General features: G+C 34.3%; 39 protein-coding genes and 1 pseudogene. 24 read left to right on the top strand and 16 right to left on the bottom strand.

From position 1 onward, the window contains the following. From LEP1GSC059_RS04920 to LEP1GSC059_RS24010, 8 genes are all read left to right on the top strand, one after another. Positions 1 to 608, top strand: a 608-nt coding sequence (locus LEP1GSC059_RS04920) for an IS3 family transposase (protein WP_036057086.1), incomplete at its 5' end; no start/stop codon positions are given. Between the two features lie 349 nt (positions 609 to 957). Then, the gene (locus LEP1GSC059_RS04910) at positions 958 to 1,494 is read left to right on the top strand and encodes a hypothetical protein (protein WP_020980398.1); all 537 of its coding nucleotides are present in this window, start codon (positions 958 to 960) and stop codon (positions 1,492 to 1,494) included. A gap of 501 nt (positions 1,495 to 1,995) precedes the next feature. Next, entirely contained in the window at positions 1,996 to 2,451 is a 456-nt protein-coding gene (locus LEP1GSC059_RS04905) for a P-loop NTPase fold protein (protein ID WP_017214221.1), read from the top strand. A 15-nt stretch (positions 2,452 to 2,466) separates the two neighbouring features. Beyond that, entirely contained in the window at positions 2,467 to 3,606 is a 1,140-nt protein-coding gene (locus LEP1GSC059_RS04900; protein ID WP_017214220.1) for a hypothetical protein, read from the top strand. A 48-nt stretch (positions 3,607 to 3,654) separates the two neighbouring features. Beyond that, the gene (locus LEP1GSC059_RS04895) at positions 3,655 to 4,518 is read left to right on the top strand and encodes a hypothetical protein (RefSeq protein WP_017214219.1); all 864 of its coding nucleotides are present in this window, start codon (positions 3,655 to 3,657) and stop codon (positions 4,516 to 4,518) included. Between the two features lie 79 nt (positions 4,519 to 4,597). Next, positions 4,598 to 6,847, top strand: coding sequence for an nSTAND3 domain-containing NTPase (locus tag LEP1GSC059_RS04890; protein WP_017214218.1), 2,250 nt, complete (start codon positions 4,598 to 4,600; stop codon positions 6,845 to 6,847). 498 nt (positions 6,848 to 7,345) lie between these two features. After that, a complete protein-coding gene (locus LEP1GSC059_RS04885; protein ID WP_020980393.1) occupies positions 7,346 to 8,068 on the top strand; it encodes an NADase-type glycan-binding domain-containing protein in 723 nt (240 codons plus the stop codon). Positions 8,069 to 8,320: 252 nt separating this feature from the next. Then, a complete protein-coding gene (locus LEP1GSC059_RS24010; RefSeq protein WP_235592140.1) occupies positions 8,321 to 8,701 on the top strand; it encodes a hypothetical protein in 381 nt (126 codons plus the stop codon). A 35-nt stretch (positions 8,702 to 8,736) separates the two neighbouring features. On the opposite strand, the gene LEP1GSC059_RS24005 is transcribed toward LEP1GSC059_RS24010, so the two are convergent. Both LEP1GSC059_RS24005 and LEP1GSC059_RS24000 read right to left on the bottom strand, forming a co-directional pair. Then, a complete protein-coding gene (locus LEP1GSC059_RS24005; protein ID WP_017214215.1) occupies positions 8,737 to 9,228 on the bottom strand; it encodes a hypothetical protein in 492 nt (163 codons plus the stop codon). After that, complete coding sequence (locus LEP1GSC059_RS24000; RefSeq protein ID WP_017214214.1) at positions 9,225 to 9,617, bottom strand: SH3 domain-containing protein; 393 nt, start codon at positions 9,615 to 9,617, stop codon at positions 9,225 to 9,227. The genes LEP1GSC059_RS24005 and LEP1GSC059_RS24000 overlap by 4 nt, the downstream gene beginning before the upstream one ends. A gap of 651 nt (positions 9,618 to 10,268) precedes the next feature. Here LEP1GSC059_RS24000 and LEP1GSC059_RS04870 point away from each other — a divergent pair. Then, positions 10,269 to 11,276 carry a hypothetical protein gene (locus tag LEP1GSC059_RS04870; protein ID WP_235592139.1) on the top strand — a complete coding sequence of 336 codons (1,008 nt, stop codon included), beginning with the start codon at positions 10,269 to 10,271 and terminating at the stop codon, positions 11,274 to 11,276. Between the two features lie 229 nt (positions 11,277 to 11,505). Here the strand turns inward: LEP1GSC059_RS04870 and LEP1GSC059_RS04865 are convergent, their stop codons facing one another. The 4 genes from LEP1GSC059_RS04865 to gap all read right to left on the bottom strand — a co-directional run bounded on the left by LEP1GSC059_RS04865 (position 11,506) and on the right by gap (position 14,431). After that, positions 11,506 to 11,730 carry a hypothetical protein gene (locus LEP1GSC059_RS04865; RefSeq protein ID WP_036057079.1) on the bottom strand — a complete coding sequence of 75 codons (225 nt, stop codon included), beginning with the start codon at positions 11,728 to 11,730 and terminating at the stop codon, positions 11,506 to 11,508. Positions 11,731 to 12,021: 291 nt separating this feature from the next. Further along, on the bottom strand, positions 12,022 to 12,222 hold the full coding sequence (locus tag LEP1GSC059_RS22820; RefSeq protein ID WP_017214211.1) for a hypothetical protein: 201 nt from the start codon (positions 12,220 to 12,222) through the stop codon (positions 12,022 to 12,024). A 7-nt stretch (positions 12,223 to 12,229) separates the two neighbouring features. Next, entirely contained in the window at positions 12,230 to 13,420 is a 1,191-nt protein-coding gene (locus LEP1GSC059_RS04860) for a phosphoglycerate kinase (protein WP_017214210.1), read from the bottom strand. A gap of 3 nt (positions 13,421 to 13,423) precedes the next feature. Beyond that, entirely contained in the window at positions 13,424 to 14,431 is a 1,008-nt protein-coding gene (gap, locus tag LEP1GSC059_RS04855; RefSeq protein WP_017214209.1) for a type I glyceraldehyde-3-phosphate dehydrogenase, read from the bottom strand. 779 nt (positions 14,432 to 15,210) lie between these two features. Between gap and LEP1GSC059_RS04850 the strand changes: the two genes are divergently transcribed. After that, positions 15,211 to 15,624, top strand: a complete 414-nt coding sequence (locus tag LEP1GSC059_RS04850; protein WP_017214207.1) for a DUF6210 family protein — start codon at positions 15,211 to 15,213, stop codon at positions 15,622 to 15,624. 496 nt (positions 15,625 to 16,120) lie between these two features. Here the strand turns inward: LEP1GSC059_RS04850 and LEP1GSC059_RS04845 are convergent, their stop codons facing one another. The 3 genes from LEP1GSC059_RS04845 to lepB form a co-directional block, all read right to left on the bottom strand. Next, positions 16,121 to 16,552, bottom strand: a complete 432-nt coding sequence (locus LEP1GSC059_RS04845; protein WP_002178792.1) for a response regulator — start codon at positions 16,550 to 16,552, stop codon at positions 16,121 to 16,123. A gap of 5 nt (positions 16,553 to 16,557) precedes the next feature. Continuing rightward, positions 16,558 to 17,976, bottom strand: coding sequence for a PAS domain-containing sensor histidine kinase (locus LEP1GSC059_RS04840; RefSeq protein ID WP_017214205.1), 1,419 nt, complete (start codon positions 17,974 to 17,976; stop codon positions 16,558 to 16,560). Between the two features lie 189 nt (positions 17,977 to 18,165). After that, entirely contained in the window at positions 18,166 to 18,726 is a 561-nt protein-coding gene (gene lepB / locus LEP1GSC059_RS04835; protein ID WP_002178692.1) for a signal peptidase I, read from the bottom strand. A gap of 108 nt (positions 18,727 to 18,834) precedes the next feature. Here lepB and LEP1GSC059_RS04830 point away from each other — a divergent pair, with 108 nt between their 5' ends. The 3 genes from LEP1GSC059_RS04830 to cysK all read left to right on the top strand — a co-directional run bounded on the left by LEP1GSC059_RS04830 (position 18,835) and on the right by cysK (position 22,583). Further along, positions 18,835 to 19,386, top strand: a complete 552-nt coding sequence (locus LEP1GSC059_RS04830; protein WP_020980387.1) for a gamma carbonic anhydrase family protein — start codon at positions 18,835 to 18,837, stop codon at positions 19,384 to 19,386. A 516-nt stretch (positions 19,387 to 19,902) separates the two neighbouring features. Further along, positions 19,903 to 20,976, top strand: coding sequence for a hypothetical protein (locus LEP1GSC059_RS04825; protein WP_020980389.1), 1,074 nt, complete (start codon positions 19,903 to 19,905; stop codon positions 20,974 to 20,976). A 677-nt stretch (positions 20,977 to 21,653) separates the two neighbouring features. Then, entirely contained in the window at positions 21,654 to 22,583 is a 930-nt protein-coding gene (gene cysK / locus LEP1GSC059_RS04815) for a cysteine synthase A (RefSeq protein ID WP_002178754.1), read from the top strand. Between the two features lie 119 nt (positions 22,584 to 22,702). Here cysK and LEP1GSC059_RS23995 read toward each other — a convergent pair whose 3' ends face one another. Both LEP1GSC059_RS23995 and LEP1GSC059_RS23990 read right to left on the bottom strand, forming a co-directional pair. Beyond that, entirely contained in the window at positions 22,703 to 23,182 is a 480-nt protein-coding gene (locus LEP1GSC059_RS23995) for an IS630 family transposase (protein ID WP_036056827.1), read from the bottom strand. Between the two features lie 29 nt (positions 23,183 to 23,211). Continuing rightward, positions 23,212 to 23,715, bottom strand: a complete 504-nt coding sequence (locus LEP1GSC059_RS23990; RefSeq protein WP_017214202.1) for a winged helix-turn-helix domain-containing protein — start codon at positions 23,713 to 23,715, stop codon at positions 23,212 to 23,214. Positions 23,716 to 24,207: 492 nt separating this feature from the next. Between LEP1GSC059_RS23990 and topA the strand changes: the two genes are divergently transcribed. Next, positions 24,208 to 26,049 carry a type I DNA topoisomerase gene (gene topA, locus LEP1GSC059_RS04800; protein ID WP_020980388.1) on the top strand — a complete coding sequence of 614 codons (1,842 nt, stop codon included), beginning with the start codon at positions 24,208 to 24,210 and terminating at the stop codon, positions 26,047 to 26,049. Between the two features lie 900 nt (positions 26,050 to 26,949). On the opposite strand, the gene LEP1GSC059_RS04795 is transcribed toward topA, so the two are convergent. Beyond that, positions 26,950 to 27,753, bottom strand: coding sequence for an ABC transporter ATP-binding protein (locus LEP1GSC059_RS04795; RefSeq protein ID WP_020980394.1), 804 nt, complete (start codon positions 27,751 to 27,753; stop codon positions 26,950 to 26,952). Continuing rightward, a complete protein-coding gene (locus tag LEP1GSC059_RS04790; protein WP_017214201.1) occupies positions 27,750 to 29,231 on the bottom strand; it encodes an HDOD domain-containing protein in 1,482 nt (493 codons plus the stop codon). Before LEP1GSC059_RS04790 ends, LEP1GSC059_RS04795 begins: the two co-directional genes overlap by 4 nt. A gap of 113 nt (positions 29,232 to 29,344) precedes the next feature. Between LEP1GSC059_RS04790 and LEP1GSC059_RS04785 the strand changes: the two genes are divergently transcribed. Next, entirely contained in the window at positions 29,345 to 29,602 is a 258-nt protein-coding gene (locus LEP1GSC059_RS04785; protein WP_020980391.1) for an LIC12077 family protein, read from the top strand. Further along, on the top strand, positions 29,586 to 29,870 hold the full coding sequence (locus LEP1GSC059_RS04780) for a hypothetical protein (protein WP_017214198.1): 285 nt from the start codon (positions 29,586 to 29,588) through the stop codon (positions 29,868 to 29,870). Before LEP1GSC059_RS04785 ends, LEP1GSC059_RS04780 begins: the two co-directional genes overlap by 17 nt. Positions 29,871 to 30,305: 435 nt before the next feature. On the opposite strand, the gene LEP1GSC059_RS04775 is transcribed toward LEP1GSC059_RS04780, so the two are convergent. The 3 genes from LEP1GSC059_RS04775 to LEP1GSC059_RS04765 form a co-directional block, all read right to left on the bottom strand. Beyond that, positions 30,306 to 31,154, bottom strand: a complete 849-nt coding sequence (locus tag LEP1GSC059_RS04775; protein ID WP_017214197.1) for a hypothetical protein — start codon at positions 31,152 to 31,154, stop codon at positions 30,306 to 30,308. 89 nt (positions 31,155 to 31,243) lie between these two features. Next, positions 31,244 to 31,579, bottom strand: coding sequence for an aspartate 1-decarboxylase (gene panD / locus LEP1GSC059_RS04770; RefSeq protein WP_000676613.1), 336 nt, complete (start codon positions 31,577 to 31,579; stop codon positions 31,244 to 31,246). Positions 31,580 to 31,605: 26 nt separating this feature from the next. Then, entirely contained in the window at positions 31,606 to 32,139 is a 534-nt protein-coding gene (locus LEP1GSC059_RS04765; protein WP_017214195.1) for a type II toxin-antitoxin system antitoxin SocA domain-containing protein, read from the bottom strand. Positions 32,140 to 32,157: 18 nt separating this feature from the next. On the opposite strand from LEP1GSC059_RS04765, the gene lipB reads away from it, so the two are divergent. The 8 genes and pseudogenes from lipB to LEP1GSC059_RS04725 all read left to right on the top strand — a co-directional run. Next, the gene (gene lipB, locus LEP1GSC059_RS04760; RefSeq protein WP_002178789.1) at positions 32,158 to 32,802 is read left to right on the top strand and encodes a lipoyl(octanoyl) transferase LipB; all 645 of its coding nucleotides are present in this window, start codon (positions 32,158 to 32,160) and stop codon (positions 32,800 to 32,802) included. A 111-nt stretch (positions 32,803 to 32,913) separates the two neighbouring features. After that, complete coding sequence (locus LEP1GSC059_RS04755; RefSeq protein ID WP_017214194.1) at positions 32,914 to 34,059, top strand: LIC_12071 family protein; 1,146 nt, start codon at positions 32,914 to 32,916, stop codon at positions 34,057 to 34,059. A 6-nt stretch (positions 34,060 to 34,065) separates the two neighbouring features. Further along, positions 34,066 to 35,010, top strand: a complete 945-nt coding sequence (locus LEP1GSC059_RS04750) for an STAS domain-containing protein (protein ID WP_017214193.1) — start codon at positions 34,066 to 34,068, stop codon at positions 35,008 to 35,010. 3 nt (positions 35,011 to 35,013) lie between these two features. Continuing rightward, positions 35,014 to 36,609 carry a murein biosynthesis integral membrane protein MurJ gene (murJ, locus tag LEP1GSC059_RS04745; protein WP_004434616.1) on the top strand — a complete coding sequence of 532 codons (1,596 nt, stop codon included), beginning with the start codon at positions 35,014 to 35,016 and terminating at the stop codon, positions 36,607 to 36,609. 9 nt (positions 36,610 to 36,618) lie between these two features. After that, entirely contained in the window at positions 36,619 to 36,840 is a 222-nt protein-coding gene (locus LEP1GSC059_RS04740) for a DUF167 domain-containing protein (RefSeq protein WP_002178567.1), read from the top strand. 10 nt (positions 36,841 to 36,850) lie between these two features. Beyond that, entirely contained in the window at positions 36,851 to 41,458 is a 4,608-nt protein-coding gene (locus LEP1GSC059_RS04735) for an LA_1737 family protein (RefSeq protein ID WP_020980396.1), read from the top strand. Positions 41,459 to 41,799: 341 nt separating this feature from the next. Then, positions 41,800 to 41,979: a hypothetical protein gene (locus tag LEP1GSC059_RS04730; RefSeq protein WP_017214190.1), complete on the top strand. Its 180-nt coding sequence runs from the start codon at positions 41,800 to 41,802 to the stop codon at positions 41,977 to 41,979. A gap of 363 nt (positions 41,980 to 42,342) precedes the next feature. Continuing rightward, positions 42,343 to 43,000: pseudogene (locus LEP1GSC059_RS04725) on the top strand (TIGR04388 family protein); the annotation flags it as partial.

Here is a 43,000-nt window from a genome sequence, read left to right as displayed (position 1 = left end):
GAAAAGTGATGAAACTTTGTGAAATTCGTGGAAAACAAGAGAAGCGCTTTCGGATTGCCACGACAAATTCTAATCATGGGAATCAGGTTGCTCCAGACTTAGTCAGGCGGAATTTCAAAGCGAACAAGAAGAATCGAATCTGGGTTTCAGATATTACTTTTTTGAGATCCTCCTTAGGTTGGATTTATCTTTGTGTAATATTAGACCTTTATTCTCGGAAAGTAGTAGGTTGGTCGATTTCGAATGCTAATGATTCCAAATTAGTCTGCAATGCTCTTTCCAAAGCGATCGAATTGAGAAATCCTCCCAAGGGTTTGATTTTTCATTCTGACCGAGGATCCAATTATTGTTCGAACGAAACTCGAAAATATTTGCTCGTCAACAAAATTCGCAGGAGCAATAGTAGAAGGGGAAATTGTTGGGACAACGCGGTCGCCGAGTCCTTCTTTGGTTCTCTGAAAAGAGAAATGGAATATGATTACTTTTATAGAATTCAAGAAGCGGAAGAATTACTTTTTGATCATATAGAAGTTTATTATAATAGGCAGAGATCTCATTCGTACTTAGACTTTGTGAGTCCTGCAGAATTTGAAGAAAATGCTGCGTAAAAAATGTGTCCAATTAACCGTGACTAGGCTAGAAATCGGAAAAAATACGTACACATTAGAGCGCTTGGAGGAATATTTTTATTTTTTTGGGCTCCTTGCTTTTACGTTTATTTTATCAATCATATTCGAATCGCCATTTTATTTTTTTATTTTACCCAAGTCTTTGTCTTTATTAAAAAAGATTCAGGAATTTTTAATTATTCATCTTATTTCGTATATATTCTTGATTCTTTTCTTTATAGGTTTTTTTGGTTTAGCGAATTTATAAAAATTGTGGAGATCCATACATTTGGTATATGCTTGTTTTAAAAATGATTAATCGATTTAGTGAACTGTAGTAACCGTAAAAATGTTAAAATTTAAAACCTATCAATTGTTCATCTTTCTTGCTGGTCCGTTCATTCTTGCCATGTCTTACCCGTTTATTGCGATTGCCATAACAGGGCGATTTGAACTACCGACAATGGTGTCAATAGTTTACATTTGGCTAATTATTCTCTACTCTTGGTTTCTTGAGAATTTAGTTAGGATGAATAAATTACTTGATGAAAATCTTAAGTTAAGTGGAAAAATCAGTATTGTTTTCGGTATTATTGGTTTAATCGGAATTTCCATTATCTTGCCGCCTGTTATGCTCCGTTTTTTGGCCGGGATATTTGAGAGATTACAAATTATCGGGATAATTCTTTTACTTCTAAGTAGCTTCGGTAACTTCTTCATTGCAAGGACAATCGCAAAGAATATGCGTACTTTGGAGCTGAGTAGAGAGGCTATAGTAAAAGAATATTTAGGTGAATTCTTGTTAATATGGTTTTTTCCAATAGGTATATGGGTGATACACCCTAGAATCAAGAAGATCTTAGGGTTAGAACGCGACATCGCATAATCTCGTCTGTTTGCACGTTGCTTTGCCGCTTCGGCTTGCTGGATGCGACTAAGGTCAATCAAACCTGCGTTAGTGCGCTTCAGGACCGCACGTTAGAAACGCAGAGTGTTACCGATGTGCCAGAACATACAAAATGGCCTTTATTCGTAGATGACATAATAGTGATTATGGGAAGTTTCCATTTTATATTTTACGAATATTGAATATATACAGCTACGCGACCCTGAAATAAATATTCCGATCAAGAACATAAAAAGGTTTTCATCGAAATTTACAGGATAATTTAAACCAATTCGGAAATTTGCCGAATTCTGCGTTATCGATTGAACTTTAAAATGAATTCTAAGAAATATTTTTCGCTTTCAACCATTTATTAAAAATTGGATTCGAATTATCTTGGAATAAAACAGTGTTGCGAACTTCGTAAATTATAACTAAAAATGAAATTACAGAAAATGTTAAATTATATTTTCAACCTACTCTGGAGTTATATCAAATTAAATGAATTCGCTTGACGTTTTTAAAAGATTATATACCGAGCTAAAAAGTGAAAATTTAGTTAAGGCTCTATTAGTTGGCGAATGGGGGATCGGAAAGACTTATCTTATCAATAATTTAGATAAGCACCTACCCGATAAGCGATTTATCAAAGTGAGTTTATTTGGTATTAAATCAATTTCTGAAATATATAAATCCGTAAGAACAAAATATATTCGGCAAGAAAAATCTGTTCTTAGAATTAGTGCAAATATCGCGAAAGATTTGCTAACGGGCTTCGTTGAACAAAGAACGGGATTGAAATTTAATATAGATTTACTTGAGTTGATAGAAGTAAAATTAGATAAACATCATGTTCTTGTTTTTGAAGACATAGAGAGACGCCATGAATCACTGCGGATCGAGGAGGTGTTAGGGAGTATTGATAGACTTGCAGAGTATTCAAATTGTATTATATAGTTAGATCATGAAAGATTGTTAGAATTTCATGAACAAGATGTACCGAAATTAGGCTTATTCCGTGAAAAGTTATTTAACATTGAATATTTCATAGATGAAATTGATTCCAATGCGTTAGTAAGAATATCAAAGAAAATGTCTTCGAAGATGACTAACAAAGAAAAGAGCTACCTAATCAAATTTTTTAAGAATGGCCCGGCAAAAAATTATAGAATTTTCGAAAAAACGATGCGCTTTGTAGATCATTTTAAAAAAGATTTTAAACATGAAATTGGAGAGGCTTTAATGAACCATTTATATTCTATTTATTCTGAATCGGTAAATAGAAAGACAGTCTTATCTTTGATGGATGCAAAAAGTGAATTTATAAATAATTTTGAAAATTTTCTTAAAAATAACGATGAGGATACAAGCGTTAAATTAGCAATTTTGGATTATCTATATTATGGGAAAATTGATTTAGAGCAATTTATGAGATTTCAAAATCCTATTTCATTCGATGAATTTGATATTGCTTTAAATATAATTAGCAGAGCATATCATTCAAATGAAACTGACATGCGTGATTCTATTCTTAGTTTATTAAAGCTGAGTGAACGCGAGGAAATTAAAAAGTATAGGCTAGTCACGCTTACCGATGCGTACAGAATGTCATTTTTAGTAATACATAGATATGATCTCAAATTATCTATTGGTCAATTAGAGAAAGGATTCAGAAGAGTATTTTATCAATTTGTAAATGATAAAACTCAAATTGAGGATTATTTGGAAAGAATACAGATTTATTTTAGTACAGATAAAACAATAGAGACAATTACAAAAATATTTGTTACGCTTATTGAAGAATATACTGAAACGAAGGTTCGTGAAAAAATTAACCAATTTCGACAAGAGTTTAAGCGCGGCAATTATTCTAAATGTGCTGAGTTAATCGAACGAAATCCTAAGTTTTATGAAGAAACAAGAAATATTGTTTTGGAGATGCTAAAACCGAATTATGATAGTAATTTACAGAAATTATTTGATCTATATACTCAGACTTTTAAAGTTAATATCGCAAATGAATTAAATTTTCTTCCTTCACCGGAAGGAATACAAGATAAGATAATTAGAAACAGATATAATCAATATCTTGATGCTTTACGAAATATCTAAGAGCTAAAGGATAAATTATATATTATTATTTAGAAATTGGAAAGCAATATGAAGGAAAAAATTACTCTATTCATTTATTTAGCTATAGATCAAGATCCAAAAAATGAAATTGTAACTACGAATATTGGAAAAGGATACGTTATTCAAAAGACCAAAGAAGGCGATTTGGTTTCGGAAAGGAATGGCGGTGAAATGACGACAGGCGATGTTCAATCCTATATTAGCTCATTGAAAATTCCAAATGGAATCTCTATCCCAAGGTTTCGACTCGGTTACGGTCGATTAAGATTATTGAGGAATGTTAGTTATACTAATTTCAGTTTTATAAAATATTATTTTCTTTCCCTTCTGTCTTGGACTCATCGAAAAAATATTAGCGTTTTTAAAAGGTACAACCGCGATAAACTGATTAGAGAATTTTATTTAAAAATGCAAGGCGGAATGAAAAATTTACGATCCTATTATTTATTTACGTTTATCTTTAAAAGTCTATTTTTTCGTTTTCTATTTATTGCCGAATGTATTGTTATACCCGTATTTTCTATAGTTTTTTTAGTCTTCATTAAATTATATAATTCTTATTTAAAATTCATTCTAGCAAAAGCGAATCTTTATGATCAAAAATTATATAACCATGTTGCGAAAATTAGTAATAATTCAGGTAGGCACTTTAAGGAAAAGGCTCTTAAATACGAAGGCTATTCAAAGGATCTTCAAAATGAATATATTAGAATGGAAAACGAATGGCATTCGAATTCAAATGCTCTCTTAAATATTTCTTTAGCCATCATTGCAATCTTGGCTTCGTATTATGTTGGAACTTATCAAACTAAAGAAGATATTGAAATTAAAAAGAAAGTTGAAGAGTTGAAAATTGAAGTAGAATTTCTTCGACAAAGAATGACGCCTTGACATTGAACATAGATGACATTATCGGAAGTCGAATCACTTAGCCTGTAATTTTATAAACGTAAGTCTTCCTAAATAATAGATGCAGTATAGCTTTGAATCAATAAACGATAAAGAATTCGAAATACTTGCGATTGATATTCTATCGAAATATTTCAATATTCGTATAGAAAGATTTAAGTCTGGAAAAGATCAAGGCGTTGATGGAAGATTCTTCAGTTCAGATAATCAAGAAATCATTATTCAGTGTAAGCATTACTACAAATCTGGGTTTAAACTACTATTTCGAAAATTAAAGTCGGATGAAATTAAATCGATTCAAAAACTAAGTCCGAAAAGATATATACTACTCACTTCAACTCAATTATCCAAACAAAATAAACAGAAAATATTCCATTTGCTTTCGCCTTATATTGAGAGTGAAAAAGATATATTTGGCAATGAGGATTTAAATGATCTCTTATCCAAATATTCAGATATAGAAAGAAAGCATTATAAATTGTGGATAAGTAGCACTAATGTTCTTCAGACAATAATGAACAATGCGTTAGTCGGCAGAAGTAAATTTAAGTTAGACGAAATTTCAGTATTTTTACCTAAGTATGCCGAAACGAAAGATCATGCAAAGGCGATACAAAAGTTAGAAAAAAATCGAGTCCTAATTTTAACTGGTGAAGCCGGCATTGGAAAAACGACCTTGGCTGACCAAATTAGCTTTCTCTATGCTAAGAATGGTTATGAATTCGTCTATATAGACAACGCAATTAGTGAAGCAGAGAGTATATATTTCGAAGGTAAAAACCAAATATTTTATTTTGATGATTTTTTGGGCAGAAATTATCTGGAGGCTCTGGAAAAAAAAGAAGATTCCAAGATACTAAATTTTATCAAACGGATCCATAGCAGCAACGATAAATATTTCATATTAACTTCACGTACAGCAATTTTAAAACAAGGCAAGGAGTTAAGTGATTTATTTCACATTGATAATATTGGCAAGAACGAATATGAGCTTCACATTAGCAATTATTCCGCGATAGATAAAGCTAAGATTTTATATAATCACATATGGCATAGTTTATTGCATGAGAGTTTCGTATCTGAATTCTATATAGATTTTCGATATTTAAAGGTAATTAAACACAAAAATTTTAACCCAAGGCTTATTGCGTTTATTACTGATTTTCATAAAGTAGCAAATATAAAGAATGAAAGTTATTGGGAATATATAAAAAATATGCTCAATAATCCAAAGGAACTTTGGGACAACATATTCAACCTTCAATTCGATTCTTTTGCGCGCTTGATTCCTTGCTTAATAGTATTTAATGGAGGAAGTATCTCCGAAAAAGAGTTAAAAGAGGCATATTTTAAAATCGTCCACCTAGAAAAGTTGAATGTTTCAGCGTCATTCGATCATAACTATGAAAAGGTTATAAGGATTACTGTTGGATCGATTACGAATAGAATAATAGAACCGAGCGGTAAAATTACATATGAATTATTCAATCCTTCTGTTGCAGATTTTATTCTAGATAGATTATCTGATAACGAAGCTTTTATTTCGAATATATATCTTTCTTTAAAGACTGCGAAATCGATACGAACGCTATTTAACTTACGTCATTCGGGTAGTATAGATGAGAGAATTATAGAATCGATTTTTGTCCAGTTGATAGAGAATAGAAATGGAATACCTAACTATGAATTCGATGCTTACTTAGTATTTTACCTGCTCATGAATGGATTCACGTATTTTCTTCAAAGTAAGGCTGCCATACAATTAATTGAAATAATAAGTATGACGGAAATTGAAAATATTGATGCAAAAATACAAATAATGTCTTATGCAATTGGAAAGAAAATAATTACCGGGGTCAATAAAACTCATTTGCTTTTTTATGAAAATTATATTGATGAGTATGATTCGCCCGAAGAACTTAAAGCATTGGTAACGATATTAAAAAAGCTAAATGACTTTGATACTAGTAAGTTAATGAGTAAGATAAGAGAGAAAACATTTGACTTTTGGATGTATAATATAACCCAAAGTGTATTGGATGATGGAATACTGGACGACTATAAAACAGAAGAAGAGAGCGATGAAGCTTGCGATACAGTGATTCAATATTTAAAAGATGAGTCAATGGCTTTAAATATTCATTTCTCAGACAATGAATTGAATAGACTCTTATCTAGATGTGATCTTGACAAAATACTAGAACGAAATTTAAAAGCACGGGAAGTAGACGATACAGAATCCGAAAACAACGCCGATGAGAATCAAGAAGATTCTGACAACGGAATTATTGATCTCTTTGAAAGAACATGAATCATTTAGTCCTTTGTATTTTTAAAAATTTCAGTCGTGCTAAACTCATAAATAACCACACAATCTTTCTTTTGCGATAGCCTATCCATAAGGAAACTTCATTCACACTAATCATGACCCGTTATCGAGTAGTCTTATCATCAAAATCGAGGTGAAACACTTTTAAGCGAAAAATCCGAAGCTATAGTTAAATCACTCCTTACCTTGATAGCACCAATTTCCCATCGGGACAATGTTCAATACCAAGAAGCAGAATATTATACTTCTCGCAACGATTTGTCAATGATCTACAGTAATTGTTCCGAATCCCAAGGATTTTCTCAAAAAATGATAGTATACACTCGGGTTTTGCTATAATATGCCCAAATGGAAATTGGCAATAAGGGCATATTCTTTTCTTACACTCCGCAAACAATAAATTAGATCCGCATTCATAAATAAGTACAAGCTAATATGACTCTATTTTTGCTCGATAAAGATATAAAAGGAAGAATGATTATGAAAAAAAGAATATTGATTACCTTGGCTTTGGCACTTTCCATTCATATATATGCGGATTCGACAATGTATCGTTTCCTCTCTATCAACAAAATCAAAGCAACCTCAAGTTCTACTTTAACCGAGAAGAATAAGCCAAAGGATTTTTACGATCCAATAAGAGTTATGGACGGTAAGGTTGAAACTGCTTGGTGCGAAGGAAAGGATAATGAAGGAACAAATGAATACCTCGAATATATCATTCCTCCAACCAATGTGATTGGTCTGAGTATTTTAAATGGGTTTGTAAAATATAAAGATAAATATCTGAGTAACAATAGAGTCAAGGATACGAGAATTTCAATGCTCTCTGAGAATGGCGTAAAAAAAGAATTTACTCACACGTTTGCTGATAACGTGTGCGGAGCTGAAAATGCAGGAGGCAAAATTGAATCAGCTCAAGATTATTGTTATGAATTTTCGGGTAACAAAAGTAAATTCAAAGCCTGCGTTAATGATTTCCAAAATCAGTGTCTCATGAGTGATTATAATGGAGGGGGAGAACGAATATTCTTTAAGGATAGGTTTAAAATTGTATATTTAAAATTTGAGATCTTATCCGTATATCCGGGTTCAAAATATAATGATACGTGTGTTGCTGAAATTAGTTTTCTCGAGGTAAATTCCGGAGATTTTAGCCCAGAATACTTTAAAACGGATCCGAGTATTAAAAAACGTTATTAGTATATGTTTTCCAAACGTACGATTATCCTGTTTTTATTACTGTTCTCATTTGGCCTCAACTCAACGCCAAAATTTAAAAGCGAAAGAGTTATTTTATCGGTAAGTAAAGATAGAGTAGTCAATGTTAAAATCGAATTCTATTTTGAAGGAACTCGCAATTTTCGAGAAAAGCTTGTTTTCCCTGAAAACTCACTTATCAAGTATCGAAACTTTCGAGCATTTTGGAATAATGCAGAGTTGGAATGTTCAAGATTGAAGCCCCCAGTCGGTGAATATTTTAAATTAGGAAACGATCTTTATTCCTCGATGATTGTATTTGAAGTGGATAGCGAAAGTTATGTGAATTCCAAACATACTATTCATTACGATTATGATTTAGTTCAGTGGGGAAATGATAAATATGACGACCGCGAAGGGGATTATTTGGAATATATACTAAGAACAGGTTCGCTTTGGGAAGGAAAGTTAAAGGAACTTCTTATTTCCGTTTCCTTCGAAGAGCCCTTGTGTTATAGAATAAAAAAAGTTAGCCCAACTTACCAGGGAAAATGTGTTAGTGAATATTTGTGGGAGTTTCACGGAAAAAATACTCTATTGGATAAAAATCTACAATTGCTCATTAGATCTTTATAGAACTCTTATTGATTTATTCCTTAGCTTCTTTCGCACTACTTAAAAACTCCTCGCAACTCTGAATCCGATGGAGTGCCTCCACCATCAAGATATTCATAAACTGTTTTGGTAAATACTTTTGGTTTTGAGCATGGACATTCATTGGGACAAGTTTCGCTCCACCCACTTCTCGCAACTAATATTTTCTTTGTTTTAAATACGAAAGCGACTGTATGGCTTTCAGATCCTCCACCGCACTCATCGCCCTCACCGCCAGAAATATTAAAGAATGCTGCTTTATTTGAAATAAGAGTAACTTCGCCGTAAGATTCACGATTCATATCTGTATTAATTACTTTGCCGTTTTTTAGTATGAAATTATAGCAATAAGAATGTAGATAACCAGCACATGGTTCTTTACGGGGGGAAATTGATATTACCGAGTAATCACTACGTGTAACGTAATTTTCAAATTGAAATTCATTCGATTTATAATTTCTTCCGTCTTTGCTTTGATCATAAGATTCAGGTAATTTACTCTCTATCAAAGTCTCAAAGATTTTCGTATGATTTTTCCATCACCTAGTTTTATAGACTTACCTACTAAATGATTGAGAGGTCTTTCTACTTTTGCGAGAAACGGGCTAAATGCATAGCCAGTTATCCTCCCATATTCAACCTTAACCCATTTTCCTTTTTTATTATTGTTTGTTTCAATTTCTCCCACTTCCTCTAAGATATTTACTATTTTACTTTCTGGGATAGTAAGAATTACTCTAGACTGAATGTTTGGATGTTCACGTAATCGTAGCCCTCCATCCGCATTGACAGAAAAATATCCTTTGAGAGATTCTTTTTTTTCTTGGATCGTCTCTTTCAATGCACAATCAAAAGTTGAAAGGAATATTAGGATAGAAATCGTAATTTTAGAATACACAGCAATTTTCCTCTAATAGTTAGATTTGTAGAGCGAAACCTTTTTCATTTTTAATCAACGAATGGATCATTTGCCTACTTGTACCTCTATCTATATAACAGTATATTTTTTTGCTTCGCTATAAGGCGAGAACTGTTCTAATTTTTAAGTTAACCGACACTTGCGATTTTAAATTCTTTTGATAATCGGATTCGCTTAGGAGATTCAGGTAAAAAACCCTCTTGTATTTTTCAGAAGCGGGGTTGTTGAAAAGAATCTCTTTTGAATAAAAAATGATAGTATACACTCGGGTTTTGCTATAATATGTCCGAATGGAAGCTGGTAATAAGGGCATATTCTTTTCTTACATTCCGCACAACGCAAACAGCGAATCCCGACCCTTCCTCCGGAAGGTCCTGGGCTCCACTGTTTTGCAAGTCGCTCCATGTAAAAAAGAATCATCACTCGCTCACGATCCCCCACAGAACTATAATCTCTGCACTAAATCTTTTCCCAAAAAATTCACCGCTAAAGATCGCTTTTCTCAAAAGTTTCCTCACAAATACTGACTATTATACACAGATCACTAAGAACTTACTATCTACTCTCTATCCTAAAAGTTGCCCACAGTGTAAAGTTCCTTTAAGCAAAGAAGTCTCTACTAGAGAGAATGTGATTCGTTGTCCTCAATGTAATTACTTAGAATCAAGGACTTCTGGAACGTTTTTAGAACATTTGAAACTACCTCTGTGGGTGTTCTCCTATCTACTCATTGAATCCATTGAACTTTTTCCATTAGGTTTATCGGCTTCAGCAATATGCAGAAAGTTATCAGTCTCTAAGAACACTGGAACATTGTTAAAAAGAAGACTTCAGATCTTTTGTAGTGATCTAATTCCACTCATTAAAGAGGAGATGGTAAAGGATCTAAAGAAGGCTTGGAAGGGTAAGAAACTGCCAGAATCAGGCGATTTAAAGCCTTTCATTGAAAACAATCCAGTTGTTCATACCGATACTTTAGCATTGTTCTCAGCTTCTCAAAGAGCGAATGGATATCGTAAAAGATTTAAACACAAAGGTCAAACAGCTTCTATCTATCTAACAGATTCCGTTGCTGAACAAAGAGGTAAGTATCAGATCGGAACTCTTTGTCATACGATTGCGATTAAAGGTGGTCCAGTAATACTATCATCTGTTCCTGATCAAAAGCAGAAAACACTTCAACCACTCTTTGATTTCTTACCTACAGATGTTCCATTGTTTTCTGATGAAGGTCTACCTTGGATGGAACGATACAATGTTAACTTTCGCCAAATTAATCATTCACTCAGGTCTGTTGATACTAAGAGAAATGTATGGGGAAAGAATCGTTGGAGTAAGGATGGAATTCATTCTCAAGTAGCTGAAGGAAATCAAAGGACTATTAAGTATTCTTTCATTGCTTCTTACAGTTATATTAGACCAGAGAATAGTATTCTTTATTTGAATGAGTATTCTGCTCTTAAGGGATTGAGAGTGTATGGTTTAGAAAGACTCGTTGGAAAGAAAAAGTTAGGTTTATTGCGGAATGTAGGGAATGGATCAGGGCGCTCCTTTAAATTCAGTGTCTCGCTTTTTGAACTCAATACATCGCGGGTCGCTCTGCAGGCGCTCTACAAATTGTGTTCTATAATAAATTGAAACTAAAACAAAATATTGTATTACGTTTCTTTTATTTAATTTTATTGACTGGAGCTGAAAGCGCGAAACCGATTTGCTCAAATTTTCTTACAACGAATTTACGTGAAATAATTTGTAGTGATTTCAGTAGTTTTAAATAATTGTCCCTAAAAAATTAAATTGAGAATATCAAAGAATTAGAATGTAATATTTCCCAAATAACGAGAAAAAGCTCGAAAGAGTCGAAGTTCTAATGTTGAGTCAAATAAAGATTCCAATCTTTGGAAGGTGTCCAATTTTTGAGATAGAGAATTCTTTCTTCTGGTTTTAATCTTTCCCAAAAAGGTAACCAGACGTTGCAAAACCAATTTTCGCTTTCGCCTTGTCTCCATCCTCCCCAAGTCGGGTCGCTTTCGGGATATTCAATCCAAGGTGGTTGTACGTAAAATCCAGGTCGTTCGTCGTTTGCGTGCATAAAGGTCACTCTTCTTTCCAAATCCTCATATGAGACTGGTAAAATCCTTGTGGCGTCCATGAGTTCGAGCACTCGATCTTCGTATCTCGCGAGACTAGGATCTGCTCGAAGTTCGACCAAAACTTCGTAGGTAGTATCCTTCTTACCTCATGATCCCTGAAGTCCCGTAGGATGATACGCACGAGTTCCAAGACTTTGACAATTGGCGTCTCAATTTCGAATTTAGGTCATCCATCACTTTCCTCTTTGCACATTATTTGTGACGCGTTGTAAAAATGGACACATTCGAAATCATTGACGATCGTAGCTTAAACGGGTAGAAGGATCGTCGTAAGAAGTGCGACCAGGCGAGTATCCCAAGCATCTCCATTTTAAGGATGACGATTGGCTTCCCGGTAAGTCCTTCATCGTAAAGAATGAACTCATTTCCGCGCGCCGGGCTTCTGTTCCAAAACGACGGACTCCGCCTAATGTCAATTCAACGGAGTCCATCTTTCGTTTATTCGGAAGATTTTTGAAGAAGGGCCTGTACTCCTGGGAGTTTTCTACCTTCCATAAATTCTAGGGAAGCTCCTCCACCCGTCGAGATGTGAGTGATCTTATCTGCGACTCCAGCCTTGTTGATCGCGGCGATGGAATCTCCTCCGCCTACAACGGTTTTCGCTTTGGATTTCGAAATCGCTTTTGCGATTGCCATCGTTCCACTTGCAAATTTATCTATTTCAAAAACACCCATCGGTCCGTTCCAGAAAATCGTTCCAGCGTTTTTGATAATCTTTTCGTAATTAGAAACCGTTTTAGAGCCTATGTCCATTCCCATCCAACCGTCTAAAATTCCCATTTTATCTACGGATTTGGTCTTGGCCTTTTCACTGAATTGATCTCCGATAATATGGTCCACAGGAAGTTGAAGATCAATACCTGCGACGCCAGCTTTTTCAATTAGCTGAAAGGCTTGAACTTCGAATTCTTTTTCGACGAGTGAATTTCCAATTGGAACTGCTCTGGATTTTAAAAAAGTATAAGCCATTCCACCACCGATGAGTAGATGATTTACCTTGTCAAAAAGATTGGTGAGAACTTTGATCTTGGTAGAGACTTTGGAACCTCCAATGATCGCCACAAACGGTCTGGCCGGTTTATGCAGAAGTGCAGAAAGTTCCACGATCTCCTTGTGCATTAGAAGACCTGCATATGAAGGAAGAATATGTGCGATTCCTTCGGTGGAAGAATGTGCTCTGTGAGCTGCGCCAAAAGCGTCGTTTACATAGATGTCGGCTAACGCAGAAAGTTTTTTGGAAAAACCAGGATCATTTTCTTCTTCTTCTTTATGAAAACGAACGTTTTCGATTACTAAAATTTCCCCGTCTTTGAGTTCTTTAGAAAGTTTGACTGCGTCTTCTCCAATTACGGTTTTAGAAAAATAAACGTTCGCTTTGACTAAACCTTTGAACGTTTCTACGATCGGAGCTAAGGAAAATTCAGGATTTACTTGTCCTTTGGGTCTCCCTAAGTGGCTTGCAATTACTATTCTCGCTCCTTTTTTTAGAAGGAGCTCGATGGTCGGAAGAGTCTTTTCGATTCTGGTTTTATCTGTAACTTTTCCATTTTCTACTGGAACGTTAAAATCTACTCTTAGAAAAACTCGTTTTCCAGATAGGTCTACGTTTTCGAGTCTAGGCAATTCCATGAATTAACCTTTCTTCGCCATGTAGCGGACCAAATCTAAAACTCGATTGGAATAACCCATTTCGTTATCGTACCAGGAAACTAATTTAAAAAATCTAGAATTGAGTTCTATACAAGCGTCCATGTCAAAGATAGAAGAAAGTGTAGAACTTACGAAGTCGTTTGAAACTACCATGTCTTCGGTGTAACCAAGAATTCCTTTCATGGCGCCTTCGGAGGCGGCTTTCATTTTAGCGGAAATTTCTTTTAGAGAAGTTTCTTTTGTGGTTCTAACGGTTAAGTCTACTACGGAAACATCAGGAGTAGGAACTCGAAATGACATTCCAGTCAGTTTACCATTCACTTCTGGAATACAAAGTCCAACTGCTTTTGCAGCGCCGGTAGATGCAGGAATGATGTTTTGCATTGCTCCTCTTCCACCACGGAAGTCTTTTTTAGAAGGACCGTCCACAGTAGGTTGGGTTGCAGTAGTGGCGTGGATTGTAGTCATTAAACCTTCTTCGACTCCCCAGTTGTCTAAAACTACTTTTACGATTGGTGCTAAACAGTTGGTAGTGCAGGATGCGTTAGATACAATGTGGTCTGATGCCGCGTTGTATTTTTCGTTGTTTACTCCCATGACGAAGGTAGGAATGTCTTTGTCTTTTGCAGGAGCAGAAATCACTACTTTTTTGGCGCCAGCTTTGATGTGTTTTTCGGCACCGGCTTTGTCTGTAAAAAGTCCTGTGGATTCGATTACGTAATCAACTTTGAGATCTTTCCAAGGAAGTTTTTCAGGATCTCTTTCGGAAACGCATAGTATTTTTTTTCCGTCTACAATGAGTTCTTTTTCAGTGTGTTCAACGGTTCCTTGAAATCTTCCGTGAGTGGAATCATATTTCAGTAAGTAGGCCAGGTTATCAGGAGTAACTAAATCGTTGATCGCTACAAATTCTAAATTGGGGTCTTTGATTCCTGCACGAAAAACGAGTCTTCCAATTCTTCCAAATCCGTTGATGGCTATTCTGGTCATTTTTTTCCCTTCGTTGTTTTAGATTTACGGTTTGTCCTAAAATTTAAATTTTATCTAAGAAAAGGTACAAAGTCGTAAGATTGATCTCCCTTTTGAGGACAAAGTTCTTATTACAAACCTCTTTTCAAGAGAGTTTTTCTAAGACTTTAGATACAGTATTTTCCGGACAATTCTCTTGAAAATCCGTTTTTTCTGGAGAATTTGAGAATGAGCCTCTGATTTATTACGGGAAGTTGGTCCGTATCAATTTGTTTTTGATAGGCGTTTTTTGTGATTTAGCATAAGTTCTCGGTAGAGGATTCTAAAAAATAGTAGTTCCTACATTTACAGTGGAGGTTCAAAGCGTGTAAGTTTGGAACTTTATAAGAGTTCCCATATTTAGAAATTGTAAAATCAAGTAAGTTCTTCAGTTCTTTGTATTGAATCTTGTGATGTCTTAAAGACTAAAAAAAAAATATGGGAGTTCCCACGTTCTTTTTACAGCCATCCATCCCAAAATCCAATCATTGTATTTTATCGGAAAGATCAAGCTGGAAGAAGTTGTCCTAACTTTAGGACAGCTTTTGATAAAAGCGTGGTTTCCTCGATCGAATTCATGTTGCTTAAAAAAAATGAAAGTTTGTAAAAGATATTTGTTTTTCTGAAATCGATTTTATCCAAATTCGCCTTCATTGGTATCTGGTGGAAATGACTTCAAAAATAAAAGAGGAATCTATTAGAATATTTGCAAGTTTTGCAATTCAAAATTGTTTGATGATTAAAATAGATAGGATACAATTATGAACCGACCGATCATTCGACTTTGGGGAATGGAAAACATCGGGTTGATTATTGAATACCAAACCGGGATCATCTATTCAAATCAAACTGGAGGATATGCTTGTTTACAACCTGAAGTGGAAGGGTTTCTGGTTCCGCTTGAAGATTTAGAAAATAAAATTCAGCAAAGTTTACAGGAGTATTTTACGGGACCAAAATGGAGAAGTTGGTGTCATGATGAGGAAACAGCGGATTTTATAGATTCACTTTTGAAACCGTTTTATTATTTAAAAGTCAATCGAAGTAAGTTACTTCAATCACACGAAGCCTGGATTTATATGGAACTTTTATTGCAAAAAGGAGATTTGGAATATCAAATCTATTCTGGCTTTTTGGAAAAGTCCGGAATTCTTACTTGGGGGAATAGCGATTGAAAATTGAAAAAACTCTTATCTACTTACTATTTGTAAAACAGAATTATCCGTTCATTCTAGTGAAAAAGAAACGGAAGAAAATTAACTCTAATAAAATTTTTTAAAACCATAAACTTAAAAGTATTAAGAACTACTACATTTGGATTTGTCTTGAACCTAACAACGAAAAGACGGATGAAAACTGGTAATAGACGTGATTAATGAAGTAGGGACTTGCGCAAATTTGATTTTACGAGGAACCCTTTAAAAATTTGGCTTTGTCCTGATTTGTCTTTTATTTTAGAATAAAATCTTGGTTCGTGAATCAAAGATACTTTTACAAATTGATATTTAGAAATGGTTTAATGAATATACGATCTTCTGATTTTACAGGTTCGACATGTCGTTCTCAATTTTTATTTTTGATTGAATTGAGAAGCACAAAAGTTTTTTCTATAAAACCAGTTTTGAAATTTAAGAATTTTAACAAAACTTAAAGGTTCTTTCAAATCAACATTTAAGAATCTGCAGAAACCGACTCAGGAAAATATCTTTCTAAAATTTCGTCTATCATTGCATTGGTAAGAGGTTTGGTTTTAAAATCCGAGCTGGAACCAAATTGACTGAATTTATTTTTATCATCCGGGTTGTCAGAAGTGGTTAACATGATGATGAGCGTGCTGGTTTGAAGCTCTTGATCCAACTTTCTATATTCTTCTAAAAATTCCCAGCCGTTCATACCAGGCATATTAATATCCAGAAAAATGAGATTTGGAAACGGTTCTATATTTTTAGATTTATTTTTTAAAAAAAGTAATGCTTCCTGACCAGATTGTTTTGTAATTACTTTTTCCGCATAATTTCCTTTATAGATCACTCTTTCATGAAAAAAATTATCGTCTTGGTTATCGTCGATAAGAAGAATACATTTTAACTTTTTGTTTTTCATAAGTTTCAATTTAAATTAGGAATGATAAAGTGAAAAGTACTTCCTACCTCCGAATCAGATTCAACCCAGATACGACCGTTGTGTAATTCTATGATTTTTTTACAATGTGCTAACCCGATCCCATGACCTTCGTATTCTTCTTTAAGATGCAATCTTTGGAATATAAAGAAAATTTTATCTACATATTTAGGGTCAATTCCGATTCCATTGTCTTGGACAGAGAAATGGTAGTAGCTTTCTTCTTTTTCGCAACGAATTCTAATTTCAGGTTCGATTCCTTTTTTAGTAAATTTGATAGCATTGGAAATTAGATTCTGAAGTAGCTGTCTGAATTCTACTTCGTATACGCTCATACTTGGAAGTGGATCTGAGATAATTTTTGCATTCGAATTGAGGATTAGATTTTCTAAATCCGAAAGAACTTCCGAAAGAATACGGTTTAAATCCGTAAATGCTAATTTTTGATCTCTGCCAATTCTTGCATACATAAGAAGAGCTTTCACTAAAACGCTCATTCGTTTGGTAGCTTGATCGATCGTTTTTAGATAACGGGTTGCGTTGGAATCGAATGTGTTACCATAATCCTCTTCCAAAACTTGAATATAGTTAGATACCGTTCTTAACGGTTCTTGTAGGTCGTGAGACGCTAAAAATGCAAATTGTTCCAGTTCCTTGTTTTTGACTTCCAATTCGTTTTTTCGAATTAAAGTGGATTCTTGATTTTTTCTTTCCGTAATGTCAATGATCGAAGCAAGAACCATAAGACCTTCGTCTGTGTCGATCGGATTGAGTCCGATTTCTACTTGAACTTCGGAGCCGTTTTTTTTCCGAGCAAATAAATCTCTTCCCGCGCCCATAGATCGAACTGTTGGGGTTTTGAAAAATTGATTTCTACGATCCGGATGTGCTTCTCGAAAACGTTCTGGTAATAATATTTCTAATTTTACACCGATCAATTCTTCTCTTTCGTAACCGAATAATTTTTCCGTTTGTGTATTTACGAGAGAAATTGTACCTTCCGAGTTGACTAAAACCATCGCGTTCGGTGCCGATTCCACTACGAGACGAAATCTTTGTTCTGCTTTTTTTCTTTCTGTAATATCTATGATAGAGGCTAAAACGAGAGTACCGTCTGCGGTTACTACTGGATTTAAACCGATTTCGATCGGAAACTCTGTCCCGTCTTTTTTAAGACCGAAAAGATCTCTGCCTGCACCCATAGGTCGAACTTTAGGAGAAAGAAAAAAAGAATCTCTAAAAGTCGGATGATTTTTGCGATAACGATGAGGAAGAAGTTCTTCTACAACTTGTCCGATCAACTCGGTTCGTTCGTATTTGAATAATTTTTCAGCTTGATTGTTGATGTAAACGATCTTACCGTCCCGATTTAACAATAGTATTGCGTTTGGAACGGACTCTACCATCAATTGAAATGTAAGTTCTGAATGTTTTATCGTCACAGGATTTCACTCTTAAAGTAGGATAAGAGAAAATGAACCCGATAAAAATATCATAATGGCAAGATTGTGTCAAATAGTAAATTAGAATATTTGAATTTATAATATCGGCACGGGAAAGAAGAAAAGTAAAAAACGAAAACCAGAGATAAAAATTTAGAATAACTTTCCTAATATGTTTTCTATAGGGATTGGACCAAAATCTCTGGAATCGGAACAAGAATCTCGGTTGTCGCAAAGAAGAAAATAATCTCGGTCTTTAAGAATCAAAGGTTCTCCGTTGTCTCTGCCGGAAAAATTGGAAGGAAACGCTCCTCGTTTATCTTCGAACTGAAGTATAAAACCACTTCCAACACCAGAAATATCTTCCGGATGATTGTTACGATACAAAATCTTATTTTTCATTTGAACCGTGTCTCCTGGTTTTCCGGAGATTCTAGAAAAAACTATCTTACCTTCTTGAGTTGGATGTTTGACCAAAACTAAATCTCCAAGATAGAGATTGGAACGATTCACGAAACGATGGAAATAAATTCTTTTTCCAGGGGAATAGGTAGGGAGCATATCTTTGGTTTCCAATGTAAACGGAAAGAAAAGAAAGGATCGAATCAAAATCGCAACGCTTAAACCGATCGAAAGTCCGATTCCGGCTTGTTTGAGAATGGATTTTATTTTTTCCCTTTTTTCTTTTTCTTGGTTAGAAGAACTTCTACTCATGCGTGCATTCTTTTTCCAATTAAAATTGGGTCAAAAGAAAATCTTTTTTTTAGACTTGTTTTGAAGTCTCTAAAAGAAAGATCTGTAGAAGAAAGAAGGGAAAGACCGATGAAATCAAATGATCAAATTCTGGAGTATATGGGAAAAAGACCACAAATTCATGAGTCCGTTTTTTTGGCCCCAGGTTCTCAAGTTATAGGAGATGTGGTGATTGGAAAAAATTCATCCATTTGGTTTCAGACTTTAGTAAGGGGGGATGTCAATTACATTCGAATTGGAGAGAATGTAAACATTCAAGATCTCACAATCATTCATGTCGCAAGGGATGTGTATCCGGTGGAAATTGGAAATAACGTATCGATCGGACATAGGGCGACTATACACGGATGTAAATTGAAAGATAATTCTTTTGTAGGAATGTGTGCCACTTTAATGGATGACGTAGAAGTTGGAGAGTTTGCTTTTATAGGAGCTGGGGCTCTGGTAACACCCGGAAAAAAAATTCCTCCTGGAGTTCTTGTTATGGGATCTCCTGGAAAAATCATTCGGGATATTACCGATAAGGAAAGAGAAATTATTGTACGTACAACAAATAATTATATCAAATATAAGGAGAATTACCTGCAAGATCCGTTTTATAATAGAAGGGAATTCTTATAAAATGGATTTTCAATTTTTGTAAGGGTTTATACAAAAATTTGATAGAACAATAATTCTTTTTAGATTTTATAGAAGTTCTTTGAATTTAAAAGAAGTGAAAACTGCTGTTTGGATGTATAAAATAATACTTATAATGAATTTATTTCAAAACTTAAAATGTTAGATCTACTTCAAAAATCTAATAAATCGGAGTTAAATGCAATTTTTTGAAAATGCTTACATCATTGGTAATATTTATATAGAGCTTTTAGTGTTATTTTCATACGTTCGAGTAGTAAGTTTAAAAAAGTGGAATTTAAAAAACCTATGTTAAGTAAATAAAAATATCGAAGATTTATCATTTCACATCCGCAAAGATGAATATATTTTTGAATATTCTTCTTCATGGAAATAAATCTCTCAATTTGTTTTTATGAGATATTTCCAATTCATTTCTGATACCTTCTATGATCTTTTAAGATGTTTTTTATTTTAGAAAATATATTATCGATTCTGAATGAAAACGAGGAATAATCTATGAAATTACAAAATAAACCTGGAGTATATATTCGAGGAGTTGGGGTGATCGGTTGGCCTCTTGCTTCTTTGTTGTTGTTGCTTCAGGGAAAACTGGAAAATTTCCAAGTTTATATAGAACCTCATCAGCTTAAAAAATCAGAAATTCCTGCCATTCTTTCTCTTATCGAAAAAGGGGGTATCGTAGTCGATACGGGAGAAAATAAAGTAAAGGATTTTTTTCCGGAATTTTTATCTAAAAAGGAAGCAATAGAACACTCCGTGGTTTTATGCGATTGTTCTCCTCCTGGAATTGCCGATTCTAGAATTGAAGAATACAGTACATCAGAATATTCTAAAATACAAATGTTTGTGGCCCAAGGAAGTGAACATAAATTCGGACCTCAGTTTTTATATCCGGATTTGAGATCATTTTTGGAAAAAGAAAAACTTCCTAAATTTTTACACGTTTCTACGTGTAATACTCATACACTGGCGGGCTCGCTTCGTTTATTGATCGAAGAGAGCGCCAAAGAATTGGAATCTATTTTGAAAGAAGCGGATTTTATAGTGATCCGAAGAGATGCGGATATGGCCAAGGATGATCCGCACGTAACCGGGCCCTTACTTGTACAACCCGAAGCAGAATGGGGAACACATCACAGTCGATTGTTAAACGAACTCTATTCTCAAATCGGAATCAGGTTACCTCTGACTTCTTCTTCGGTTACGATCAATTCTCCTTATATGCATTTGGTTCGATTTCGTTTTAGACTTAAAAAAACGATTTCAAAGGAAATCGTTCTGAGAAGATTACAAAATGATCCGTATCTTTCTATGACAGAATTAATTTCTACGAATTCTATTTTTTCTTCTGGAAGAGATCGTGGAATTTATGGAAGAATTTTTTCTCACGCTGTGATTCCACTTGGCTCTCTGGAAATTTTGGAAAATGAGGTTCGAGGTTATGCGGCGACTCCTGGGGATTCGAACGTTCATATTTCTACGATTTATGCGGTTTTTCGTGGACTTGGAATTGAATTTGGTCCGGTAGCGGAATCTTTTTTACAGAGTATCGTTTTACAAGAGATTTAGATTCCATTACTTTTTTTATAATTAGAGTTGTTGAAAAATTCCATAGCGGCGATTAACAAAATTGCTTTAGTCGACCATTTCCATAAAACGGAAACAGATGGAGATTCATTTTTCAACAACTCTATTATTGATTTCATTGATAAGATTTTTATTAATAATAATATTAATAAATTAGAATATTTAAATTTATTAAATATTTTGGGAAATTTTGTCTATTTTGGTTGTGTCTTACGAGCTGGTTTTAATATTAAAATTTGTGGGAACTCTCACAAAATTGGATTTAAAAGTAGAACTAAGTTTGTGGGAACTCTCACAAAGTTGGATTTAAAAGTAGAACTAAGCTTGTGGGAACTCTTACAAAGTTGGATTTAAAAGTAGAACTAAGTTTGTGGGAACTCTCACAAAATTGGATTTAAAAGTTAAACTAAGTTTGTGGGAACTCTCACAAAATTGGATTTAAAAGTTAAACTAAGTTTGTGGGAACTCTCACAAAATTGGATTTAAAAGTTAAACTAAGTTTGTGGGAACTCTCACAAAGTTGGATTTTAAAGCAAGTTCTGCAAAAAAGAGTAAGGGAAAAAGGTTTTTTTCTTGAATTCATTTGTTATATTGAAATAAATGTCTAATATAACAACATAGAACCCAAAAGAACGCTTGTAAGAGGCAGGAAAACAGAAATGAAAGCTAAGAGCATTTTAGAAACGATTGGAAATACACCTCATGTAAAAATCAACCGCTTGTTTAATACGAAAAGTGAGGTTTATGCAAAATTAGAAAGATCCAATCCAGGTGGGTCCATTAAGGATCGTATCGCACTTTCCATGATCGAAGACGCGGAAAAAACAGGTAAACTTACTAAAGACAGTATTATTGTAGAACCAACTTCTGGAAATACTGGAATCGGGTTGGCTCTTGTTGCTGCGGTTAAAGGTTATAAATTACTTTTAGTCATGCCTGAATCTATGAGTATCGAAAGAAGAAGAATTATGGCGGCTTATGGAGCAGAATTTGAATTGACTCCAAGAGAAAAAGGAATGTCGGGCGCGATCGAAAAGGCAAAACAAATCGTTGCAGAAAATCCAAAGGCGTGGATGCCTCAACAGTTCGAAAATGAAGCGAACATTAAAATTCACGTGGAAACAACCGCTCAAGAAATTGTAAAAGACTTTCCGGATGGAATAGACTATGTAATTACAGGTGTCGGAACCGGAGGGCATATCACAGGTGTGGCTCAGGTTCTAAAACAAAAATTTCCTAAATTAAAGGTGTTTGCCGTGGAACCGGAAGCGTCTCCGGTAATCTCTGGAGGAAAACCGGGACCACATCCGATTCAAGGAATTGGTGCAGGATTTATTCCTAAAAATTTACATACAGATCTTTTAGACGGAACTATACAAATCAGTAAAGAAGAAGCGTTCGAATATGCACAAAGAGCGGCAAAAGAAGAGGGGCTTTTTATCGGAGTTTCTTCTGGAGCTGCACTTGCGGCAGTTGCAAAAAAGTTACCTGAAATTCCAGAAGGTTCAAAGATATTAACTTTTTCTTATGACACTGGAGAAAGGTATCTTTCTATCGAAGGACTTTTTCCAGTTCCATCTAACGCCTAATAGATTTTTTAAATCTAAATTTTCTTAATTAGAAACCTCGGAGCTTAGAATTCCGAGGTTTCTTTTTTTATTCGAATTTATAGATGTAATTACTGACATTTGCATAATATATCACCAATTTAAATAGACAACCGAGCTTGATTCCAGAATGATTTAACAGGATTAATTCTACGTTTCAATTTTCTTAATGAACGTTTAGCTTCTTTTTTCAAAGTTTCAAAGGATTCCGGACAAAAGTTAGGAAGAAGATATCGTTTCCATTTCCCCCAAACATATTCGACAGGATTTAGTTCTGGAGCATAAGGAGGTAGAAATTCAATTGTTATTCTACCATTCAAAGAGTTAATGAACTCATTGACTGCCAAGGAACGGTGAATATTGATTCGATCCCAGATGATGATCAATTTCCCGGGGATATTGCGAAGTAGGGACTTAAGAAAACAAATAATATCTTCTTGTTTAGCCGCTCCCTTTAATATTTGAAAATATAAATTCCTTTGTGTAATTGCTCCGATTACGGAAATCTTTTTCCAAGACCCTACATGTGTAAGAACAGGCGTTTGTCCTACGGGGGCCCATGTGCGAAACACGGTAGGTATTTGCGTTAAACCGCTTTCATCGATAAAAACTATCTTTCTTCGCTCTTTTTGGGCTTTTTTTTAACTTTCAGCCAACGACGCTTCTTCCAATTCGAGATCGCTTTTTCATCTCGTTCTTTAGCTCGTCGAATCGGCTTTTGTACACTAAAACCAATTCTACGTAATATTTTCCATACATGATCCGGATGATAGTGGATACAGAACTTCTTTTCTATTAACTTTGCTACACGACGACAAGTCCAAATCGGAGTATCGAAGCCGTGTTTCATTGGACCTTCGATTAACATGCTCGTGAGTTCTTCTACTTGCGATTCCGTCAAGCGAGGAAGTCTACCGGCTCGACCGTTCCAAAGAACAGATTCTTCGCCTCCTTCCTCTACTTGTTTCTCCCACTGCCTTACTGCATGCCGAGTCACTCCCAGACGACGCGCCACTTCAGATCTTTTAATCCCTTCCCCTCGCAGCTTCAGGCCTTTTAAACGACGTTTCTCTAATCCTTTGAAATCTCGTTTCACTCCCGCTATATTACCCATTTCTACAGTCTTTTTTTATTAGATTATTTGGGTACTTCTTTTTGGTAATATATTATGCAATTGTCAGTAGTCCTTGATCGTGTTTTATAAAACCATAAATTAGATTATTTATATATAAAATTTATTTAAAAGTTTATCTCTTTGCTGATGGCTAAATAACAAAGTGCTTAATATTTTTTCGGATTTTTGAAATAAAAAAAATTGTGGTACTTAATTTAATGTGAATCAGTAAAAACAATAGAGTTGTTGAAAAATTCCATAGTGACGATCAATAAAACTGTTTTAATGGATCCTTTTCATAAAACAGAAACTAAGTGGCGAATTAATTTTTCAACAACTCTAATCTGTTATTCGGTTCTGAAATCAAAAAACCGGATTTAAGATTTAAAAGTATCTTAGAAGAATCAGAATCTGCATTTTAAGCGAAGATAAAATATTTTTGAGATAGATTCTAGTTGAAAACCTGATAGCAAACCAAAATTTAAGAATTCGGTGCCTTCACTTATCATTGTAGAATCTCCATCCAAGGCAAAAACCATTGCCGGGTATTTAGGGAAAGAATTTAGAATTCTTGCAACCCTAGGTCACGTCGCCGATCTTCCTAAGGCTACACTTGGATTGGATTTAAAAAATCATTTTGAACCGGAATACGTAATTCTTCCCGGAAAAAAAAAGGTACTTTCTGAAATCATAAAAACGGCAAAACAATCTCAAAAAATTTTTCTGGCAACGGACCCGGATCGTGAAGGAGAATTTATCAGTGCTTATATAAGAGATTGTTTGCAAAAAAAATTGGACGTTTTTCGGATTCGTTTTACAGAAATTACAAAACACGCAATTTTAGATTCGTTAAAAAATCCAGATACGATCAACGAATCTTTGGTAGATGCACAAAAAACTAGAAGAATCGGAGATAGATTGATCGGCTATTTTATCAGTCCGGTGCTTTGGAAACAAATCGGCCCCGGATTATCTGCAGGAAGAGTGCAATCTGTTGCGTTAAAATGGATTTGTGAAAGAGAAGAAGAAATTAGAAATTTTAAAATAGAAATATATTATAATATACTACTGTATGGTGTCGATCAAAAAGGGATAGAAGGGGTCTTTATTAGAATCGGCGACCGGATTTTTTCCAAAGAAAAAGCCGATCAAATATTACAAAACGTTCAAAAAGAAAAAGAACTTCGTATCTCCGAAAAAAAAGAATCTTTAGGAAAAAATTTTCCTCCACCTCCGTTTCAAACCGCGAGTTTACAACAAGAAGCCTTTAGAAAATTACGATTTTCTTCTAAAAAAACGATGAATCTTTCTCAGAAACTCTATGAAGGAGTGGATCTAGGAAACGGTCAAAGAAATGGATTGATCACTTATATGAGAACGGATTCAGTACGTCTAAGTTCCGAATTTGTTGAACGTGCAAAATCCTGGATTTTTTCTGAACTGGGTAAAACTTTTGCCAGTCCATTCGAGCGTAAAGTTAGAAAGTCAGCTAAAAAAATACAAGATGCTCATGAAGCGATTCGTATTACGGATCCTTTTTTAACTCCAAAAGAAGTAAAAAAGTTTTTAGGAAAGGAGGAGGCGGATCTTTACGAATTGATTTGGAAACGAACTATTTCGTTTTTACTTCCCGCAGAAGAATTTATAAAAATGGAATATTCTATTTTTGCCTCCGGGGAATGTTTTAAATTAGAAACTAAAAAAACTATTTTTCCAGGTTACAAAATATTAAACGAATTGGATTTAAAAACGAATCCGAATTGGGAAAAGGGAGAGTTATTTGATCTTCAAAAAGTGGAGTGTGAAAAAAAACAGACAGAACCGCCGTCTAGATATTCGGAAGGTACTTTAGTTGCAAAATTAGAAAAACAAGGAATTGGTCGGCCTTCCACTTATGCTACTGTTTCGGAAACACTTTTAAAACGAAAATACGTCTACGAAGAAAAGAAATTTTTTTGTCCATTTCCATTGGGGGAAAAGGTTAATTTCTTTTTACAATCTAACTTTGGAGAACTCTTTCGAGAAAAATTTACAGCTGAATTAGAATCTGATTTGGATCGAATCGAAAAAAACGAAATCGATTCTGTTTCTATATTAAACCGGCTTTGGTTGGATCTACAAACTCAAATTCAAAATAATAAATTCGTTTCGTTTCAAAAAGAATGGATTACGGTTTTACAAAAGAAAAAAGAAACCGGTTGGGGAATCTGTCCGCTTTGTAAAAATGGTATTCTTCAAAAGAAAAAAAATTCTCGAAAGAAAGAATTCTATCAATGCAATCGTTTTCCAGATTGTGAATTTGTAAGTTATGAACTACCTAAACCACTAGAATAGCATCAGATAATTTTAATTTTGGCAAGAGTCTGTTTTTGAAATTCAAAGTAACCTTTCTTTTGTTATAGAAGTATTATTTAAAGTTCTTAAATAGAATGATCAAAGTTTTGAGTTAAACGGCGGGTTTGTCTTAGAATTTATAATACTCAATAGAGTTGTTGAAAAATGAATCTCCATCAGTTTCTCTTTGATGGAAACGGTCGCTTGAAGCAGTTTTGTTAAACGCCATTATGGGATTTTTTAACAACTCTAATTTTGTAGAGATTGTCTGGATTTGTATAATAAAAGATTTCTAGAAGTTGTATAATAAAATCTTCATGTATAAATTCTCAATGATTCATTATGTAGTTCTTGGTACTAAGAAACATCTCAAAAGTATCTTAGAATAATTAGGATCTATATTTTAAGCAAAGATAAAGTACTTTTCAGATAACTTCTAGTAAAAACTAGTTTTAAAGTTTGAATATAAGTTATTTTGAAACTGATAATAAAACGTGAGTTCGATGTAAGAGAAATTAGAAAAGGTCTTTCTAAAAACAGTAGTTCCTGGATTTTATTTTACGACTCAAGATTTCTTGTTCTACGAATACTTAAGTTTTACTGTGAAATCCTGGTTTGTGGTAGTTACTACAAATTAAGCCACATTACAAATTTTTTAAATATTCATTTTTCCAGATTGAATTTCGTATGAATTTCTACATTTTCAAAATTTAACTGTAAAGACATAAATTACAGAAGTTAATTTCCACAGTATTATACGTTTGTAAACTTTCTAATATTTCTCCATCATTAAATCTTAATCATCTTTAGGTTTTGAGACCGGCTCTTAGTTAATAAAATAAAAAATTTATTTATATATCTTGAATGTGATTTTTATAGTAGTATAGTGGAGCAAAAAAATCATTTTTGTTTCGGAATCACTGACCAAGTGTTTTCGATTTTTTGAATTTGAATTGGAATATCGTAAAGATCTTCTAAATTTTTTTCCGTAAAACATTTTTCTATCGGACCGAAATGAATCACTTTTCCTTCTTTCAGTAAAACCGCTTTGGAATAAAACTCCGGAATTTCTTCCGGTCTATGTGTGATATAAAGAGAGGTAAATTTTTGTTTGGAATGATATTCTTTTAAAAACCCTAAAAAGTCTTCTCTTGCGGTTAGATCCAAAGAAGAACAGGGTTCATCCATGATGAGAAAATCAGGTTCATTTATTATACTTCGTAAAAATAAAATTTTTTTCTTCTCGCCGGAAGAAAGAGAATTATATAACTGATCCTTTTTAGAAAGTAGATTTGAGTCTTTTAAGATTTGTAATGCTTTGATTTCTTCTTCCGGAGACGGATCCCTGTAATAACCGATCGTATGAAATAGCCCAGTAAGTATTGTGTCCTTTACGGTAAGTTTTCTTTGAATAGAGTTTTCCTGTTGAGCCGAATCTAAAACGCCGATTCGTTTTCTTAAATCTTGTATCGATATTTCTCCATAGGTTTCCTGGAATAAACGGATTGTTCCGGAAGTTGCCCAGATCATACCGTAGATCAAATTTACAAGAGTACTTTTTCCAGCCCCGTTTCTTCCTAAAAGAACACAGTGTTCGTTTGTTTTGATTTCAAAACTTACCGAATCTAAGATCGTTTTTCCGGTTGGTCGATAACAGACTTTTTCTATAGATAATAAAGAATCGATTTTCAAGCCGTCTTTCAATTCTCCATCCGAGCGATTTCGTATAACTTTCTAAGTTTCTCGCAGGTTTCTTCGAAGATTTTTTTATCAGTGAGATCGTATTTGTGTAGTATCGTTTCATCTATCGTAAAGAAAGAAGCCTTTTTATCGATACAATCCATCATCATATTGGCTAAATAGACCAATTCTACTAAATCGTGATAAACACCGCCTACGTTCATAAAAGGTCTATGATGAAATTCTATCATTTGAACTAAATCGGGAGGGAAGTCCCATTTTTTGGCTAAAAGAGCGCCTAACGTTGGATGAGAAATTCCGATAGAAATTTCTTCTAAGATTGTGGAACTTCCAAAGTCCCTATCTTTTTGATAGTTCGTCAGTTTTATAAATAACTTTTGATTGAGAGAAAGTAAAATGAATTTTCCTAAATCATGTAAAAGTGCACCTGCAGCGGCGATGTCTGCGACTCTAGCCATTCCACCTCTGCCTGCAATTTGTCGAATGAAAAAACTGCACATGTTGGAATGATTCCAAACTTCTTGCAATTTCGCATAACGTCCATCCATGATTTTTCTCACTCCGGAAACATAAAGAAGGTTTCTTACGTTTTTCAGACCGACTACTTTAACTGCTTGAACGATCGTGTTTACTTTGTTTCTACTCGCAAATCCCGCCGAGTTGGAAAGTTTTAACAAGTCTACACTGAGAGCGGGATTTTTTTCGATTTCACTTGCGATAATTCCTAAATCCGAATCTGGATTGTTACACAAAGAAATAATTCTAGTCAAAGTATTTGGAAGAGGAGGTAGCCCTTCTATTTCCATTAGAATTTTTTCTTTGAGTTTGGTGGTGATTTCGATGGGAACGATTTGTTGAGGTACGATTAAAGTTGCCCTAGTCAGTTTTCCATCCGTATCGATTTTAAATTTATCAGAACCGATTCCAGAATTTTTTAAAAGGAGTTGGATTAAAACCAAACCAAGCCCAGCACTTTCTTGAGAATCGGAAATATCCATAAACGCGTCGGAAAGATCGTTGTATTTTTTGGCGGACTCGATTCTTTTTTTAATACGATCCAATTCTTGGGGTAAAAGCGCAGAATCGTTTTCTACTAAAATCGCCAAACTGCTGTTAACCATTTTGGCTCGGAAATGAATTTTAAAACCGCTGTTTTGAAGAATTTCTTTTTGATCGTCCCAATGATGTGTAATTTCTTCTTGAAAGGTTCTCATTCCTTTTGAGTAGTGATCTGCGTTATGAATGTCTAAATTTTTTTTAAGAAAGAAAATTCTTTTCGCATTCGCTTTGTTTGCGTTCATCAGTATTTCTTTTAGAACTGTGGAAATTACTTCCGTTAAAAAAAGTCTGTCTATCTTTCCTAAAATATTAAGCAATAAATTATAGAGTTGTTGATGGTCTTCTTCAGAAACGAATTTGTATTCTACATCTATGTCTTTTCCGCTTAAAAGGGTCTCTGTAAGTTCCGGTATGTTTAACATGGGTTTGTCCGTTTCGGAACAATTTTTTTCAAGTTTCCTAAATAAATCCAGTCTTTCCGAAAATCTTTGTCCGGGGTATTTTGTATTCTTTTCAAGTGATGTTGGAGGAATGTATGTTTTTAGTAAAAGAAACGGAAAATGAAATAGATCGTCAAATTCGTTATTTTTTAGAAGAGAAATTAGAGGGAATACTGGAAGAAGCACGTAAGGTGAAAAAGAGACGTCAAGAGGTGCTTCATGGTAAAAAAGATGAAAAAGAAAAAAAGAATTCAGAATTCGAAAATATACGAGAGGAAGCACAGCTGACGCTTTGGAACGAAGATCAATGCGAACATAATAAAAAGATGGACAGTCTTGGAACCGGTTCTTAGAGTAGAACCAATGGACAATAGCTTCTTTTCAGAGAGCGAAAACATCCAGAGTTTTCCGGTAAAACGGGATATTCTAGATATTATGGATTCATATCGGTACATGAATTCCTCTTATTTTTTTGATTTTCTTTCCGATGGTCGTTGGGACCACGCGATCGGTTGGATCGAAAAGAATATGAATGAGTTAGATTGGTCTATGCGTTATGTTCCTGAAAGTATAGATCGTTATCGGAAACCGTCAAAATCTTCTCGATCGTTGCCAGAATAAATTTATTTCTCTTTCGATTGATTCTCTTTTTGATGAAAGCACTTAACAGTAGCATTCATTGTTTTTTATTTTTGCCTTTTTCAAAAAATCAATTTTATAAAATTCTGATTTTCAATTACGTTCTGAAATCTGTATCAGATGATTAACCAGACAATGGATCGTCTGGAAAAATTCATTTCTAAGTTTGCGATTTTTGTGTAAATTATAGATGATTGATTACGTAACGTTCAGTAGTAAATTTTGTAGGGTATTAAATTAGAATAGAGTTGTTGAAAATTTCATATTTCAGATTAACAAAACTGCTTCAATCGACTGTTTCAATAAAAAAACTGATGGAGATTCATTTTTCAATAACTCTAATATTCAAGAAATAAAATTTACTGTAAGCAAGTTATTAGGCGAAAATTTTTTTCGCCTTTTTTCTATTAAAAATTCTTAATTGAGAAGTTTAATTCCGGTAATGTTTATAAATCTTCTATAAACTAATTTATTCTTTTCTTTTAGAGGATTGAAGATCAAAACGACTACCTTGTTGTAAGTCACGTAACCGGGTCTATATTCCGTATAGTGATGAGACATGAGAGTGGTTTTATATTTTGCGCTGTAGATCGTATAAGTATGTTTGCTCAAAGATTCGTGAGCTTGTTTTTTTCTTTCTTCTTCAGTTTGATCTACAAAGTTACTGATGAGTACTTGATCTTTTTTAGGACCTTGTTCTCCGAAAATCGTAAATTCAAGCGCGTTTTCAGAATGGTTGGTGAGATAGGTTATGGTTTCCGTCAAAGAAGGGTTTGACATCTTTGCGATTTCACCTCGAGCGATACGATCGTCGTAATCTTTTTTTGCCTTGTTGTATTTTTCTTCTCCCCAAACCATTTTGGATTCCAATTTTTGAGGCATTAGATTTTGAAAGTTGATTACGAAAGTGTTGTTTTCCACATCAAATCCTCTCCATTTTGGGAAGGGTACTAAATCCCTTTTTTCCGGATTGATCGAAGAGGTTTCGTTGATCGCTAAAATGTAAATGGAAAATTTTGCTGGATCAAAAGATTTATTTTCCATTTCCACCATTACGTCCAGAAATTCCCCCTTACCGTTGTCGGAATGTCTACGAAAGAAAGAAATGTTCTTAACGGAAAGACGTTCGTCGTAGTAGGCAAGTGGATAGTATTCTGTTCCTCCGTCCTTTTTGTTTGGATCGGTTTTTTCTGCGTTCTGGCCAAAGGTGGTATGACCTACGAAAAGAAGTAGCAGGCAAACAGAGATTCTTAAAAAAGATTTCATAGTTATTCTGGTCCGATGGAATTCTTACTAATTTATATCGGCCTTTGAAAGCCGGAACTTAGGTGGGGGAAGTTGTTTTTTGGCAAAAATTAACGTTTTCGATTTTTTTCGTCAACGTGAACTACTTTAGGGGTGTAATCTGAAGGAAGTTCTTTTTCTTCTACTTGAGCGTAAGTGATTATGATGATCTTGTCGCCCTTCATTCCGAGTCTTGCTGCTGCTCCGTTCAAACAAATTTCTCCGGAACCTCTTTTTCCTTCTATGATATAGGTTTCAAAACGGGCTCCGTTGTTTACGTTTACTACGGAAACCTTCTCATATACCCGCATTCCCGCAGCGTCTACAAGATCCATGTCCACGGTCAGACTGCCTTCATAGTTTAAATCAGCGTCTGTTACCGTGGCCCGGTGGATTTTACCTTTCATTACGGTTATCTGCATCTTAGGCCCCACTATTCGCTAAATAGTACCTTAAAAATTTTACCAGAGATATTTAAAAGCGTTTTCCTCTTAAAAAAGTGAATTTTGGTATTTAAAGTATCCATACTGAATGGAATTTCTGCAAACAGAGGTGAAATGATATAATTTTCGTATAAATTGGGATATACTCTATTTTCATCATAAACCGCATTTTTGAAATTTTCCAATACCTTACGAATAATTCTTTTTTCTTGTCGATTAAGATCTATCGTTTCCTCTCCCGGTTCTCCCATCCATACGATCTGAAATCCGGAAATACCTTTTTCCGTCAATCGGGGGTGTATATCAATTAGACCGTTTTTTCTCAAATGAAGCAGTGCGGATTGTAAATCCAGGGCGCAGGGAGAATCTTCTAAATGGATATAGGTCTGGTTTGTAATTAGTTTTGCATTTTTTTGAAAATAAACTCCATCTGAGTAGTAGATCAGTTTAGAGAGTGATAAACGATCTCTTCCGTTGGGAGATTTTTGTAGGATAAAAGAGATGACTTCTAAGAGTTTTTCCATATAAAGAATCTTGTGAAAATGATCGAATTTCGAGAAAAAATTCCTTATCTCCGTTACTTAGAAATGCAGGATAAACTGCGAAAGTTTCGGAAGGAATGTATTCTATTTTTGGAACACGCTCCTACAATCACCGGCGGAATCAATTATAATCCTGAGAATCTTTTAGTTAAGCCGGAATTTTTAGAATCGATGGGGATTCAGATCCATTGGACTCAGAGAGGGGGGGATTTTACTGCTCATGAACCAGGGCAACTCGTTTTGTATTCTCATGTGGATTTAAAAAAAAGAAATCTTTCCATCCGTTTTTATTTAGAAAATTTACTTCGGTCCGTTATCGACTCGGTCAGGTCCACTTGGGGTTTACACTTGATTTCCGATTCTGATTCTCCTGGTTTATATTTGGAATCCAATCCCTCTCAGAAAATCTGTTCGATCGGAGTGAATTTTAAATCTTTTTTTACCAGTCACGGTATTGCGTTCAATTTAAGTAATGATTTGAAAACGTTTCGTTGTATCAATCCCTGCGGTCGAAATTGGACAAATATGACGAGTGTGAAAGATTTAGGTCTTGATTTTAGTCTTCATAAAAGAGGTGAATTGATTTCCTGTCTGAAAAAGAATTTATGTTCTTTTTTAGAGCCGATGAACGCAAGTTTGTCTTAGTTTTACAGATTGTCTTCAAAAATGTGGGAACTCTCACAAATTTAGATTTTACAGATTGTCTTCGAAAGTGTGGGAACTCTCACAAAATCATTCGTTTTCTATGAAAAGTGATTGAGAATTCTTTTTTATTCTCAAGAGAAAACCTATTTTCTTCCGATTGGATGGATAGTGAAGATTTTCAAAAGTATATTCTATTTTCTTTTGTTATTGATCGTCTGTGAATCGATTGCTCTTGGAATTGTAGCCTGGTCTTTTTTAGAATCTTCTTTGGCTTCTTTTGAACTTTTGAAAATTGGCTCAGACAATCGAGCTAGGGACACATTGGGCGCTCTGGCTAAGGCTGCAGAAAATTCCGGAGTAGGTGGTTCTTACGAAGATATGAATTTCGTTTTTTCTAGATTTGTAAAGATCTCTGAAAAAGACGCAGACGGTTATACGATCAAGGAAATATTTTTGACTAACGAAGAAGGTATCGTTTTAGCTCATTCCAATCCGGAATATCTTGTAGAAAACTTAAAAAAAAGAAAACCGATTTCTTTATATCAGGATCCACTTTACACCAGGGCTTTTCATCTTCGTAAATGGCAGATTAGTATTCCAGTTCTCTTAAATCAAAATAAGAATTTTCTTTCTAAGAGCTTTTTCTTTTCTAAGTTCGAAAAATTTTTTCCTGAAATTGATGAACCAGAAATTCTTCTTTCGGCTGCAATCTATCATCCAATAAAATTAGAAAGAGTCGCTGCGATTCATATGATTTACGATCGAGGAAACTTTCGTAAGTTTGTTTTTCAACAAACGGAACTTTTAGAATGGCTTCTTAAAAACGATTCTTTGATCGCTTTGGGTGCGGCTTTGTTTTTAGAATTTGTATATTTACTTTTCACTTTAGTGGGTTCTAAAAACGACCGTTCCAAACCTTTTGTAGAAAAAATTTCTCATTCGCAAGAAGTCCATGTTCCAGTTCTTACAAAACACTCTAGCCCTTTGAGTTCGGTTGCTTTTCCTGGAAGTTTGGGAAGTTCCGAGCAGAATCCAGAATCGATACAAACGGAACCGGTTTTATCTTTGTCCGATCCTCAATCCGATTTGCAAATCGTGTCACAAACTCAACATTCCGAACCAACTCTAATTGCAACCGAAGCGGCTCAGAAAACGGAAACGAGCCTTTCTCAAACTACAATGAAAACTGAACCAGTCGTTTCTCAAATCGATCTTACCTCCAAAGAAGAAGTTTTAGACGCGATTTATTTAGGATAAACGAAAGTGGAAATTAGATCCAGACTTTCCGAAAATATCCTAAAACTTAAATTGAGAGGACGTTTGGACTCTGCAAGTGCTGAGGATTTTTATTCGTATCTAAAATCGAAATGGGAAGAGGGAATCCGTAAATTTTTATTTTCTTGCGAGGAATTGGAATACATTGAATCCGAAGGGATCGAAGTTCTTGCTAGGTTCGAAAATTTCTTAAAGAATAGAGGAGCTTCTTCCGCCTACTGCGCGTTTAACGAAGAATGTAAAACTCTTTTGAGCTTTTTAGGTTTTGGAAGATCGATTTCTTTTTTTGAAGATTTGAATCGTGCCGAAGAGTATCTTTCTTCGATTAAAATTTTAGACCAAACAAGTTCTGTTTCTTCTACTTCTAAGATCCAAAAAAATTCTCCGGTTCAATTTTATTCTTCCAGTTCTTCTCGTAAGAATGAAACTTCACGTGGTATTTTTATTCCAGAAATTAAAACCGTTCCCGAAGTTGAAAGTGAGTCAAAGGAGTTAAAATCAGAGGCGATCGGCACTTTCGGACTTGCTAGTCAATCTCAGAGATTACAGGCTTTTTTAAACGAAGAAGATATTTCACAAAAAGAAAAAGAATTTTATACAGTAGATAATTCTTTTTCGAAATCATCTTCTAAAATAGAGACGGAAACTTCTTCTTTAAAATCAGAACCTTCTTCTCAATTAGAAGAAACATCAGACATAGAAATCAAATCTATCTCAAACCAGACTTCTCAAGAGTATTCTGCAAAGTCGGTTTTAGAAAAAGCAATTCAGGCGGAAAAAAGTTTTCCAAAAAAAACTATCTATTGTGGAGCTTGTTCTTCTCGAATCCGGGTTTCTAAACCGGGAAGATACCAGTGTCCCGTTTGTCAGATTCAGTTTGACCTAAATAGCATGGACGGAGTTCGATACTTAGAAAAACTTCTAGGAACCTAATCCTTGTCCAACGCAGCTTCACGTAGTATCGCACTTTCTTTTTATACGTTTTTATCTAGAATTTTAGGCCTTCTTCGAGATCATTTTATGGCCGTTTCTTTTGGAACCGGTATGGTGGCTTCGGCATTTTCGGTGGCTTATCGCCTTCCCAATATGTTTCGTAATCTTCTGGCGGAAGGTACACTTTCTCAATCCTTTCTTCCTCTTTATGCAGAGTCCGGTAAAATAAGCGAAGAAGAAGCGAAAATAATGAGTGGTGCGGTTTTATCTTTTTTATTTTTTATTTTATCTATTTTAGTGGGTATTGTATTTCTTTTTTCTCCTTTTTTTCTTCCTATACTTGTGGGAGGAACAAAAGAATATTCTAATTTAGTAATAGAGCTTACCTATATTCTATTTTTCTTAATTGTTACCGCTAGTCTTTCCGCCATCTTTATGGCAATTTCCAATTCTAAAAATCGTTTTTTTGTCCCTTCTCTTTCTCCGATCATTTTGAATTTATGTTATCTATTTGTTTTTATCTGTTTATTCCCGTTTGTGAACGACCTACACGATAGAGTGATTGTACTTTGTTTTGCGATTGTTACAGGAGGTTTTTTACAACTAGCAGTTCAGGTTTGGTATGTTTGGAAAAATAAGGACACACCTAAAATCAATTGGAACTGGAAACATCCATCCATTCGAAAAATTTTTAAGTTGATGCTTCCAGCAGCGTTAGGCGGAGGTTTTTATCAGCTCAGTTTACTCGTAGATATTTTTTTAGCGAATTGGGTACAAAATCAAAATCCGGGACTTGGAGCGGTTGTAAGTTTGGATTATTCCCAAAGACTGGTTCAGTTGCCTACAGGGATCATCGGAGTTGCACTTGCTACTACGATCTTACCCACTCTTTTACAATCTCTTAAAAAGGAAGAATGGTCTTCCATACATCAGGAACTTGCAGGTGTTCTTGAGTTCGCATTATTTTTGACCGTTCCGGCGGCACTTGGAATGGCGTTTCTTGCGGGGCCGATTTTAGATTCTATTTATTTTGGAGGAAAATGGGATCACATTGCTACTCACACAGCGATTCAACCTTTGGTTTTTTATTCAATTGCGATTCCTTTTTTCAGTATCAATAAAATATTAATTTCTTCTTATTACGCGTTTCAAGATACAAAAACTCCCCTTCGGATTCAGTCAATATCGTTTACGATCAACGTAGTTCTGAATTTATCTTTGATTTGGTTTTTAAAACATTCTGCGATTGCCTTATCTTCTGCGATTTCTGCCCTGATTACTTTTTTACTTTTAGGGATCTTTTTGAAAAAACACAAAATCGGATTTCCTTGGATAGAACTATTTAAAAAAATTTCTAAAATGTTGATTCCGTTTTTATTATTGGGAAGTTATCTTTTCTTTCATCAATTTTTCTTATATTCTCCGATTCTAAGCTATTTGGGATCGATTGGGATCGACTACGTGCAAGCTTCTAGAATTCATTTATGTTTAGTGATCTTTCCTACGGTTCTGATTTTTTTTATTTCCAGTCTTATATGTAAAGTGGACGGGATATATTTATTGGTTCGAAAGTTTCGTCGAAAACAAGAAATCGTATAAAACGAAAAGATGAAACTCACGGTTCATGTAAAGCCGAACTCTAAAAAAGTTTTTTTTCGAAAGGAAGAAGACGGGGTTTTAACAATTGCCGTTCGGGAACCAGCTTTAGAAGGAAAAGCAAACGAGGCAGTAATCGAATCTATTTCTAAAGAAATGAAAATTCCTAAAAGTAAGATTCGAATTCTATCCGGCGAAAAAAACAAAAAGAAAATAATCGAAGTCGATCTTTAAAATCTTTTTTATGATAAAAAACCGAATCCTATTTACAATTTTATTTTTACTTCCCGGGATTCTTGCAGCACAAAATAGAAGTTATACGGAAGATCCTTTTGACGAATTAGTCAAAGAAAAAAAAGAAATTTTCGGAAGTGAGAAAGAAGAGAAGTATCCCGTTAGAATGTTGCTCGTAGACGTTGAAAAATGGCCCGGACATTTATCTTGGCACGCGTTTTGGTTTATACGAGGAACAGATTATCCAAAATTTAAGCAATTTAGAATATTCCCATTTTATAATTCTATTGAAGCAAAGTCTGGAAAGGCGAGTCTGGATTCTGTTTTTCCATTTTTTAGTTATCGTAGGGTGGAAAGGGACGGACTAAAGGAAAAAACTTTTTTATCTCCTCTTTTTTATAGTAATAACATAGAGCCGGTAGGCGGTGGAATTGGTTATAGAGAATCTTCTAAATTTTATTGGTTAGGTTACAATTCTAGCTCTTCTGGTCCTGGATTTGAAAAGAATCTTTTTATGTTTCCAGGTTTTTTGCCTTTGTTGATTTTAAAATCCGACTTAAATAACGGAATCAGATCCAATTCTACGATGATTCTGCCCTTACTTTATTTTCACAAAAGCTCTTTGGAAGAATCAGACACTTGGTTCACTTTACTAAGATGGGGACGCGATCAAGAAAAGAATTTTTTTAATTTTTTTCCTATCGTATATTATACGAATTATAAAATTAAAGAGGATTATTCGTTTACATTTTTTCCACTGTATCATCAATCCAGATCTACTGGTTTAAACTCTCAAAGGTTTTCTCACTATTCTCCATTTTTATTTTGGGAAAAAGAAAAGTTTTTGGATTCGGAATGGGAATCTTCCTTTTTACCTTTCCTTTTGTTTTATAAATCAAGGCGACTCGTTTCTGGAAAAGAAACTACTCGGTTTTTGTTTGCCCCTCTGGCTTTGTATCTTAAGGACAATGGAGAAAATTATAAAGTTCGAAACTTTCTTGTGTTTCAATGGGGAAAAGAAAACGACTGGAGTTATTTTAGAATTTTTCCTTTTTTCTATTGGTCCAAAACGAAAGACCAGTCGGATAGTGTTTTAACTTTTTTCCCTTTTTGGTTTTATAAAACAAATTCTTATTTTCATATTCCTATATTAGGTTTTTTTCATACTTCATCGAATGGTCAAAGCGAAACGGTCGCCCCGTTTTTTTATAAGTATAATACGCCGGATCAAGAAGAATTCTTTCTTTTAGGTTACCATTCTCGTTACGTTAATCCTGGTTCTTCCAATTTTAGCAGTTTTACTCGTTTTTATCCGTTTTATTATTCTTCTCACGAACATGACGGTTCGTCTTTTTTGGGTCTGGCGGGTTTATTTTATCTTTGGAAAAATTCTAAAGACGAAACCGTTACTAGAACTATTTTACCTTTTCATTATTATCAAAAAAATGAATACAATCTTTTGTTTCCTTTCTATTTTAGATTTGGAGGAGATGATTTTAATTACGTTTCCTTTAGCCCGTTTCATTATAGATTTAGATCACCAAACGTAGATAGAGATTGGGTTTGGTTATACTATTCTTCCGAAGATAGAAAAGAAAAGACAAGTTCGTTTTTTGTAGCGCCTTTTTATTTTGAGTGGAAAAGTCCTGAATCTAGAGGAGATATTTTACTTCCAGCTTATCTCAAATATTATGAAAAGAATAAAAACTTAGAACTATATTTTGGAGGTTTTTCTGTTTCTCAAACAGGAGGAAAGTTTGACGCTTCTTTGAAATCGAGTGATACGGGAAAAGAATACTTTATAGATTTAGATTATTCTTTTATTTATAATTTATTTAGTATTTCACTGAGAAAGGAAGTTTCAAACCCGCTTTCTTTTTTTACGGATGAAAAAATAGAAGAAGAGTTAAATTCAATGCAGGTTCAGAACTCCAAAAATAATGGAGTTAAAAAGGGTTTTCACATTGTAGAGCCGAATGAGAAATCTCAGGAACTTACGTCGAATGAAAATTCTAATTTCGCTTCTTATAAAAAATTGGCTAGGGAAACTTCTAAAAATTATTTCGGTTGGGAAGTTTTGTTTGGAATTGCAAGTTATCAATCTGGAGACGATAAAAAACATTTCCGAATTCTTCCCTTGACTTGGTTTACTTGGGGGACAAACAGCAAAGATTACATATTCGCTTTGCCTTTACCGCCTATTTTTTTTGGAAAGGTGGGAAACGAATCGTATCGGGTTGTGTTTCCTTTTTATGCGGAACAAAAGAAAGGAACTGACTTTGTTCTTTCTTTGGGAATTTTTCTTTTTTTAATGGAAAGAGAAAAAGATCGCAGAGAATATTCAGTTCTTTGGCCTTTGATACGTTATGCGAAGTCAAACGAAGAAACTTCGTATCGTTTTTTCCCTATTTTTACTCATCGTGAAACCGCTGAATGTTTGGAAACAAAAAGTATATTCTATTATCGTTATAAAGAAAAAACGGGAGTTTACGAAACTTCTTCTTTTCACGGAATTTTATTTCCTTTTTATCAGGCTTCCGAGGAAATTTTGACAAAAAAAGATTATAGTTCTGGCTCTGGTTATAATACTTTGATTCCTTTTTATTTCCGAAATTATTTGGATCGTTTTGAAGGTGAGAAACAAATTTTTAAAGAAAGAAATCTATATTCTTTTTTATTTTTATATTCTTATAAAGAGGATTTGCTTTTAAAACAGAAAGAATCTTTTTTCTTAAGTCCGTTTTATTATTTTTCGTATGAAGAATCAGATGTTTCGTCTGTTTCCGATCTAAATTTAATTTTACCAATTCCTTTTTTAGTTTGGGGAAGAGATAAAAAGGGAGAGGATGGGGACAAACGATTTCGTTTTATTTTAGGTTATTATAATTCTTCTTTTTTTCAAAAATCAGTGAATGCTACTTTTCGAAAATCTTCTTGGAATTTTCTTTTATTTACGGGCGGAGAAACATATATAAATGATTCTTATTCTTCTTTAGGAACGCAAGAAACGACTCGTTTTTATTTATTTCCGTTTTATTTTAGAGAAGAAACTACAGAAGGTGGAAACTGGACGTATCGATCTCATAAAATTCCGATTTTATATTCCAGTCAGACAACTCCTAATTCTTATGATATTACAATTTTATTGTTTGCTGGATTTAAATCTGATCCGGAATCAGGAATAAAACGTACAATGATTCTTCCATTTTTGTATCAGAGTGAAAATAGGGATAAGATTTCTGGAAATGATTATAAGAATTTTAAAACTTTCACTCCAGTTTTTTCTCAAACGGAAACTTCTGAAAATTGGGCAAACGGAGAAAGTAGTTTCAAAATTTCTAGGTTCTATACAATTCTTCCGCTTCCAATGTTATATACGTTTGAATCTAAAACCAAACGTGGTCCAAATACCTCGCGTAATTTAACTATAGAAGATCAATGGAGTTTTGATTGGTTACTTTTTATCAATTATAAAAAAGAGAATAAAACTTTTTTTACGGTTGAAACACAATCGGTTTCAGAAAATAAAACTCAAATTGCAACCGAAACGAAATCAGTTTCACTTAAAGTATTATTCTCTCTTTATGGTTATGAAAAAAGCGAGAAATTTTCAAACAATACCGCCGTTTTAGAACGGCAGATTGATACTTACTTTTTTCCATTATTTTTTTATAAAGGCACTGATCTGGAAGATCATTCATCAACTTATAGATGGATGGTTCCGATTTTAGTTTATAGAAGTTTTCAAGGAAATCAGGACGGTGCTGTTGTTTCTCATACTAATCTACTCGGAATTTTATTTGACTATCAGAGAGACGACGTAGTGAAAAAGAATAGTGTCTTTTTCTTTCCTTCGATTTATTATTCTAACGATCAAAAAAACAAAGAGAAAACTTTTTTCTTTCTTCCTATCTTTTATACTCATTCATATGGAGATTTAGAATCTAATTTTTTTATTCTAGGTTATTATCAACGTAGAAATGAACGATCCAATCGTTATAACTTTTTATATCTATTCGATTTGGAATCTTATGTATCCGATCAAAGAAAAGAGCTTAGTATTTTTTTAGGAGTGTTTAACGCAGAGTTCGAAAGGGACAGAACACGATGGGGAGTATTTGGAGGAATTCTGTTAGGTTACGAATCTACTCCCCAGATGACGGATTGGAATTTTTTATGGATTCGATATTTAAATTCTCCTCAAGAAAAAATTCAAAACTTTCTTCCTATTTATAGGTACGGTGAAACTCAAGAAGGTTATTCATTCTTGGCGCCTCCGATTTTGACGTATCATTCAAAAGATTCGGAAGGTTCGATCACGTTAGGCGGACTTGGTCTTATTTATTATCAAAATTATTCCGTAGTAGAGAAAGAAGAATCCACCAAAATTTTAGGAGGACTTTTGTACTTCTCCGAAAAAAAAGCGCTTAGAGGTTTTCAAAATTACGGAGTTTTAGGCGCACCTTTTATCGGGGGATTGCTTTGGAACTACGAACTTGAAGAAGAGACCGGTTTTCAAAAAATGTCTTTTTTAAAATTTGTTTTTAGTAGAACTACTTATAAAGGTAAAACTTGGAACAGTTACTTTGGAATTTCTCCTTCTTTGTGGTTTGATTAAAGTTTCTGCAAAGTAAAATTAGAAAGATTTTTTATAAACGCCTAACGAAACTTACAATTACACACATTTTCGAGATTTTACGGTAAAGCTATGTTTTGCAGTAGTTCCCACAGAAAGAGAAAGAAGATTGAATTGAGTTTTGAATATTAGGGTTGTATGATACGAATTTTTTGTTTTAAGCGTAGGCGGTTTTATTTGTGAATATATAGTAAATAATTAATCACAAATAAAACTTTTTCGCGTAGGGAACTACAAATTTGTTAATGGTCTCAGTTTGAATAGATTTTGCAAAACGAACTCAAAAAACCAAGGATTGAAGAATAAAATCCCCTATTCGTCTTTTGGATGTTATTGGAGAGAAGTTTGTAAAGAGAATAGAAGAGGTTTTACCAATTTTTTTCAGAAAAGGGTGGGACATTGGTAACGGCATTTCTAAACCTGAGAAAATTTCAAAAGGATCATTTGATTTTGATGAAAGCTTTGCTCAAAAAATGAATTTCCTTGCGCCAAACTTACGTTAAACGTTTGTTTTTTTAAAATCAGTAAAGCAGAGAATCTTATTTGATTTTGCCATTCTAAACAGATTGCTGCAATATACACTTGATAATTATCTAAATTATCTATTTTAAAATTTACTTATCACTTATTTTTAAACAGAACCTATAAAATAATGTAGACAAGTTCCGAAAAAAGTCAGATGTTGCATTTTGTGAATATAGGTACAATATAAAATCACAAATAGTTTTAATTCTGAACAATTTAGATCGTTTGCAATTATCAACCATACACAGTTAAAACAAAATAAAACTTTGAAAACAAAAATTTGGTTAAGGCACAAAAAAAAGCGAAACTTTTGAAAATATAACTTTATAAGGGCGTAAACAATGAAAATGAACATTTTAAAGCGTATAATCACCGTAATATTATTGTGCACCTGTAGTGTGTTGTATGCGCCCCCTGTAGTAGTTCCGAACTTAAACACTCCTGTATTTAACCCAACGTCTTTGGATCAGACGTTTAACGTAGCCGGGGGAATGCAGACTGTAGGCAATTGGGACTCGTTTGTGTTTCAGGGAGTGAGTATCTTACAAACGCAGTGGGAAGCTCAGGTGCAAGCTCAGATTACAATGATGGTGAACTCTGTCACAACGAGTGATCACTACGCTTCTGTTCAGGAATATCAGACGTATGTATATAACACGTTACAAAGTCAGGCGTCGGAACAATTGATCCAATGGCAAACGACAGTAGAAGCGGAGATTTTACAAGAGAGAAGCCAGTATTTGTCTCAGAAGTATGGAGCGAACTCCAGCGCTGTTCAAAATTCTACCTCACAATTTCAGAGTCAATGGGATTCTTTTGTAAGCGGTAACGGACTGAACTTAAACCAAAATGGATCTTTGAGTCAGAGCGGTTTTGAACAGCGGTCAACAGACGTTAGAAGAGATTAGAGGGGCAGTGGTGGAATGACTTTCAAAATAACTTACAAAGCGGTTTACAAACATATCAACAAGCGCTTGCGGGACTGACAGAAAAATATCA

The sequence above is a fragment of the Leptospira noguchii serovar Panama str. CZ214 genome, assembly GCF_000306255.2.
In the GTDB taxonomy this organism is placed as follows: Bacteria; Spirochaetota; Leptospiria; order Leptospirales; family Leptospiraceae; genus Leptospira; species Leptospira noguchii.
This window is presented reverse-complemented; position numbering and strand designations above follow the sequence as displayed.

Bases quoted from the DNA above. Each gene is read 5' to 3' on its own strand.
- lepB (WP_002178692.1), bottom strand. From the start codon at position 18,726: ATGAGTAGAAGTTCTTCTAACCAAGAAAAAGAAAAAAGGGAAAAAATA.
- panD (WP_000676613.1), bottom strand. From the start codon at position 31,579: ATGAAAGGTAAAATCCACCGGGCCACGGTAACAGACGCTGATTTAAAC.
- LEP1GSC059_RS04775 (WP_017214197.1), bottom strand. From the start codon at position 31,154: ATGAAATCTTTTTTAAGAATCTCTGTTTGCCTGCTACTTCTTTTCGTA.
- LEP1GSC059_RS04865 (WP_036057079.1), bottom strand. From the start codon at position 11,730: ATGCACGCAAACGACGAACGACCTGGATTTTACGTACAACCACCTTGG.
- cysK (WP_002178754.1), top strand. From the start codon at position 21,654: ATGAAAGCTAAGAGCATTTTAGAAACGATTGGAAATACACCTCATGTA.
- LEP1GSC059_RS22820 (WP_017214211.1), bottom strand. From the start codon at position 12,222: ATGGACTCCGTTGAATTGACATTAGGCGGAGTCCGTCGTTTTGGAACA.
- LEP1GSC059_RS04895 (WP_017214219.1), top strand. From the start codon at position 3,655: ATGAAGGAAAAAATTACTCTATTCATTTATTTAGCTATAGATCAAGAT.
- LEP1GSC059_RS04785 (WP_020980391.1), top strand. From the start codon at position 29,345: ATGTTTTTAGTAAAAGAAACGGAAAATGAAATAGATCGTCAAATTCGT.
- LEP1GSC059_RS04735 (WP_020980396.1), top strand. From the start codon at position 36,851: ATGATAAAAAACCGAATCCTATTTACAATTTTATTTTTACTTCCCGGG.
- LEP1GSC059_RS04790 (WP_017214201.1), bottom strand. From the start codon at position 29,231: ATGTTAAACATACCGGAACTTACAGAGACCCTTTTAAGCGGAAAAGAC.
- LEP1GSC059_RS04740 (WP_002178567.1), top strand. From the start codon at position 36,619: ATGAAACTCACGGTTCATGTAAAGCCGAACTCTAAAAAAGTTTTTTTT.
- lipB (WP_002178789.1), top strand. From the start codon at position 32,158: ATGATCGAATTTCGAGAAAAAATTCCTTATCTCCGTTACTTAGAAATG.
- LEP1GSC059_RS04905 (WP_017214221.1), top strand. From the start codon at position 1,996: ATGAATTCGCTTGACGTTTTTAAAAGATTATATACCGAGCTAAAAAGT.
- LEP1GSC059_RS04850 (WP_017214207.1), top strand. From the start codon at position 15,211: ATGAACCGACCGATCATTCGACTTTGGGGAATGGAAAACATCGGGTTG.
- LEP1GSC059_RS04860 (WP_017214210.1), bottom strand. From the start codon at position 13,420: ATGGAATTGCCTAGACTCGAAAACGTAGACCTATCTGGAAAACGAGTT.
- LEP1GSC059_RS04910 (WP_020980398.1), top strand. From the start codon at position 958: ATGTTAAAATTTAAAACCTATCAATTGTTCATCTTTCTTGCTGGTCCG.
- LEP1GSC059_RS04885 (WP_020980393.1), top strand. From the start codon at position 7,346: ATGAAAAAAAGAATATTGATTACCTTGGCTTTGGCACTTTCCATTCAT.
- LEP1GSC059_RS04840 (WP_017214205.1), bottom strand. From the start codon at position 17,976: ATGGTAGAGTCCGTTCCAAACGCAATACTATTGTTAAATCGGGACGGT.
- LEP1GSC059_RS23990 (WP_017214202.1), bottom strand. From the start codon at position 23,715: ATGGGTAATATAGCGGGAGTGAAACGAGATTTCAAAGGATTAGAGAAA.
- LEP1GSC059_RS04890 (WP_017214218.1), top strand. From the start codon at position 4,598: ATGCAGTATAGCTTTGAATCAATAAACGATAAAGAATTCGAAATACTT.
- LEP1GSC059_RS04825 (WP_020980389.1), top strand. From the start codon at position 19,903: ATGAAATTACAAAATAAACCTGGAGTATATATTCGAGGAGTTGGGGTG.
- LEP1GSC059_RS04845 (WP_002178792.1), bottom strand. From the start codon at position 16,552: ATGAAAAACAAAAAGTTAAAATGTATTCTTCTTATCGACGATAACCAA.
- gap (WP_017214209.1), bottom strand. From the start codon at position 14,431: ATGACCAGAATAGCCATCAACGGATTTGGAAGAATTGGAAGACTCGTT.
- LEP1GSC059_RS04765 (WP_017214195.1), bottom strand. From the start codon at position 32,139: ATGGAAAAACTCTTAGAAGTCATCTCTTTTATCCTACAAAAATCTCCC.
- LEP1GSC059_RS04830 (WP_020980387.1), top strand. From the start codon at position 18,835: ATGAAATCAAATGATCAAATTCTGGAGTATATGGGAAAAAGACCACAA.